The organism is Flavobacteriales bacterium (assembly GCA_016704485.1).
In the GTDB taxonomy this organism is placed as follows: domain Bacteria; phylum Bacteroidota; class Bacteroidia; order Flavobacteriales_F; family PHOS-HE28; genus PHOS-HE28.
Genome location: JADJAA010000001.1, coordinates 2,074,614 through 2,132,284, shown reverse-complemented (window position 1 = coordinate 2,132,284; position 57,671 = coordinate 2,074,614). Strand labels below are relative to the sequence as shown.

Here is a 57,671-nt window from a genome sequence, read left to right as displayed (position 1 = left end):
AAATGTTCCCATTTTTCGATCGGGGGTGCAAAAGTAATGCTTCGAAAAGAACTAGCAACTGTTTGTTGAAAATAAATTTTCAACCCACTTGATCTTCCCAATTTTTGCCCCCTTTTGAGCGTCGCTTCAAAGAACGTTTTTCCGAAAGCGGCTGCAAATCTAAGGAGGTTTTCTGAACTTGCAAGTAAACCCTAAAATAAACCTGATAATATTTCTCAGGGAGTCGACACCGCAACAGGTAACACCTTACCGTTGTAGTAGTTGTGTCCTTCCAATGCGAACCAAGAAATATAACGTCCCATTGCCGCCGCACTGATAGGAGCCTGAGATCCGGGGAATGCAGCACGCAACATATCGGTATCCACCGAGCCCAATGCGAGGCAATTGCTGCGGATGCCGATATCCTTGAACTCTTCTGCCAAGCATTGCGCAATACAAGCCAATGCCGCTTTGCTTGCGCTATACGCAACAAGGCCCGGAAATTTAGAGCTGTCCTGAAAGCCACCCATACTACCAATATGAACGATATGACCTGGTGGGTCTCCTTTCAATTCCTCTACCAATGCCTGTGAAAGTTCCAGAGGGGCAAAGACATTGACCTTATATAGCTCGGCTAGATCCTTGTGCTCGTGTGCGCCCATAGGTTTATTGTGAAGTACCCCTGCATTATGGATCAACGCTCGCACCCCTCTGCCAGCGACAGCTTTCTTAACCGTAACTGTACTATTGGGTTCTGCCAGATCCACGCTCAATATGATCAACTCACCTGTTCCATTGATCTCATCACGGATCGATCCAAGTTGCTCACCATTGCGTGCTATGGCCAGTACCGTATGACCGTTGGCAATAAGGTCCAGAACGATCTCCCGGCCTATGCCACGACTGGCCCCTGTAACCACGATCAGATCATCGTTCCTTGCATTCTTCTCTATATCCTTCATGAGCGATCCTACCTTTGCGAGCTACACATCGACTTGGAAGTGCCTAAATTCAATGTGCTTCAAAAGTAGATCCGAAACCGTTGAGGATGAAAGGAACATTTTTGAATAATGCACTGGAACTATGGCTTTTCGGGCTATCCTTTGCCGTTGGTGGCTGGATAGCTGCTCGGCTCGTCTATTTCATTCTGGAACAGGTCCTGTCGAAAATGGCATCCCGAACGGCCACCAAACTGGATGATATACTGGTAGGCCAATTAAAAGAACCGATCGTGTTGGCCGTTACGCTTTTCGGCTTCTATCTTGGTTATAACCAGCTCGCATTCGTTCCTCGTGTTGAGCTTTGGGCCGATCGGGTCTTCAAAGTTTCGTTGGCGCTTACGTTCACATGGTTGATCGCTCGGTTATTGGATGCGTTGGTACAGGAATACTTGCTTCCGCGAGCAGAACGTAACGAAACAGTTGTAATTGAAAGCCAATTGGTACCGGTTGTGCGGAGTTCAATAAAACTATTGGTATGGGGCTTGGGTATTGTGTTGGCCATGAACAATGCTGGATACAACGTTGGAGCGCTTCTGGCCGGTATCGGGATCGGAGGTCTGGCGTTGGCGATGGCCGCCAAGGATACGGTTGCCAATGTTTTCGGAGGCATCACGGTATTCAGTGATAAACCGTTCAAGACAGGTGATCGTATCCGGATCGAGGGTCATGATGGTACAGTGAAAGAGATCGGTATCCGCAGCACTCGGATACAGACGTTGGATGGGCCTATCGTTGTGGTCCCCAATTTCAAATTCAACGATACGGTTCTTCAGAACGTGACCAGTGAGCCATCTCGCAAGGTGAAGCATGATCTAGGGTTGATCTATGATACCGCCCCGAGCAAGATCGAAGAAGCCATCGCCATCCTCACTCAATTGGTAATGGACAACCAAGATGTGCTTCTTGCTGATCATTTGGCAAGCTTTACAGCATTCAAGGATTATTCGTTGAACATCACGTTCGTCTATTTCATTCACAATGGTGCTGATATTTTCGCTGTACAGACCAGGATCCACCTGGAGTTGATGCGGAGGTTTGCTGCAGCCAGCTTGGAGTTCGCCTACCCTACCGCAGTTGAATTGCAAAGTAATTACAAGCCTCTCTCAGTCTCTCATTCCTCCTAGTTGAGAATGGATGTTGAGTCAATGTGATGGAAAGTGCCTGTTAGCGATCTTCCGGACCATAAGCAAACTTCCAGGGATCGTCTACCTCCTCCTCTTCTTCATGCGAAGCGATTCTTTCTCGATCTTCGCTTTAATGCGTTCACGCACCTCTGGGTCCATTTGATCACCGATATTCCGCATTTGCCTTAATACCCATTGCGCGCGTTTGGAAACGTATGCTGAAGGACGCTCACAATTGAATCGCCTAGGTGCCGGCAACGTTGCTGTGATCAATGCACATTGCAGAGGCGATAATTTCGAAGCGGGTCTATTGAAACACTTTTGAGCAGCGGCCTCTGCACCGAATACACCTTTCCCCATTTCAGCAACGTTGAGGTACACTTCCAGGATCCGTTCCTTCGTCCAAAGGGTTTCCACCAAAAGTGTGAACCAGAGTTCCAGGCCCTTCCGAATATAGGTGCGTCCGGGCCAGAGGAATACGTTCTTAGCGGTCTGTTGGCTGATGGTACTCGCACCGCGAACGCGCTTTCCCTTTTTCGCTTCATTGTACTGAATAGCCTTCTTGATCCGCTCCCACTCAAACCCGAAGTGATGAAAGAAGCGTTGATCCTCTGACGCTATGACCGCCAATGGAAAGCTGCGTGAAATGTCTTCAAGATCCACGCTTGTTCGATGAAACTCTTTCTGTTCCTTGGATTGCACAACCATGGCCCAAGTAACCGGCGGATCAACAACACCAAGCAATGCAACCCACAGAGCCGTTACGAATACGGTCCAGAACACTATCGCGAAGAGGATCCGGAAAAAGGACTTGAGCAAACGCATTTCTTGAACCGGGGACGAAGATAGTCGTGAACCAGAACAAAGAAAGCGGAGCACATGGCCCCGCTTTCACTTAGTCAGCGCCCGTTACCCTCGTTGTTTGCGCTGTACAATAAAGAAATGCCAGATCAACGCCAGGCCACCGAAAATTGCGACCATAACAAAGTATGGGAGCGGATTATCCTCACCATCGATCATGGCATAGGTCTGGAACAAATAACCGCATAATAGGCCAAGACCAACACCAATCCCAAGCATGCCCAACTTAAGACTTTGGAAAGGATCCGTGCGTCTTGTCGGTTCGGCTGGCATCAACCCTTTTTCGATCATGGCCATGCGTTGCCGATGACGTGCGGTAACTGTGATATATACGATCCCAAAGACGGACGAAAAAAAGATCAATGCGACAAGTACTTCTGATGCTGGAGTATCCATTTTCTAATTGGTTCAAGGTTGATCATTCTGGTGTTCCGTTGAATGGGACGTGAACTTTCAGGAACTGGTTACAACCCATTCATACCGATGCTCACCGATCGGAACTCCAACGGGCGACCGTTCATCCCTTACCTCTTTCAAAAAGACGAGGGTGCATTCACCTTCGTGTAACCTAGGGAGGTCAGTTCAGCGTCCCATGGTCACGATTTGGAAGACGCAGAAGCCATACGCTTAGCTAGCACCGGAGATCATAGGGCATTCGGTGTGCTCATTGGGCGCTACAAGCACATGGTATATACTGTTGCAAGTCGCGTTATGCGCAACAGTATGGATGCCGAAGAGGTGACCCAGGATGTATTCGTAAAAGCATTTCAGAAGCTCAACGAATTCCAAGGGGTAGGCAAATTCTCCACGTGGTTGTATTCGATTGCCTATCGGATGTCGATATCCGCTTTACGCGCTCGCAAAGACCAAGGCAGTTCATTGGATGACATGAAAACCTCAGGAGTTGAACCACGAGAAGACCCATTGCATCCCGTTGACGATCGCAAACAGATCCTTGAACAAGCGCTAACTACCTTGGAGCCGGACGACGCTGCACTCGTAACGATGTTCTACCTGGAAGAACTAAGTGTTGAAGAGATCGTAACCGTTACCCAACTTAGTGCGTCCAATGTAAAAGTGAAGTTGCACCGGAGCCGAAAGAAGCTATACGATGAACTGCATCACCAACTGAAGGACGAGCTATGGACCTTAAGAACGACCGCCTAGATCCCAATGACCCGTTGCGGTTGCTGTTCCAAGAAATTGGACACAACACTGCGCCGGTCGATCTTGAGAGTCAGATCCTGCAAAAACTGTCACCTATTGGCTCTGTTCCGGCGAGTTACACACCGCTCATCAGTAAGAAGCTGTGGTATGGTATTGCTGCTATGCTCGCCACTGTCATCGTTCTTTCTGCAACATTCTCATCCGTAGGAAGCACTACTAAATCTTGGATATCGAGCATTATTCAATTGCTGCATATTCCCCAATTATCAAGCTACCTCATGTCGCCATGGGTACTAGCTGCGGTAGGTGGTGCTTTCGTGTTGATGGTGATCGACCAATTGATCGCAAGTCGCATGCGCACAATGCATGCCTTCTAGCTTCGCGAAAAGCTCTCCACGAAAAAGCGCCGATCGACCAACTCGTACGTTGATCCATCGGCGCTTCTAGAGTTCAACTAAGAAACTTGCCCTAGAGAAGTTCCTTTGCTGCCTGCAATGCGGCTTCATAGTTAGGCTCGTTTCCCAATTCCGGTACGAGCTCGTGATAACGAATAACGCCGTCCTTATCGAGCACCCAAACAGCCCTCGCCAACGCAGCTTCCCAAGGGCCTTCCAGAATTCCTACTCCCCAATTGTTGAACATATCCCGGAATCGATAATCAGATGTCATCTGCACATTCTTGATCCCCTCGGCAGCACAAAAGCGATCCAAAGAAGGCGGCAGATCCATGCTGTTGGTGATAATGGTTGCGCCCAACTCGGATGCGCGTTCATTGAAAGTTCGCGCTTCTTTAGCGCATGTGCCGGTGTCTACGCTCAGTACGGTTAGGAGAATTACCACGCTACCTCGCAAATTTTGCATGTCGTGGGTTGCCCGATCGACCCCTACATAGCGAAGTGAAGGTGCGGGTTGTCCTACTAAAGGAAGTTTTCCGTTCAATTTTGGTAATGGCATATTCTTATGTTTTGGTTCTGTTCGTAAGTGAAAGTAAATGAGGTCTGCTAGTGCTAGTGCAGGTTATTGGGCCATGGCATCCGGGATCGCACCTTCATAGACCTTACGCGCATCCTCTATGAAACAGAACGTTTCATCATCCACCACCACCTTTCCTTTTGTGACATGACCAAGCAATACGCATGGTACACGGCTGGCCCGCATCATATCCAGAAATTCGGTGTCGGTATTTTCACTTACTGCTACGATAGCACGTCCTTGTGCTTCACCATATAGATATGCATCAGGGCGGATCTCGCTATCGGTAACAATGTCGAATCCAAGACCACGCGGTAATCCCATTTCGACCAACGTTGTGAAGAGACCACCGTCGCTGATATCATGCGCTGCATTGATAAATCCTTTGCGTATCAGCATCAACAACATGGTATGCAAACGACTTTCTTCTTCCAAGTTGAAATACGGTGCAGGTGAGTTCTGGACCTTGTGATGACGAACCAGGTACTCGCTAGAGGAGATATCATCAACGGTCCTTCCGAGGATAAAGATCAAGTCACCCTTCGTTTTGAAATCCATGGTCATACGTTTCCCTATATCCGCAACTATACCTACCATTCCAATGGTAGGTGTCGGGAATACGGGAATGTTCTTCTTGTCCGTAACCGTGTGATTATAAAAGCTGACGTTACCACCCGTGACCGGTGTTGCATAGGCACGGCAAGCGTCTCCCATTCCACGGATCACTTCGGAGAATTGCCAGTACACTTCTGGGTCATATGGATTACCGAAATTCAAGCAATTGGTAACGCCACATGGTTCGCCACCTGTGCAAGCGATATTTCGTGCCGCCTCACTGACCGCGATCATGGCTCCTGTATATGGATCAGCTTGAACGTACCGACCATTACAATCCACCGTCATGGCCAACGCTTTTCCGGTTTCCTTCACCAACACCAACGCCGCATCACTGGGAGCATTGGTGTTCATGTTATTCGTGCGCACCATAGAATCGTATTGCCTTGTGATCCACCGTTTGCTAGCGATATTGGTACTTGATAAAAGATCCAACCCAATAGCTTTGAGATCATCCGGCTCAGGAATATCCGCGATCTTGAAGGCCTTGTTCTTTTTGATGTAGGCCGGTTCTTTGGTTTCCCGGTCATAGACCGGAGCACCACCTCCAAGCACAAGGCTATCCGCATTCACCTCGGCAACCAATACACCCTTCATCAAGAATTTAATCTCCGGGCCTTTGGTCACTTTACCGATCTCCACGCAATTCAGGTCCCACTTATCGAAGATGTCCTGCACGTCCTTCTCTCGCCCTTTCTTCACAACGACCAGCATACGCTCCTGGCTTTCACTGAGCAGGATCTCCCATGAGCGCATATCCATTTGACGCGTTGGTACGCGCTCCAGATGGATCTCCATTCCACATCCACCTTTAGCGCTCATTTCACTTGTGCTGCACGTAATACCGGCGGCACCCATATCCTGCATACCAATGATGGCATCGGTATCCGCAAGTTCAAGTGATGCTTCCAAGAGCAACTTCTCCATGAACGGATCTCCGACCTGCACCGCAGGCAGATCGTCCATACTGGTCTCCGTCATGTCCTTGCTCGCGAAGGAAGCTCCATGAATACCATCCTTTCCTGTTGCGCTGCCAACGATATACACTGGATTCCCAACACCATGGCTGGTCGCACTGATCACTTTATCGGTTCTCACGATGCCCACGCTCATCGCATTCACAAGCGGGTTCGTAGTATAGCATGGGTCGAAATAGACCTCTCCACCAACCACTGGTACGCCGAACGCATTTCCGTAATCACCGATCCCTTTTACCACTCCTCGCAAATGCCAACGGCTGCTCGCCTCTTGCGTAATATCACCGAAACGCAATGAATTTAGTTGTGCGATAGGACGGGCACCCATTGTAAAAATGTCGCGGTTGATCCCACCGACACCCGTTGCTGCACCTTGGTAGGGTTCGATCGCACTTGGATGGTTGTGACTTTCGATCTTGAACGCACATGCCCAACCGTCTCCGATATCAACCAGACCTGCGTTCTCTTCACCTGCCTCGGCAAGTAATTTCGGGCCTGTCCGTGGCAATGTTTTCAGCAATTTGATCGAGTTCTTATACGAGCAATGCTCACTCCACATGGCGCTGTATATGCTCAGCTCCGTGAAGTTCGGGGCTCGCCCCATGATCTTCTTGATCTTCTCGAACTCTTCGGGCAACAGGCCCAATTTCTTTGCGGTATCCACGCCTGCTGGCGCGATATCCGGGTTTGTCTTTACCGTTGGCATGTTGTGTGCGACAAAGGTAGGAGGCAGGATCGAACCGATAAGTACGATGAAGAACTGAGCCAACTTTTTCGCGATCCGTACGTCTACCTTGCGCCGCGATGTCCGGAATAATTCTAGCCATTGGATATACCATGTTGTTCCTGTTGCTGATGCGACGGGTACGATTCTATTCAGACGTACCGGGCTTATCATTTCGTTGGCTGAGTCTGATCTTCTTGCTCAAGGTGTTGGCCGGCACGGCATTATGGGCCATTTACACGTGGGTTTATCCGGACCGTTCGAATGCGGATGTATTCAAGTATTTCGATGATAGCGCCATCATGTTCGGTGCTTTGAGCGAGCACCCCATGGATTATTTCAAGATGCTGATCGGTATCGGCAATGACAGCCAATGGTTCAGTGATAAGTACTATTCCGTCATGAACAACTGGTACCGGAAGTTCGAAGGTTACCTCTACAACGACTCGCACACGCTGATCCGGTTCAACGCACTGATCCGCTTGTTCAGTTTCGGGGAGTTCCATGTTCACACGGTCTTTGCCGCATTCGTATCGTTGACAGGCATGGTCGGTATCTACAGAGCATTCGTTGGTTTTCTTGCTGGTAAGGAACGCGCGTTGATGATCGTGGTGTTCCTACTACCATCGGTACTCCTATGGGGAAGCGGCGTGATCAAGGAAAGTCTTTTATTCTTTGGGCTTGGATCTTTTTTCCATGTCATGATGAACTGGATCCAGGGTAAGGTCAATGCACTGGGGCTATTTACACTGATCGGCACCGGTATGCTTTTGTTCTTCTTGAAGTTCTATGTGCTTTTGAGCCTTTTACCAGCATTGGTCCTATTCGCTTGGGCATATCGAATGCCTTCTCCTTCGATATGGTTGAAGGCATTGGTCATCTACGGTGCTTGTGCAGTTCTGGCATTGATTACGCCTTATGTCATTCCAGGTTTCGACATTTTGGAGACCATCGTGCGCAAACAACACGATTTCATTGGTCTGGTCAATGAGGTCGGCTCCGGAAGTTTCGTAATGCCACCGTTGCTGGAACCTGATCTATGGTCGTTCATCTCGCTCGCACCCTATGCGCTTTACATTACTTTTTTTGGCCCTTTGATCCATTCCCCATTGAATGCGTTGGGTTTGATCTCGATCGCTGAGAATCTTTTTGTGCTCGCGTTCATAGGAATGTGTTTGATCTATCGGTCGAAGGAGATCGCTGTTCCGAAGGGCTTGCTTCTGTCTTTGATGCTCTACGTGATCCTTCTAGCATTGATCATCGGTTGGACCACCCCGGTAATGGGTGCCTTGGTACGTTACCGCACACCATTGTTGCCGTTCCTATTGATCGCAGGACTATTGATCCTGGACACCGAAAAACTCTATCAACGTTGGCCTGGAACGAAACTATTCATAAGCGCATGAGAACAACAATTCTAATTGGTTCGGCACTGCTGTTCACGAGCTGTTATCATTCACAGGATGCGGATCTGGTGGTCCATAACGCGGTGATCCATTCCATGGATGGCAACAACACCATTTATCAGGCAATGGCCATTCGGGATGGGCGGATCGTGGAACTCGGACCTGAGCGCCAGATCATGAACCGTTATGCAGCAACTAATGTAGTGGATGCCGCAAGACAAGCGATCTATCCCGGATTCATTGATGGGCATTGTCACTTCTTCGGTTATGGACTCAACAAACAAAAGATAGATCTGCATGGCACGAAAAGCTGGGAAGAAGTATTGGAGCGTACAGTAGCATTCGCGAAAGCGCATCCAGAGAACGCATGGATCATTGGCCGTGGATGGGATCAGAACGATTGGGCCGTCAATGAGTATCCGGACAATGGAAAGCTGAATGAACTCTTCGGTGATCGACCAGTATTGTTGCAGCGCATAGATGGACATGCGGCGGTTGTGAACCAGATCGCTATGGATCGGGTGAATATGGACCCGAACACGTCGATCGAAGGTGGACTGATGTTGAAACGGAATGGCAAACCAACAGGCGTGTTGTTAGATAATGCCGTCAGCGTGTTCCAAAAGATATTCGATGAAGCTGATGAGACCACGAAGCGTACGGCTCTGCTCGATGCGCAAAAAGATTGTTTCGCTGTGGGGCTTACCATGGTCTGTGATGCTGGATTGGACGTAGGTACGATCGAATTGATCCGCACAATGCAAAAAGAAGGTGCGCTGAAAATGCGCATATATGGCATGATCGCGGATGCACCTGAGAACCTGGCCCATTTTGAGAAAAGCGGCCCCATCAAAGAAGATCGGCTGATCGTTCGCAGCGTAAAAGTTTACGCGGACGGTGCACTTGGATCACGTGGTGCATTGTTGAAGAAACCTTATTCGGATCAGCCGGAAAGTCATGGGCTGCAATTAGCGACACGTGAACATTTCCAGGAGATCGCACGGTGGTGTTTGAAATACGGTTACCAAATGAACACGCATTGTATCGGTGACTCGGCCAATGCATTATTGCTTGATGTGTATAGCGAAGTGCTCGGAGGCCAGAATGATCTTCGATGGCGCATTGAACATGCGCAAGTGGTGTCTCCCGAGGATCGTCTGAAATTCGAGACGTTCAGTATAATTCCGAGTGTTCAACCTACCCATGCCATTAGCGATGGCCCTTGGGCTGAGAAACGGCTCGGCCCTGACCGCATCGCAAACGCTTACGCTTACGAAGGCTTACGCAGAACGCTCGGCATACTGGCCTTGGGTACGGATTTCCCGGTTGAGGGGATCGATCCTTTGGAGACGTTCCGCGCTGCAGTTCTTCGAACGAACAAGGCTGGCGAACCGGAAGGAGGCTACCAGCCCAAGAATGCGCTATCAGCCACGGATGCGTTGTTGGGCATGACCTTGTGGAATGCGATCGCAACGTTCTCTGAAAATGAATTAGGCAGCCTGGAAACCGGCAAATTCGCGGACTTCATCGTACTTGACCGCGACCTGTTGAATACGAACGAGGAAGGTGCGCGCAAAACAAAAGTGAAAGCAACCTACGTCAACGGTGAATTGATGAATTAATTCGAGCGCATCACTATACCCAACGTGCGGTCGATCTGCAAGAAATGCCTGGCTTGGTGAGCTATCGGAAACCGGAATGCATCAACGATCCTGAACTTCACCAAGGGACCAAGCGTGCTCACAACTTTTTCGCCCTCCATGCCGTGTTGTTCTGCAAGTGTGATCAGGCGATCAAATGAAACCAGCAAGGTCCTGAATTCGAGTAAAGCTTCGGTCGTTGAGACACTTTGTTCGGGCTGAAAGCGCGCCATGGTCTTCATTTTCCAATTGATGGTTCCGTCCTTTTTCGGCTTCATTCCCTCAGTGAAGAAAGACCCAAGTCTGCCCGGTAAAACCTGATCGGAGTGCTTAACGGAACGAACATCCTTGTCGTAGATCTTTTTCAGGCCTTGCAAATAGAACCCGCTGCTCAAACACATGTGGTCCACTGTTTCCAGTACGCTCCAGCCATTGGAATTTGGCTTTCGTCGCAATAGGCCCGGTGGTAACTTCTCGAGTTCATCGAGCTTGCACAATTGTGACCTCAACGCTACTTGAAGTTCACGGATCATATCATTCGTTGGTAGTGCTTTCATATCGCTGACAAATCTATTGGCAGTGAGCCGCTCATACACTTGATCCAGATCAAGAAACGCTACTGCACCTTCGCACGTATCCTACTGAACGTTTCCGGTGTCATGCCGAGGTAGGAAGCAATATCCTTTTGCGATACCAGCTGCAATAAATGCGCACTACGATCCATCACTTTCCGGAAACGATCCTCAGCGCTCAGGGACAAGATCTCGATCTCGCGTTGAGCGCGCCCTACGAGCAATTCCTCCAAGATCAATCTACCCCAGCGTTCCATGATCGGAAGTTCCTCGAACAAGTACATGAGATCCTTGTGATCAATGCCACAGAGAACGCTGTTGGAGAGTGCTAGTACAGACAAGCTACCAGGCTTCTGTGTAACGAACGATGTATAATCGCCACACCAGGAACCATCGTAGGAAAACCCCAGGATATGGTCATTCAGATCATGCTCGAAAAAGATCTTTTGCACACCTGACCGAACGATGTAGAACCGCTGTTCCACTGAACCGGGCTTGGAGATCACGTCATTCTTGGCAAATGCATGGTCTTTCCAAAATGGCAGGATCATCTTCCTGTCACTCGCTGTCAACGGCACATACCTGGAAATGGTATTGATCACAAGATCCATGATCTCGGTAGATCCAAGTGCTTTGCGTATTCGTAACCGATCTTTTCGACAGCTCGCAACTTTCGAAGATCGAACATACCATAAGCGATCAGGCCAGGAGGTTCGATCAATAGCCCACAACCCTGGGCGGACCGTATCACCATTTCCCGAAAGTTAATATTCCATACACGGTCCATGGTACTCAATGTTCCTCGTTTAAGCGGATCGAACGGAGGGAGTGGATTCACATATACAGCGATGACATCATTCTTTCTTTCAGCAAATGGCTCTACGGGCAGGTTATTGCTGAGGCCACCGTCCACGCAGAACGAACCGTTCACTTTTACGGGAGGAAAGACCACAGGGATCGCGCTTGAGGCCATCAATGCAGTTACCAGAGGACCTTTGTCCAGAATAACCTGACCGCCGCGTTCAAGATCCGTTACCGTAATGAATAGTGGGATCCCGAGATCCTCGATATTCTTTGCCTTCAGGTGTTTTCTCAGGAACGCTTCTAAACGCGTGGATCCTGCTTTCGGAATACGCAGCAAGCTTGTTCTACGCAACTCGTCGCGCAATAAGGGTATGAGTTCATCGGGCGCATATCCATCCGCGATCATCGCACCGACTATCGCTCCGGCACTAGTTGCTGAGATCGCTTCCGGTTTGATACCACGCTCTTGTAATGCATTCAGCACACCTGCATGTGCAGCACCTCGCACTCCCCCACCGCTTAAAACAAAGGGAGCGAATTTCATGGTTCAATACGACCTGATCACGGATGTTTCACGAACCTGTGCGACCATCGTTGATCACCCTGTAGAACGTTCACCGAGTAAGTACCACCTGCCAATTCCGCAACCGCAATGGCTACGTTCGGACCAGAACTGATACTTTGTTCATGAACGATCTTACCCTGCGCGTCAATGATCGATATCGCGATGGGACCTGAATGTTTATCATCGACCCGCACATAGAGCACATCCAATACCGGCGAAGGCCATACATTCATATCACCAGCGTTATGTTCCACCACACTGGTCCAATTAACATAGACCGGTGAACTCACATTCGAACAGCCATTCGCAGCGGTGACCTTAACCCTATAGTCACCATTCTCCGTTACATCATAGGTCTGGTCCGTGGCACCTTGGATCGGCACACCATTCAAATACCATTGATAGCTCGGCCCAACAGAACTGGTCAAGGACGCACCGTTCTGTGTAATTGTAGGCTCGTCCGGAGCCGGAAGGAGAGTGAAAGTGAGCGTATCGCTATCCGCGGTACACCCGGACGGACTGATCAGCTCAACGAATAACGGTCCTGCGCCACCATATAGCAATGGATCTCCAGATCCACCATTATTCCATGCGTAGGTATCAAAATCCCCAGGAACCTCCACTTCTACGGTCGCGCCATCACAGAACTCCGTTGGGGCGATCAGATCCACATGATTGACCAAAGCCGCAAAGGCATCAAGTTTCCCGTATCCCCATGAATTGTTCGGAGCTGTTCCAACGAAAGCATCTACACGTGTATTGTTCCGAATGGCCTGGGCGACTTCAACATGGGTTGCTGTTGGACATTTCTGAAGGTACAAAGCCGCCGCACCGGTAACAACAGGAGAAGCCATGGATGTTCCACCATTCCGGAAGTGCATACCACCAGGTGCTACCTTATAGGGTTGTGAGGCGATCAACGCAGCCAATCCATCCAACGGTCCTGCACTCATGGTGATATCCCCTGTTGCCGCCACATCGGGTTTTACGCGATCATCACGTGTCGGTCCCTTGCTGCTATTCGTGGAAATTGCGCCTTCAGTGCCTGGTACCGTAGCCACTGCTCCATTATAATCGATGTAAGAGACCTCATTGTAATAGTTCGCAACGGTAAGCACGTTGTCCGAACAAGCCCATGAATCCACGATATGCTTATTCTGGTCAGGCATCACATAATTGGCGATCGGTGGGTATTGCGCTGCTGTTGGGATGTTCAGGACCATATCACAGAATCCGAATTGCGCGCTGCTCCAGATGTCGAATTTTCCGGACCCGGTGGTCATGAACCGGTAATTGAGTGCTGCGGAATCCACGTTCATCTGCACTTGGAGCTGGTATTGCGCACCACGCTGGTTGACCAGCATGTTCAGAATTCCAAGCCGATTACCGGAAGCGCTCCAAAGTGTATCCGTCGTAACGGTACCCAAGTTATCGGCCAGCCCGCGGAATGGTGTATTGCCACGGAAACCGAACGTAGGAGTAACGCGGTCCGCTCCGATAGCATAGTTCACATTCGCTAGATCTGCCGCATCCGCCCATACTTCGAACCCGACCACACCTTGATTTGGCTTGAACCACGTAAAGCTTGTATCGGCAGTTACATTATGCTCCAAATGATAAGCCGCGATCGCACCACTATTACCGGCAGCGCAGACCATTACCCTTCCTCCTTGCGCATTCAGCATATCATCAATGAACAGTGCTGAAGCGTCTTTTCCGTCATGGGAACCCATGTAGGAACCAAGGCTGGCGTTAACGACCGCCGGGCGACCCAACGCTTCGGCAATATCGAAAATGTACTTCACCCCATCTGCCACGTGACTTTTGAAGTTACCCGTGAAATCAGCAGAAACAACGATAATATCCGCAAGTGGCGCAATTCCTTTATTCATTCCATTTGCCAATCCATTACCTGCAGCTGTGCCTGTAACAGTGGAACCGTGACCATTCGCCCATGGTTGATCGATAGCTATCATGGACCCAGCATCGATGGCAGCAGCATCCCACTCCTGACCATAGTTAAAGGGTTGCGGCGTGTTGGTAGCGACGGCCAGGGTTTGATCCCAGTAGTGAATAACACGTGTATTGCCATCCGCATCCTGAAAATCCGGATGACGGTAGTCCATACCTGAGTCGATGATGCCAATGATGATATTCTCTCCGTTATATCCCTGCACCAGTGGATCCAGACCCATTTGGACCTCATTGATGTGGTTCTTTACACGCATACTATCATTAAGAACGCGACCGGGTTCCATAGAGAATTCAAACCGCTTGATCGCATTGCTCAAGGCCAGCTCGCGAACAGATTGAACCGGAACGCGCGCAGAGACCAGGGACGGCCGGGCCATTTTTATAGTTCCACCTATGGCCTTAACAGCATCACAAATACCTGCCACATCTCCATGTATGTATAGATCAACTTGTTCGTCAACGCTGTGAGACAAACTCAGGAACGCATCCAACTGGAAGTCGATCTTGGTTTTTTGCTGTGCGGTAGCAGAGTATGCAATGGTGCACGCTAGAAAAGCGAATAGTGTATGTCTTAAGAGCATCGCACAAATGTACGATGGTCATTTATCGTTCAGTGTCCGGAAATTCGGCAAATGATCCAAAAAACGAACTTTCCCTTGTTCGTGGTCCACAACACAACAGTAGCTCTTAAGGCCGTTCGTAATGAACAAATAGCGGACCTTGAAAACCAGATTGTAACGTGCTGCCTGTTCAAATGTGGCTTGAGAGATCGCAACGGTAGGTGCCTTGCACTCTACCACTGCTATTGGGATCCCATAATCGCCATGTATCACGATATCCGCACGTTTGGCCATTGAATTCAGCACAAGTGAATGTTCCACGGAGATCAACGCAGCTGGGCAACCCAGGTCCTTAACAAGGTGATTAAGAAAATGCTGGCGCACCCATTCTTCAGGTGTTAGTATCAACCATTTACGACGAAATGGATCAAAGACCATCGGACCTGCGCTCCCTTGCTTAGTTTTGACACCATGGTCCGGTAGACCGAGCGAGAGTTCATTGGACTTCATAATTCTACAAAAGTGCGAACCAAAGAGGATATTGTTAAGAACTGGCTTCCCCGGTACACCGGATTGGCCCTAGAGGACTTCAAGCCACACATTCTATTGACCAACTTCGATGGTTACTTGGATACGTTCTGCAAATTAACAGGCGCAACCATCCCTGTCGAGAACAAAGCAATGAAAGTTGCCGTTGCGGAGGACATGGTCATGATCAACTTCGGGATGGGCAGTCCGAACGCTGCAACGCTTATGGACCTATTGAGCGCGGTCGAACCGAAGGCCGCATTGTTCTTAGGAAAGTGCGGTGGCCTGAAAAAAAGAATGCACTCGGTGACCTGATCCTTCCGATCGCGGCGATACGTGGCGAAGGAACCAGTAACGACTACTTACCACCTGAAGTGCCAGCGCTTCCGAGCTTTATGATCCACCGTGCAGTGAGTGGCGTGATCCGCGATATGGAACTCGACTATTGGAGCGGGACCGTATACACCACGAACCGTCGCGTTTGGGAACATGACGATGCGTTCAAGGAACATCTGCGTTCATTGCGTTGCATGGCGATCGATATGGAGACGGCAACCCTCTTTACCACAGGGTTCGCAAATGAGATCCCGACCGGGGCATTGCTTTTGGTAAGTGACCAACCTATGGTCCAAGAAGGTATAAAGACCAGCGTGAGCGATGCCAAAGTGACGAGCACATTCGTGGAAACGCATATACGCATAGGCATTGAATCATTGCGGGAGATCATTAACGAAGGGCGATCCGTAAAACATCTGCGTTTCGAGTAGGACCACTGATGGCCGCGGGTGTAACACAGGAGTATAAAAAGTTAATGTTGGAGATCCGGTCCGGCAAATTCCGGCCCGTGTACTTGCTCCATGGTGAAGAAAGTTTCTTCATCGATCACCTTTCGGATGAGATCGAGCGAACGTGTTTGGAAGAGCATGAGCGTGATTTCAACCAGACCATCGTTTATGCTGCGGATGCAGATCCGGACATGATCAAGGACACGTGCCTTACGTTTCCCGATGATGGCTGAGCGCCAATTAGTTATTGTTCGCGAACTGCAAGCATGGCGTATTACGGAACTAGAAAAGCTTGAGGCCTATTTAGCAAAACCTACCATATCCACCGTGCTTGTACTTTGTTACAAGCATAAAAAAATAGATGGTCGTAAGAGCATTTTAAAGACCATTCAAAAAGGAGGTGGACTTGTATTTTTGAGTGATAAGGTCAAAGACGAGAATGTACCGGACGTGTTGATCAAGTTTGCGAAAAACCAAAACCGGAAACTGGGGCCAATGGAGGCGCAACTGCTTGCCACCCATTTGGGCACTGACCTTGCCAAGGGCAGTAAAGAGGTAGAAAAATTATGTTTGGTCACGGGCGATGATAACACGATCACCAGCGACCTCATTCACAGGTTCGTTGGAATAAACAAGGACTACAACGTTTTCGAGCTTCAGAACGCCATTGGTTCGCGGAATACTATGAAGGCGATGAAGATCGCCCATTTTTTTGCGACCGATCAAAAGAACAATCCGTTACCCGTTACCATTGCTATTCTGAACGGATACTTTGCGAAAGTTGCCGCTGTACATGGCCTCGCAGGTAAAAGCCCCAGGAAATGGCATCAGCGATGAAAGTCCCGCCGTTCTATGTCAACGATTACATCGCCCACGCTCGGAATTATTCGCTCGGCAAGTTGGTGAACATTCAACGGGACCTGCGTGACTGTGATCTTCGCAGCAAAGGAGTTGGAGGCGACGGTAGTGATCCCGGAGAACTTCTAAGAGAATTTATCGCGAAGGTCATGGCCTGATCGTAATGCTCGTTGCACCCACAATAATGAACCATGGAAGGTAGCTATGAACTGATGAACGGTAACGATCCAATGCGGTATGTTCATCTACCTTAGCCGCCCCTGTTTCGGAAAACAAGTATCGTATGACAACACGCACACTCAACTACGTATTCTCATTCTTGCTCATTCTCATTGGTTCCAGCGTAGCAGCCCAGAACGGCACGGTACGTGGATTCATCTACGAAGAAGGAACCGGCGAGCCTATGATCTTTACGCCGATCTTCCTGGAAGGCGCACAAATGGGAGGTCAAACGGATGTGAACGGCTACTATTCGATCAACAAGATCCCCGCAGGCAACTACACGTTGATGGTGGCATATTTGGGATATGACACGTTGCGCAAAAAGATCGAGATCGTTCCGGACAGGATCATCAACGAGAAATTATTCGTTACAAAAGCATCTACCTTGATCCGTGAGTTCGAAGTAAGCGCCGATAAACAGGAAGCTCAGAACACTGTTCGTATGGGCGTAACAAAGCTCACGCCCAAACAGATAACGCTGTTGCCTTCGGTTGGTGGTGATGCGGATCTTGCCCAGTACTTACAAGTTGTACCAGGAGTTATTTTCACTGGCGATCAAGGTGGGCAGCTCTATGTCCGCGGTGGTTCACCGATCATGAACAAGATGATGCTGGATGGAATGGTCCTGTACAATCCGTTCCATAGCATTGGTCTGTTCAGTGTATTCGATAACGATATCATCCGGAATGCGGATATATACACCGCCGGATTCAATGCAGAACATGGTGGTCGCATCAGTTCCATCATGGACATCACGACACGCGATGGTAACAAGACCCGCATGAGCGGCAAGGTATCGGCAAGCACATTCGCAGCAAAGGCATTATTGGAAGGACCGCTGAAGAAGCAGACATCCCCAGGCGAAGGATCCAGCAGTTATTTGCTCAACTTCCGGCACAGTTATTTGGATCAAACGAGTAAGCAATTGTATTCCTTCGTTGATACCGCGGGGCTTCCGTTCAAGTTCACGGATATTTATGGAAAGGTCTCCTTCAATGGTTCAACCGGAAGCAAATTCAATCTGTTCGGTTTCAATTTCACGGATGGCGTGAAATACAAGAACGTAAGCGACCTGAACTGGAAGAATTGGGGTGCAGGGACCAACTTCGTACTTGTACCATCCGGATCAGCGGTATTGATCGATGGTGTATTCAGTGTGAGCAACTACAAGATCGAAATGGTCGAAGGGTCGCTTGATCCGCGCACGAGTGAGATCGCCAGCTTCAATGGCGGATTGAATTTCAAACTATTCAACGGGGAGGACGAGGCGAAATACGGGATCGAAGTACTTGGCTTCCGCACTAATTTCCAATTCTTCAATAGTGTAGGTCGCAAATTCGTGCAGGAGCAGAACACTTCGGAGATCGCGGGTTATTTCAATTACCGGAAGAACTTCAACAAGCTCATTCTTGATCCTGGGATTCGCTTGCATTATTATGCATCGCTATCCGTGGCCAATATAGAGCCGCGCATGGGTCTTAAGTGGAACATTACGGATGATCTGCGTTTCAAGGCAGCGGCCGGTCGTTATAGCCAGAACCTTGTTGCCGCGAACAGCGATCGCGACGTCGTAAACCTGTTCTATGGCTTCCTTTCCTCTCCGGATGATCTTCCTGCTACCATCACCACTGAGAATGGAAAGGAGCGTAAGATCAAGGATCCACTTCAGCGCGCTAACCATTATGTGGCCGGTTTCGAATATGACCTTACCAACGAACTCACTGCGAATTTTGAGGTCTACTTAAAGGACTTCCGCCAAGTGACCAACCTGAACCGGAATAAACTATTCAACGATACACCTGAGTTCGCTGACGAACCCGATGAGCTGAAGAACGATTACATCGTTGAAACTGGCAAAGCGTATGGAGCTGATCTTCAGATGAAGTATGAAAAAGGTCAGACATTCATCTGGTTCGTTTATAGCTACACCTATGTGGATCGTTTCGACGGTATCCAGACCTATAATCCGGTATGGGACAGAAGGCATAACCTTAATGCTGTAGTGAGCCAAAGCTTCGGCAAGTTCGATTCCTGGAAAGTGAATATCCGGTGGAACTATGGCTCAGGATTCCCCTACACACAGACCCAAGGATTTTACGGCGGTGTACCATTTGATGGCGACATCAACACGAATGTAAATACCTCCAACGCAAGCCTTCAGACCATTTTCGGCCCCATCAACAACGGTCGCTTGCCTGATTACCATCGCTTGGATATCGGGATCACAAAGGATTGGCGGTTCGATGAGAACAAATCACTTCAGTTGGACCTGAGTTTGACCAATACATATGATCGAGAGAACATCTTCTACTTCGATCGCGTACGGTATCAGCGCGTGAACCAATTGCCATTCCTTCCTAGCGCGGGTATCAGCTTCAAGTTCTGATACTTGTCCTCCTCCCGTTCAATTTCCACGTGTTGAATTCGGAAGTTGATCGAAAAGGATCAGAACGAGCATAAGCGAGAATTCGCGTTATGGTTCATCCCCTTTCTTTATATTTACACCCCGTGATCACTTCTCTACCGTTCGGTGGATCGATCGCTATGTGATGACGGGATCCACCAAGTATATTTTCGTTACCGGAGGCGTCACCTCCTCATTGGGCAAAGGCATAATCAGTGCCAGCTTGGCCAAGCTGTTACAGGCACGTGGCTTCACCGTGACCATTCAGAAATTGGACCCCTACATCAATGTGGATCCAGGAACAATGAATCCATACGAGCATGGTGAATGCTTCGTAACGGAAGATGGCGCCGAAACGGATCTTGACCTGGGCCACTATGAGAGATTTCTGGATGTACATACCAGCAAAGCAAACAACGTGACCACAGGGCGCATTTACCAGAATGTCATCAACAAAGAACGCCGTGGGGAATATTTAGGCAAGACCGTGCAAGTGATCCCGCATATCACGGACGAGATCAAATCACATATTCAAGTACTCGGACGCAGAGGCATCTATGATTTTGTGATCACGGAGGTCGGTGGCACTGTCGGGGACATTGAAAGTTTGCCCTATGTTGAAGCCATCCGACAGCTAAAGTGGCAGAAAGGCAAGGATTGCCTGACCATCCACTTGACCTTGCTCCCATACTTGAGTACAACGGGTGAACTAAAGACCAAGCCGACACAGCATAGCGTAAAGGAACTTCTAAGCCTCGGAGTTCAACCGGATATTCTGGTATGCCGCACGGAGCACCCTATGCAAAAGGGGATGAAGGAAAAGATCGCGTTGTTCTGCAACGTGGACCCGACCGCTGTCATTGAAAGTCGGGATGCGGATACCATCTACGACGTTCCGTTGATGATGCAACAAGAAGGATTGGATCAAGTGGTACTGAGCAAGTTGGGAATAGACGCCTATCCGGATGCCGACCTTACCCATTGGAATGATTTTCTGCGCCGGTTCAAGAACCCAACAGCTGAAGTGAACATCGGCCTGGTTGGGAAATACGTTGAACTACGTGATGCGTATAAAAGCATCAAGGAAGCGTTGGACCATGCGGGCGCGGCGAACGAGAGCAAGGTCAACATCCAATGGATCCATAGCGATAAGCTTACGGCTAAGAACGTAAGCAAACGTTTGGGCTCTCTCAGCGGTATACTGGTAGCACCTGGTTTTGGTCATCGCGGCATAGAAGGCAAGATCGAGGCGATCAAATTCGCTCGGGAGAACAAGATCCCTTTCTTGGGCATTTGCTTAGGGATGCAATGTGCCGTGATCGAATTCGGTCGCAACGTCATGGGCCTTTCGGAAGCGAACAGCACGGAGATGGATGGCGACACCAAGCAACCGGTCATCGCCATGATGGAGGATCAAAAGGGTGTGGAGGATAAGGGTGGTACCATGCGATTGGGAGCTTACCCCTGCAAGATCACTGAAGGCAGTTTGGCACGGACCATCTATAAAAAGAAGGACATTACCGAACGTCATCGCCATCGTTACGAGTTCAACAATACGTACCTGAATGCTTACAAGAAAGCGGGTATGGAGGCCACGGGAATCAATCCTGAAGGCAAACTTGTGGAGATCGTTGAGATCAAGGATCATCCGTGGTTCGTAGGCGTGCAGTTCCATCCTGAATACCGGAGTACTGTTGCCAAACCGCACCCGCTCTTCATCAATTTCGTGAAAGCCGCCATGGACCAAGGTTCAACCCCGATCGAAACAGCAGAAGTGACCGAAGCGACCGGTTAGTTCCCACACCTGAAGAAGATGTGATAAAGCCACGTCCAGCAAGGCTTTTTCTGATCAGTTCCCTCATCTGTCACCTTTCCCGATCAACCTTCCTTCCATCCGGCTATCTTTGCCGCCTTTCCGCCCAACCCTCACTGATCAGCGGAGCATTGCATGGACCGTAATTCGATAGTCGGCTTTATTCTCATCGCATCCATTTTGGGTCTGTACACTTGGTACACGATGCCCAATGCCGAACAACGTGCGCAGATTGCCATAGAGCAGCGCATGCAGGACAGTTTGGCTGCGACCAAAGTGGAACAGGAAACCACCACGAAAGAGCGTGTGGACCAGGCCAAGACGGAACAAGCCATCGATAGCGCCGTAGCGCTGGTTGCAGGCGCCGACTCGTTGAACAAGGACAGCTTGCGCAGCATAGCCTTGAACCAGCGCTTTGGAATATTCAGCACTGCTGCACTAGGTGAAGGCAAGGTTATCGAACTGGAGAATCCAAAACTGAAGGTGAGTATCAATACGCATGGCGCTCGTCCGGCATTGATCCTGTTGAAGAACCACAAGACCTTCGAAAAGACCCCGGTGATATTGGCCGATCCGGATAGCGGCAACTACGAGTACGACTTCTTCATTGGTAACCTGAAGCTTAGTACACGGGATCTCTATTTCACTGCGGAACGATCCGGCAAGACCGGCGTTAAGCTGACGGCTCCCACAACGGATCCGAGCAAATACGTGCGTATCACGTATCAGCTGGATACTTCCGGCTTCTTCCTTGACACCAAGATGGAACTGGTGGGTATGGAGAATGAAGTTGACCCCAAGAACGTAGCGTTCCGCTGGAGTTTGAATGGACTCAGCAATGAGAAATACCGCGACGGGGAACTTCAGAAATCAAGCGTTTACTATAAATACTTCAGCGAGAACAGGGATCTCCTGAGTGAATCATCGGAAGATGAAAAGAAGCTGGAGGGCAAGACCAATTGGGTCGCCTTCAAGCAGGACTTCTTCACGGTTGCCATGGTAAGCGAAGAGGGATTTGCCAACGGATCGAAGATCGCCATAACCCCGCTGGAGGACACGCTACACACCAAACATTACGAAGCCGAACTTTTCTTCGAAAAGGAACGTGGAGCGGCGGTCAGTTTTCCGATGCGCTTCTACCTCGGCCCGAACCATTATGGCACGTTGCGCCGTACCGAAGTACCACAATTCGATCGCATCATCGACCTGGGTTGGGGCATATTCGGCTGGATGAACAAATGGCTTGTCATCCCGATCTTCAACTGGCTATCAGGTTGGGGTTGGGGCTACGGCGTGATCATCCTCGTATTGACGGTGGTCATCAAACTGATGCTGATGCCGCTTACGTGGAAGAACTTCGTATCCAGTGCCAAAATGCGTGTTCTGAAGCCAGAGATGGAAGCCATCACAGCGAAGTTCAAGGATGGCGATGCGTTGAAAAAGCAACAAGCCTCCATGGAATTGTACCGCAAAGCAGGGGTCAATCCAGCAAGCGGATGCTTACCTATGCTTGTGCAAATGCCGGTATTGTTCGCCATGTTCCGGTTCTTCCCCAGCAGTATAGAATTGCGCCAACAGGGCTTCTTATGGGCGGATGACCTCAGCACGTACGACTCTATTGCCAGCCTTCCCTTCTCCATTCCGGGCTATGGCGAACACGTAAGTCTGTTCACCATACTTATGGCAGTAAGTACTGTTTTCTACACGTGGATCAACAGCCAGAACATGCCAACGCAGCAGGGCATGCCGGGTATGAAGACCATGATGTACATCTTCCCGTTCATGATGCTTTTCTTCATGAACAGCTTACCTGCTGGATTGAGCTATTACTACCTATTGGCCAACATGATCAGTATTCTGCAGATGACCTTGCTGAAGAAACTTTTCGTGGACGAGGACAAGATCCGCGAACAGTTGTTAGTGAATATGAAGACCCCGAAAAAGAAAAGCAAGTGGCAGCAGCGATTGGAGGATATTCAGAAGCAGCAAAAAGCCGTTAAACGACGTTAAGTAGCGAACAGGACGAACCAACTTCTTTACGGCCGCCCTCTCCTGGATCGGGTTCATCTGAATTCGGCACGCAACGTGCATAAGAGATCGTAACATGAAAACGCTGACCTATATCGCGGCCATTGCATTGCTCTCCTTTTCAACAGCATGCAAGGACAAAGAGAAAGTGATCGAAACTGCGGTTGGGGTGGACACTGCGAAAGTTGATCCCACGCCGGTCTTACCTGTGGCCGAGGAATTGGTGGAAGGTATGGAATCCAATATGGACCATCCTATCCCTGACTCCCATAAGATGGGCGGAGGCGAAAAAGAGGACTCCTTGGTATTCAGCATTGGCCGCACACCGTGTTTCGGTACGTGCAAAGCCTATTGGATCAACGTTTACCGCAGCGGGTACGCCACGTTCAGCGGCAATAGCAATGTGGAAAAGATCGGACAGCATGAAGGATGGGTAGGACAGGACACCATCATAATGCTCATCAACGAAGCGTACCGGATCGGTTTCTTCGAAATGGAGGACGTGTATGATGGGCCGGTAACGGACCTGCCAAGCATGGCGATCCAGGTAGTCGCCAATGACAAGGACAAAAAAGTAACCGGCCGCGTAGGGACTCCTGCGAAGTTGAAGAACTTCGGGAAGCTGGCTGATGAATTGTTGTTCCCAATACCCTGGAAGCCGGTCGCTCCGAAAAACTAGAGGATCCATTGATAGGTCACTTTGGCCGGAACATGGACCTGAGATCATCAACAAAATTGTACCTTTGCAGCCCGTTTTCCACGAATCAACGTGTTGAATACCGGCCATTGAACCAATGAACACCATGATGAAACGTTTTCTGACCCTCTGTGTCGCCTTTACAGTGGTACTTGCTGCACGCGCTGATGAGGGCATGTGGCTATTGAACAAACTGAAGCAGATCAATGAAGCCGACATGCAAAAGCTCGGCTTCAAGCTTACTGCGGATGACATTTACAACATCAATAAGAGCAGCATCAAGGACGGTGTTATTCGTTTGGGCGGTGGTTTCTGTAGCGGCGAAATGGTAAGTGCCGAGGGCTTGTTCCTCACCAACCACCATTGTGGTTACGATGCAGTTCAAGGCTTGAGCACTGTAGAGCATGATTACCTAACGGATGGCTTCTGGGCGATGACCCGAAAGGATGAGCAGCCCGCCGGTTTCGCAGTGAGCTTCCTGCAACGGATCGATGATGTTACCGCTGAAGTATTGGCTGTGCTGAAAGATGGTATGACCGAAGAAGAACGTGCCGCAGCTATTGATGAGATCTCTGCAACACTTACCGGCAAGATCGGTTCCGAGAATGGCATGAGCGCGGACTTCAAACAAATGTTCGAAGGTAACGAGTTCTACATCTTCACCTACAAGTCATATCAGGATGTGCGTTTAGTGGGCACACCTCCCAGCTCCATCGGAAAATTCGGAGGTGATACCGACAATTGGATGTGGCCTCGCCACACGGGTGACTTCAGCATGTTCCGCGTTTATACGGGCGCTGATGGAGAGCCAGCAGACTATTCCGAAGCGAACATTCCTTACGTACCGAAATTCCATTTCCCAATAAGCATGGAAGGTGTTAAGGAAGGTGATTTTGCAATGATCATGGGCTACCCTGGATCCACCGATCGTTTCCTCAGCAGCCAAGGAGTTCAATTGGCATTGGATGTGGAACAGCCGAGTCGTGTAAAAGTGCGCCGTGCTAAATTGGATGTCTATGACGAGTTCATGGATCAGGACAATGCCGTGCGTTTGAAGTATGCCAGCAAGCATGCACAAGTGAGCAACTACTGGAAATATTTCATTGGGCAGCAACGTGGTCTGAAGCGTTTACACGTTTATGACAAGAAGAAAAAGCAAGAAGATGAGCTGATGGCATGGGTGAATGCGGACGCCGGTCGCAAAGCGAAGTATGGTGAGATCATTAACCTATTGGACAAAGGCTACACGGAGCGTGCAAAGACCGAGAAAGCGTTGGTCTACATGCAGGAAGGAGCATTCGGAAGCGAAATGATCATTCTCGGTTTCCGCTTGTTCGGATTGAAAGCGGCCTTAGCGGAAAAGGAGCCTGATGCCGCCAAGATCGCAGCGGGAGTTGCCCGCGTACAAGCAGCGGCAGATGAATTCTGGAAGGACTACGTTCCTGCCATAGATGAAAAAGTAACGGCCACCATGTTCCGCATGATCCATGATGACGTGGAGCGTGGCTTGCAGCCGGACATCATGATGACCGTTGAGAAGAAATACAAGAGCAACTTCGATGCTTGGGCAGCGGATATGTTCAAGAAAAGCATGTTGACCGACCGTGCGCGATTGGATGCCTTCCTAGCGAAACCAAATTTGAAGACCTTGGAAAAAGACCCTGGATTCCAAGCATCCGAAAGTTGCTTGAACCATTACCGTAATGTGATCGGACCAGCAGCGGATGCCGGACAAGCGGACCTTGATAAGGGCTACCGGTTGATGGTTGCTGCCATGCGTGAAAAGGATCCCACTAAGATGTGGTATCCGAACGCGAACAGCACCATGCGTTTAACGTACGGCACAGTTGGTAGCTACTTCCCTATGGATGGTGCCAAGTACGCCTACGAGACGACGTACAAGGGTATTCTGGAGAAAGAGGATCCCACCAATGATGAATTCCGCATCAGTGCGCGTGAGAAGGAAATGTACCTGAAGAAGGACTTCGGTCGTTACGCGGATAAGAACGGAGATCTGAACATCTGTTTCATCAGCAACAACGACATTACCGGTGGTAACAGCGGCAGTGTCGTGATCAATGGCAATGGCGAAATGATCGGTATCGCATTCGATGGTAACTGGGAATCCATGAGCGGCGATATCTCGTTCGAGCCGGAATTGCAACGCACGATTAGTGTGGACATTCGCTACGTGCTGTGGACCATTGATAAATACGCTGGTGCCGGTCACTTGGTGAATGAAATGACATTGGTCGAACGCAAACCTGAAGTGGTTCCGGAACCTACATCAGGAATTGAGATCAAGGAGTCAAAGGTGAAGAGTAACGCCACTGCTCCCAAGGCGAAGACCACAACTTCGGCCAAGCCCTGAGATCGCTTAAAGAGAATTGAATTGTTGAGAAAAAGGGGGTCCTCGGATCCCCTTTTTTCGTTTCCCAGCAACGCTCCAGAGCACATGGAACACGAGCGCCATGTCTTGACCAAGCAACAACTGAGTATCAAGCAAACTACATTGCACACAAATGCCTGTTCCCCGCCTTCTAGATGCACTCCCGGAGTTGGTCCGTGAAGGCTTGATCACTGCTGATCAAGCTGACCGTATCCATATGCGCTATGCCGCTCCGCAGGAGCAGTCCGGAAACCGGATGCTTTTACTCTTTAGTATCCTCGGTGGTTTGCTCATTGGCCTTGGACTGATACTTGTTGTTGCGCACAATTGGGAAGATCTCAGCCGGACAACGCGCACTGTATTTGCATTTTTGCCTATGGCCATCGGTCAAGGGCTGGTGCTCTTCACCCTATTGAAGAAACGCGCGGTGGCAGGTTGGAAAGAAGGCACCGCGATCTTCTTGATGCTCGCTGTTGGAGCTTGTATCGCGTTGATCAGTCAGATCTACCACACAGGGGGTGAGCTTCATGAATTCCTCTTGGTGTGGAGCTTGCTCACCGTTGCGTTACTGTATGTGCCTGGCTCGTTGGTCAGCGGCTTGCTGTACATCGGTATGATCACGTGGTACGCTGGTGTCTACCGCACAGGATCGTGGCACACGGTACAACATCCTTGGCTCTACTTACCGATGCTGGCTGTGGTAATTCCTGCATACGTGCGCGAGCTCCGTAGGAACGGCAGCAGTACAGGATTCTTTTGGTTCAATGCGATCGCTGCCATTTCCATAGCGATCGGTAGCCAGCTGTTCTGGTTCGATGGTCATTTGGAGGTAGCTCTTGGCATCATGGGCCTTGCGGTTGCGTTTTGCCTAGTGCCATTAACCTATCGCAGCAGAACGGTACGTACCGGAGCGTGGCCTTTTCTCGGTGGTATCGCCGTTCTGGGTGTGCTGTTCTTCCTGAGCTACCATGACATTTGGACCGAGATCAAGCGCGAGCCCGGTGATCACCTAGGTCCCGATATCTGGCCGTTGATCACCATGCTTGCCATTGGTATTGTAACATACGTACTTGCACTACGTTGGCGCAAGCCTATGCAGGCCACGTGGTTCCCGGAAAGCTTGGTCATCGTGCTCGTTGCCTACGGACTTGCTTACGTATCCATCCCGGTCGCGACGGTCATCATCAATGCGTGGTTGTTAGCGCTCGGCCTGCACACCGTGATCACCGGCCTGCATTTGGATTCGTTACCGCGCATGAACTTGGGCCTCGCGATCATCAGCGTAACGATCGCTTTGCGGTTCTTCGATCTCGACATCAACGATGCATTGAAAGGAGTCGTGTTCATCGCTTTAGGTATTGGCTTCCTGTTCATGAACATGCGTTTGCTCAAGCAACGAAAAATGGCAACCCATGCGTAGCGCACTGATCCTCTTTGCGGCCATGATCATAGCACAATGGTTCGTGCCGTGGAGTAGCATCCACAGGAACGAACGCATTTTACGTGAAGGCATTCCGTTCAACTTCAGGACGGCACCCATCGACCCGCACGACCCGTTCCGAGGCGAATATGTGATACTGCGTTACGATATGGAAGACGACCAGCTCTTCGCAGAACCAGAAGCCAATTGGCAACAGGAGCAACGTGCCTATGTCGTGTTGAAGACCGTTGATGGATATGCAGCAATTGATCGTGTGGAAACTGAAGAACCTAGTGCTGATAAATCCTACATCCGTTGCCACATCAATGCATGGAACATGACCGAGGATAGTACCATGATCAGCATAGATCTGCCCTTTGACCGGTATTATTTGGAAGAAGGCCGCGGCCACCGCACCGAACAGCTTATGACCGAAAGCATGGATACGGAAAGCCGACAAATGGATGCATACGTGACCGTGCGTATTCTGGAAGGTAAGGGCGTGATCGAGGAATTGGTGATCGGTGGGAAGACCATACGGGAGTGGGAGAAGTGAGCTGGTCCGATCCGTTTTGAGAATAGTGCGTAATAGAGCATTGCACTGAGCTGATCGATGCTCAATGTTGGCGAGCATCGATCCTCCGCTTTCATGAACAGCAACTTCTCAAATTTCAACTTGAGCAAGATCAAATTATTGCCGTATCCAATTCTTTATCGCAGCGAAATTGTATAACGAACACCGTAGTTTTGAGGCAGGCGGAAGTGATCAGCAAGATCGCATCCGTTCATAAAATTCACGCAAAAAACAGAATGGAAGAGTACAAGATCGAGATCATAGAATCCATAGCGCTTATCGTTTCTTTCCTAGTGCTCCGGTTCATTCTTACCAGGACGATAGATAAAGTAGCGGCGAATTTCTCCTACCAAAGGTCACGTGTGAAGATCATTAAAAAGATCATCAACCTATTCTTGTTTTTCGTTGCGGGTGGAATTCTAACGTTCATTTGGGGAGTTGACCGAACTGAATTGGTCTATTTGGTCTCCACGCTATTGACCATACTGGGCATCGCTTTTTTCGCACAGTGGTCCATCATTTCGAACATCACTTCAACGCTGATCATCTTTTTCAGCCACCCGGCCACGATCGGTGACACCATCACCGTAATGGATAAGGATTTTTCGATCGAGGGCAGGATCAGCGACATCGGCGCATTCTTCGTAATTCTCAAAACAGCCGATGGGGAAAAAGTCTCAATTCCAAGCAATGTGTTCATTCAAAAGATCATCAAGCGGAAAGGTCCGGACCGTCCAAGTCTTAAGTAAAACCGGGTTCCTGTTCGATCAAGACCAATTCAATTCCAGAATAACAAAGCGATGAAGAAAGATACCATGACCAAAGCCTTCCTGATCTGCTCCCTAGCACTAGCAACCCTGAACAGTGCAGCAACCGCGCAGAGCATCGACTCCATTCCCGATCACAACACCTTCACCATCTCGTCCACGTACGTAAACGAGCCGCGCGTGATCAATGTGTGGGTGCCACCGAGCTACATAACGGGCAGCGACTCCCTGCCCGTACTGTACATGCCCGATGGCGGGGTCAACGAGGACTTCCCGCACATTGCCAACACGCTCGCCGAATTGATCTCCAGCAAGCGCATTCCACCTATCATACTGGTTGGCATTGATAACACGGAACGCAGAAGAGACCTCACCGGCCCGACGAATAACGCGGAGGACAAAGAAATTGCCCCGGTAGTTGGTGGCTCAGCGGACTTCAGGGATTTCATTGAAAAGGAACTGGTTGCGGAGATCGATGGCATCTACCGCACAACGGACAAGCGCGGCATCATCGGTGAATCATTGGCTGGATTGTTCGTGGTTGAAACGCTTCTACTACGCCCCGAACTATTCGACTTCTACATAGCTATGGATCCTTCGCTTTGGTGGAACGATATGGACATGGTGAAAACTGCTCCGGAATACCTTGCCAAATTTCCCGCAAAACCCATCCGGTTCTGGTTCGCGGGCTCGAGTGTGCAGGAAGAAACTCCGTTCATTTCAAACCTCAGCGGGGCCCTTGAACTCACTGCGCCTAAAACATTGGTCTGGCAGTATTCGGATGAACCCAATGAAACGCACGCTACTATTTTCAGAGCAACTAAAGAGAAGGCGCTGGTTTGGGTGTTGGGTGGTGAGAAGTGATGGAATATTAGCGCGTATCGTACCATTCGTTGAGTTTAATCCTACATTTGAGTTAAGCATATGTTCCCATTAAAGGATAGCAAATCCGTAGCGGCATCCATTTACACGACGGCATGTCTTGTACCGATAACCAGATCCCCATCAAATGATACGCAACTACATTCTTCTGGTCTCCATGATGACAGCGGTCTATTGCAGTGCACAATGTCCTGTTGCGGATAATATCCTGAGTATAAAGCACGCAGATGGAACATATACCACTTATCCGGTGTATCCATATCCTTTTCTAGAATGGAACGCCACGGATTATGGTACGATCTATTTACATCCTGGGGATTCGATCGCCATTGACATGCGCAACTGGAGTTGTGGGGCCAATTGGATATTTTTAGTCCATAATGATATATGGATACAAGATAGTTTGGTTTCTACGACTACTCCCCTAGGCCAAATAATTACCGTTGCTGATGTTGGAGATTACCGCGCGGACAACTGCCACGGCTTCTATTGTAATTCTACCACCTTCACCATTGCCGAAGCAACCAATACCATCGTTGCCCTGCCGGTACATGTTAGTGCAATTCTGGGCGGCGCTATAGATCCGAGTGCGCCATTTCTGCGCATGCGAACTGACCTTAACACCAATGGCCTTCTACCGACCACCGAACCCTATACGGCGTTGGGCTACAACTTCGTTGGCGGTGGAGGTGAAACCGTTAACCTAACTAATAATAGTGCTATTGTAGATTGGGTAGTGGTGGAACTCAGAGATAGGAATGATCCATCACAGATCATCGCCTCGAAGGCTGCATTACTAAATAGTTATGGAGGTATCATAGAACCGGCAACCTTCATGTCGCCGATCTATTTCAACGTGGTGCCAGATAGGTACTTAATAGTAGTTAGGCACCGAAATCATTTAGGCCTCGCAAAGGTCGACCCGGCGTGTTTGTGTAGTGCACCAACAGTTCCATATTTAAATAGCCTTACAACTGGGGCGGTTTACGGCGAGGCGGGCACGTATACATCCCCTAGTTCTAGTATTTCGTATCAAACCTTATGGCCAGGGAACGTGGTCTGGGATAGCCCTGTGCAAAAGGTAAAATACACCGGTACGAACAACGACCGCGATGCGATCCTCACCGCTGTAGGTGGCGCAACCCCTACCGCTACCGTTACTGGTTACCGAATGGAAGATGTGAACCTGGACGGTGTTGTGCGCTACACCGGCGTGGACAACGACAGAGACATTATCCTGCAAACCATTGGAGGTGTTGTACCTACCGCTACGCGGGCGGAGCAGATGCCCGAATGATATTTTGAAGTTCTGAAATAAGACCCGGTGCCATTGGTGGTACCGGGTCTTATTTTGTTTGATGAATGAGTCGGATTGAATTGGAATGGCTGGCACAATGAAACGAACGTTGTCTCTTGGAATGAGTTCGATAAGCTCCCTGCCAACCTGTCACCCCCACCGCGTTGGCATAACCTTTGAACTTCGGGCAGCCTCAATACAAGAACTATGGCAACCAGCACCGAAGAGAAGACAGCGAGTAAGAGCGGTACGATCAGCGTACATACCGAGAACATCTTTCCTATCATTAAGAAATTCCTGTATTCCGATCATGAGATCTTTATTCGGGAATTGGTAAGCAATGCTGTGGATGCCACACAGAAGCTCAAGACCCTCTCTGCACGCGGGGAGTTCAAAGGCGAGTTGAGCGATACCACGATCGCAGTGCGCATAGACAAAGAGAAAAAGACGTTGACCATCAGCGACCACGGTGTGGGGCTCACTGGTGAGGAGGTGGAGAAGTACATCAACCAGATCGCCTTTAGTGGTGCGGAGGAGTTCTTGGAGAAATACAAGAGCGAAAAGGACGCGACCAAGATCATTGGGCATTTTGGACTGGGGTTCTATAGCGCTTTCATGGTGGCCAATAAGGTCGAGATCTTCAGCAAAAGTTGGCAAGATGCCGAGGCCATCCATTGGTCCTGCGAGGGCAGTACGGAGTTCACCCTAACTACGGGAGAACGCACCGAGCGCGGCACGGACATCGTGCTACACATTACCGAAGAAAGCTTGGAATTCTTGGAGGAGGCACGCATCGGAGGCATCCTTAAAAAGTATTGCAGCTTCTTGCCCATTCCCATCGCCTTTGGCGAAGAAGAGGTCGGCGAGGAAGACAAGAAGGTGAAGCAACCGCGCATCATCAACAACACCGATCCTGCGTGGACCAAGCAACCGTTATCGCTTAAACCGGAAGACTACACGAGCCTCTACCACGAGCTGTATCCGATGAGCGAGGATCCGTTGTTCCACATCCACCTGAACGTCGACTACCCTTTCAAGCTCACGGGCATTCTTTATTTCCCCAAGTTGAAACGCGATTTCGATCCGCAGCGCAACAAGGTGCAACTCTACAGCGAACAGGTGTTCGTTACCGACAACGTCAACGATATCCTACCGGAATTCCTCACGCTGTTGAACGGTGTCATCGACTCTCCGGACATTCCGCTGAACGTTTCGCGGAGTTACCTACAGAGCGATGCGGCAGTGAAGAAGATCAGCGGCCACATTACCAAGAAAGTGGCAGATAAGCTGAACGAGATGTTCAAGAGCGACCGCCCCGATCTGGAAAGCAAGTGGGACGACATCAAGGTATTTATTGAATACGGCATGCTCACCGACGAGAAATTCTTCGATGCGGCGCAGCAGTTCAACCTCTTCAAGAACACGGATGGCACCAGCTACACGTTGGAGGAACTGAAGATCAAACTAGCACCCACGCAGACCGATAAGGAAGAGAACGTGATCGTGCTTTACGCGAACGATGTAGAAGGTCAGCATCCGTTCATTGAAGCCGCCAAGTCCAGAGGCTACGAGGTGATGTTGTTGGACAGTCAGCTGGTCGCCCACGTTATCCAGCGGCTGGAGATGAAGAACGATAAGCTTCGTTTCGCACGCGTGGATTCTGATACGCTGGACAAACTGATCGCGAAAGACACCAAAGCAGAAAGCACATTGACCGAAGAAGAACTTGGTCAGTTGAAGCCAGCGTTCGAGTCGGTGATCGGAGACAATAAGTTCAGCCTACAATTCGAGCCCATGGGTGCAGAAGGGGATGCGGTGGTGATCACCCGTCCGGAATTCATGCGCCGCCTACGCGAGCAACAACAGACCGGCGGTCAGAACATGTTCGGCAACATGCCCGAGATGATGAACCTTGTGGTGAACACAGACCATCCGTTAACGCGCACGATCCTCGATTCCAAGACCGATAAACGTCGGGAGAAGCTGAGCAAACAGGCTGTTGATCTTGCGCTGTTGGGTCAAGGAATGTTGAAGGGTGAGGCGTTGACAGCGTTTTTGCGGAGGAGTGTGGAGTTGATCAAGTGAGGTTTAGAGGGAAACGCAAAGACGCCACGACGCAACGTAAAGAAAGCGTGACGCACAGCCTTTTTCTTTGTCCATGCAGCGTGGCGTAATCATTGCGTCGTCGCGTCGTTGCGGTTAACCTCTTTGCACATGCAGCATTGTCTGCCCTACGGCAATTGCTGTTAAACTTCTTTGCCCATGCAGCGTGGCGTAATCGTTGCGTCGTGGCGTCTTTGCGGTTAACCCTTTTTTGCCCATGCATATGGATCGAAGTCCATAGTTTTGGAGGTGCATACACCAGATCAAATAGAACTTTATAGAGATGATCCTCAAACCGAACACAGGAATAGGCGACTTGAAATTTGGAATGTCCAAAAGCGATATTCAGAAGTTGATCGGCAAACCCGACCGCGATTACGTGGATGATGAAGATCCGACGCAGAACCTGTGTGAGTACAATGCGCACAAAATGCGTTTGACATTCTACACGGATCATGACACTAAACTGGGTTATATGCGCTGCAGAGATCCCAAACTGATGTACGGGAACACCGTGATCATTGGTCAGAACATTGATAAAGTGCTTGAGCAATTCGTTGAAACGGGTAGTGACTTTGAGGACGAGGAACACGGTTTCTTCCGGGCGTATTTTGACGAGACCACTTGGCTAACGATCGTTGAGGAATACGACGAAGTATCAGAGATCGAGCTCGGTGTACCGTATAAGAATGACGACGAGTATTTGTGGCCGGCGTGACGGGCTGTAAGGAGATGATCCCTACTTCAGTCACCTTGAGACCAGCTTTTCATAGTGTTTAACTTTCATCAATCCGGTGCCATTGACGAAGGTTATGGAGCCTACCGGACCGGAGTAGTGTTTACCTGTGGTGATCTCCGTTGATTCCAATACAATATCGAACTTGACCTTGCTATTGACCTTGGTCGCTTCTTTGTTGTTCAGCGCATTGCGGGTGTCGATCACAACTTCCTTGGTCAAGTAGCCGGGCTTATTGAAGACCAGACGTGCCTTGGCGTCAACCGGTATCTCGAAGTAGAATCGTCCGTTGGGTAGTATCTCCGAGTGTGTACAGAAATTCTCTTCCAATTCCACAACAAGTATCACATCGTGCACGGTGCTATCCTGTACGTGCAGCCATCCGGTAATGAGCAACGGTTTTTTCACCGGGTCTTGGATAGGCGTAGCGTAAAGCCCTATTCCGAGAAGCGCGAAGAACGCTGTTAGCAAAGCAAGAACTACAAGGAATTGAGTTTGCCTTTTCATCTTGGGGAGAGTTGATGAACGGTTCATTAGGATGGTCGATCGGGTGCATAGTTGCTCGATAGCAACAGTGTAAAGATGCAGGGTCAATCACGGGGCCACAATACCCATTTATGGGTATAAATGCAATGATGGGCAGCGTGAAAAGAGATATGCCCAGAAGAAAAGGAAGAAGATCGAGAAACAAGAACCTCCTGAGCTATCCCTGAACAGCTAGGCACTTCAAGGACGCATTCACACAAGCTCTTGAGATCACTTCGGCACCAAACGGAGCACGAATTCCCTGGCACTTTCGCCGGGTTTAAAAGCGGGAAGTGTTTCTATGAATTCCTCGTACCCGTTCTCAGTGATGCGGATCTCGATCGGTTCACCGGCCCAAACGAATAGCGCGTAGCGGCCTTCATCGTTCGTTTGCGTTACAGCCTGTCGTTTACCCGCAGCATTGTACCATTCCACAAGCGTTTCAAAGACCGGCTGTTGGGACACCTCATCGATCACTGTGCCGTACAGTTGTACGCGGATACTGTCCTGCACTTGCAGCGTATCCTGAGCTGTTGTGTTGAATACTGAGCAACAGAGGGCAAGTAGTAGAATGATCTGGTTTCGCATCAGTTCTTTAATTTCTAATGTGGCGCTTGCGGTGTGAAAGTATCAAATTGTGGCAACGCACCTTCCTTATCTACTGTTGCCAGCACAGCGCCAACGGATGCCATAACCGGACTGAACATGATCCCGAAGAGCGGCACCATCATTCCAAGTCCGAACAAACTACCGTTCGCCATGACCAGGCCTATACGATCATTCACTGCGCGCACACTTTCGGTGATCCGGTATCGGCGTCGTTCGAACACATAATCGAACATGGAGAATCCGTAGAAATAGGACGAGACCAGAAAGAGCAGGATGAACGAGATCGGTGCAAGGAATGGCACGAACAGGGTAACGAACCAGATGCCGATGGAGATACTTAATTCCAAGACACCGTTCCGTAATGCGATCAGCGCACCGCGGAAGGCATCCTTCAGTAGTTGCGCCCAACTGAACGGATAGTTTTTCCCTGTAAGGATCTCTTCTGTCCGCTCGCTAGCGTAGGCCAATAAAGGTGAAAGCAGGATCAGCACGATGTACTTATTCGCGATGAACAAGAGGTAAACGATAGCCAAGTGCAGTATGAAACTCACGATGATCTCACGCGCTCCGTTCAGAAAAGCTTTTACACCGTTCCACCAGCCTTGGGCTTCGGGTGCCACCGGAATATCCAGAAAACCAGCCAACCAATTGGAGAGTGTATCGACGGGTGTATCCAACAGCGAATAGAGACCATAAGCCAGCACGACCCACAACAATGCCGGCACAATGAACATCCATGCCATGCGGTTCCTCATGGCAAATCCAAAGGCCTTGAAAAAGCCAGCAAGTCCAAGGGTGAAGTCGCGCAAGAATTGCATGCCGCAAATGTTAGCAAATGCTGGGCCGATAATACGTGTCCTTCAACCATTAGAAGAAATTCAAATTTCTACATTCTTCATTCTTCATTCTATTTACCCTCTCCCTACCTTCGCAACCCTTCAGAACACATGGATCTTCAACCCCTTACCGCGATCTCGCCTTTGGATGGGCGCTATTGGAAAACCACTGCACCACTATCGATCTGGTTCAGTGAGCATGCGCTGATCCGCTACCGGTTAATGGTAGAGCTCACCTACTTCCGGTTCTTATGCGAGATCCCGTTGCCGGAACTGAAGGGCACGGACGTGCGCAGGCTGGATCCCCTATTCGGTCGTATTGCTGCGCTTTCCGTTGAAGACGCGCAAGCCATCAAGGACATTGAGAAGACTACCAACCACGATGTAAAGGCTGTGGAATATTGGTTGAAGGAACGGTTGAGCGAGCTGGGCATAGGAGAACAGAAAGAGTTCGTGCATTTTGGATTGACGTCGCAGGACATCAACAACACAGCTACCCCACTTCTATTGAAGGAATTCACGAGCATCTTGTACATTCCAAAAATATCCACTGTTGTTGATGCGTTGCATTCCATGGCGAAGGAATGGGCGCATGTGCCGATGCTTGCTCGCACGCATGGTCAGCCGGCCTCACCCACACGCTTGGGCAAGGAATTGGAAGTATTCGTAGAGCGCTTGCTCAGGCAGTTGGAACACCTGAAAGCCATTTCGTTCAGCAGTAAGTTCGGTGGAGCAACAGGCAATTTCAATGCGCATCATGTTGCGTATCCGGAATATGATTGGGCTGCTTTGGCCGACAGCTTCGTGCATGAAAAACTCGGCTTGCGCCGCCAGCGGTTCACTACGCAGATAGAGCATTACGATGATATGGCCGCGCTCTTCGATGCCATACGCCGCGTGAACATCATTTTGATCGACCTGTGCCGTGATCTTTGGCAATACATAAGCATGGATTACTTCCGCCAACAGACCAAGGCGGGCGAGATCGGTAGCAGCGCAATGCCGCACAAAGTGAATCCGATCGATTTCGAGAATGCGGAAGGAAACCTCGGCATGGCCAACGCATTATTCGGTCACTTGAGCGAGAAACTACCGATCAGTCGGTTGCAGCGCGATCTTACGGACAGCACCGTTACGCGGAACATCGGTTCACCGATGGCACATACCATGATCGCTATCGATAGCATTCATAAAGGGCTGGTGAAACTTTTACTGAACGAGAGCGCCATTGATCGTGATCTGGATGCGCAATGGGCAGTTGTTGCAGAAGGTATCCAAACGATGCTACGCCGTGCTGGTCACCCGCAACCTTATGAGCTGCTGAAAGACCTTACCCGTGGCAAGGAGAAAGTAACTCAGGCGGATATCGCTGCGTTCATCGACAAGTTGGAAGTGAGCGATACACTACGCACCCAATTGAAAGCGTTAACACCGCGGAATTATACAGGCGTTGATCTGCTAGCTACGTAGAACGGGGTGCGATCAGGTGATAACTGGCAAGGTCGTTGTGCTGAAAGGTGTTGCATGAATAAGATCCTCATCAAGTTGAAACGCATTGTTCTTCACTGGAGCATTCGCGTGGTGATCGTTCTTCTTTTTCTGGGGATCGGCTTCACCTTGTGGTGGTGCGATAAAAAGATCACGGAAACCGCAGCTCCGTTCGTAAGTGATACGACCGAAGGGTTGCCGTACAACATGGTCGGCGTGGTGTTGGGCACATCTTCCAAGGTCCGTGGTGGTTCTCCAAATCCTTACTTTACGTATCGGATCGATGCTGCCGTGGAGTTATTGAAGGCGGGCAAGGTGGAGCATTTATTGGTGAGTGGCGATAACCGTACGCTTAATTACAACGAGCCATTCGTGATGCAGAAAGCCTTGATCGCTGCGGGTGTGGACAGCGCACGCATCACCTTGGACTATGCGGGTTTTCGCACTTTCGATAGTGTCGTGCGAGCGAAGGAAGTATTCGGGCAACGATCTTTCACGGTGATCAGTCAGCGTTTCCACAATGAGCGCGCTGTGTACATCGGACGTAAAGCCGGCCTCAACGTGGTAGGATACAATGCACGTGACGTAGGATCGAACAGCGGGTGGAAAACGCGCATACGCGAAAAAGGCGCACGTGTGAAGGTCTTCTTGGATCTGCTGTTGGGCAAGGAGCCCAAGTTCCTCGGCGACCCTGTGGCGATCGATTGATCAGGTCCTGCGTTCACAACGACCGTTGGTAGACGATCATGTCATTCGCCGGGATATCGGTGAGTTCAAGAGCGCGCATCATCGTGATCAACTGACCGCGGTGTTGGGTGCTGTGGTTGCAGCAATGCATGATCATGTACCAAGCCGGTTGCGCATGGGCATTACCCCGAAGGTCCTTGTAGGTGATCACTTGCGCCAATTTATTCTCGTCCATTCCGCGCACTTTTTCGTGCCATGATCGGGCATAGGTAAGGACGGTTCCAAGTGAATCATCGGTTTCTGCTGGCCATGCTGAAGCAACCCCATCCAACCGGCACCGCCATGTGTTCTCGGCGTTCCGTATGTGCATCAACGTAGCACGAAGCGAAGGGAAACTACTTGCGACTGGCTTGTCCAGAAAGGTATCCGGCTCTTTGGACAAGCGCTCGACGAAACGTGTATTGGCCCAAAGAGTGTAATCCGCGTAGTGGTCGATCAAAGGCTTCATATTCCGGGTTTTAGTGGATAACCTTGTTAAAAGATGGTTGGAGTAAGGGTTGTGATGCAGCAATAAAGGTCTCAAATTCGCACGAACTAAGGACTCATGATAGCTACATTGTTCGGAAAGAAGAAGATAACCGAGGATAAGTTAGCGAACGTGTTCGTTAACGCCATCTTGGAACTCGCCGAGAACGGTTTCCCCGCGATAGCTGCGGAATTGAACGAAGCGCCAGAGTTCTTGGTATCACCTGCTATCAAAGAGAACGACGACATTCCATTCACGATGGTGGTCCTGGCCGGCAACTTGATCGAGATGAAAAATACGCTTGGTCCGGGTCTCGATAAACGCATGTATTCCTTATGCATTTCAAAATTTGCACAGGCCATAGGGCATGTAGGGAGTGATCTCGAAGTGGAGATCAAAGCGATCCAGTCCCATATGACGCGCCTCAATGCACCGAGCAAGAACACGATCTACGCAATGGGCAAGGTGCTTTTCCACCAGTATGATCTGTTCTGTTTCCAGGACACGTACTTCCGTGAAATGAAAGCACCGAACCCGATCGTATTGAAGCGTCTGAACGGGTTGATGAGCTACTTCACCTTCGATTGGGCAGAAGTACAGGACCAGTTCAAGATCGTTTGAACAGCTGATGACTGATCAGCTGATGAACTAAAAAGCTGATCAGCTAAAAGTGCTGTCCAATAGTATTGAACGCGTCGCGTAGGATCTAACTTTCAATTCGGCGAAAAGCGCCGTGATCTGAAGGAATGATCCAAAAGCTCCGCAGCCCCATTGGGACTTCAGCTAATCAACCTATTGACAGATCAGCTAATCCCTTCACTTCCCTATCTTGAGTTGTTCCGCTGCCATGTTCACGATCTCCTCGCCGATGGCCAGTGCAGCGGTTGCAGCAGGTGAAGGAGCGTTCAGCACGTGTATATGATTCCCGCGCCGTTCGATCCGGAAGTCATCGACCATATTGCCATCGGTACCTAAAAGCATTGCGCGCACACCAGCACGACCGGGCTTAATGTCGTCCATGGTCAACGATGGAATAAGCCCTTGTAGCGTTTTCAGGAACAATCGTTTGCTGAATGCACGGCGGTATTCATCAATCCCATAGGACATGTTCTTGAAGAAGAGTTTCCAAGTGCCGCCATAGGTCAGCGCATCCACGGTATCCTTCAAACTGAAATCCGTTTTACCGTATCCTTCGCGTTTGAAGGTGAACACCGCATTGGGACCGCATTCAATGCTGCCATCCGTCATGCGTGTAAAGTGTACGCCCAGAAATGGGAAGCGCGGATCAGGAACGGGATAGATCAGGTGTTTCACTTTGTGTTTCCCTTCATCGGTAAGGTCGTAGTAATCGCCCCGGAAACCGACGATCTGCTCCTTGACAGTAGCGCCATCCTTTCGTGCCAAGCGATCGCTTTGTAGACCACCACAAAAGATCGCATACCGCGTGGTATAGGTGCCTTTGGAAGTTGAGATGGTACTTGTGGAACCAAGTTGCTCTGTACTCAGCACCTCCTCTCCTACACTTACTTTGCTATTCGGATTGATGCGCAACGCGATCTCCGTCATCTTCTCGGTAGCACCTCGAAAATCAATAATGCCTGTGCACCCCACACGCAAACCGGCTATGCCTTGTACGAATGGTTCGATCTCGCGCATTTCAGCAACCGAGATACGCTGCATGTCCTCGATCCCATTCGCGACACCGGTATTGTAGATCTTCTCGAGACGTTCCAACTCGTCCTTCTTGGTGGCCACGATGAGCTTACCGCAGATGTCGTGCTTCACGCCATGCTCCTTTGCAAAGGCAACTAATTCTCTTCGCCCTTCCACGCAATTTTTGGCTTTGTAACTGCCCGGCTTGTAATAGATCCCGCTATGGATCACACCGCTGTTGTGTCCGGTCTGGTGATCGGCCAGGGCATTCTCTTTTTCAAGAAGAAGTACGCGCAGTTCCGGATAGCGGGTCTGCAATTTGTAGAACGTTCCAGCACCCACGATCCCGCCGCCAATGATGATCACATCCCAAGAATTCTGCTCTGCCATATCGTGTTCTGAACGGCTGCGAAAGTAACGGCTACGCACTCTGTACGGAAGGAGATTCTTCCTTCGGAACCCGAAGCAACAATACCAGTCCGATCACAAAGAAGGAACCAACGGCCACAATGGTATTCCGCAGATCGTCCGTGATCTGGTAGACCGCTCCATAAGCGAACGTGCCAAGCACTGTACTCAGATAGAAACTGACGTCGTAGAACGAAAAGTAGGACGCGTGATCAATGGTCTCCGGCAGGAACTTGGAGTACGTACTACGCGAAAGCGCCTGGCTCCCGCCCATGATCAACCCTACACCACACGCCAGCGCATAAAATTGCGTGGCCCACTGCACATGATAAGCGGCAACGCACATGCCGATCCACAACGTGCAGCCTACCATAAGCGCGTTCAGATTTCCCAGACGTTTGCTGAGCACAACGAAGAGGTAAGCACCGACGGCTGCGAGCAATTGGATCAAGAGGATACTGGTGATCAAGCTCTGGTCGCTGATGGGCACAGGCTCTCCAACATCATTGAGTTCCATTACCTCTTGCTTGGCATAGGTGACTGCGAGGTACATCACCGTCTGTATGCCCATGTTGAACATGAAAAACGCAGTGAGAAAGCGACGTAGGCGGGTGGTGCTTTTGAGTTGCACCCACACTTTCCTCAATTCGCGGTAGCCGTTGGCGATGATGTTTCCACTGGGTTTACGGTGATAGGGGTTATCCGGTAGCACACGGAAGGCGAACTGTGCGAACACGGCCCACCAGATACCAACGGTAATGAACGTAATGCGGGCCGGTAGTCCATCGCGATCCGGTATACCGAACGACTCCGGACTCATCACCATGGCCAAGTTGAGAATGAGCAGGAACACGCTTCCGATATAGCCCATCATATAGCCACGAGCGCTGATGCGATCATGGTCCTTGGGCTCAGCGATCTCAGGAAGGAACGCGTCGTAGAAGATCAAACTACCGCTGTAACCGATACTGGCAAGCATGGCGAACATGAGGCCGAGCCATAAATGGTCCACATCAAAAAAGAACAGGCCCGCGCAGCTTAATGCACCCAGGTAACAGAAAGCTTTCAGGAATTTCTTTTTCTGTCCGGTATGGTCTGCGATGCCGCTCAGGATCGGGGCCACCAGTGCGATCAGCAGAAAACTGGCTGAGATCACATACGAGTAAAGCGACATGGCCGGTAGACCGTAGCGGTCCATGACCTTATCCAGATCGCCATCTATTGTAATGGCGGCATAAAAGACGGGAAATACGGCGGATGTAATGGTAAGCGAGTAGACCGAGTTGGCCCAATCGTACATCGTCCAACCACTGATCACACGTGGGTCGCCCTTTTGCATTGGCGCAATGTATGGTGCAACTTCGATCAGTGAACTTGAACCACCAATAACGGGTCTACTGAACAACGTCCACCTCTACCCTGCGGTTCTTGCTTTCACCGGTTTCGGTGCCGCTATCGTCCGCTGGCGTGTCTTTTGGCCCGGCGGATGTGGTGATACGTGCTGCATCGATGCCTTCTTCAACCAAGGCTTCCTTTACGGTATCAGCACGCTCCAAACCAAGTGTTTCCAGATCAGGACGCATGGCCATACGGGCTTTTTCCGTCTCGTCGATGAAACCGTTCAATTTCACGGTGATCGAAGAATCGGCTTTCATCGCCTCTACCAGATCCGTGATCCAGGTCTCCATGCTCCGATCGATACCTTGCTGAAAGCGCTTGAAGTAGATCACTTGCTGCTCGACCTTGGCAGCCGGAGTCAGGTTACTCGCCATGGCTCCGCGCTTACTGAAAATGTATTCACTTTCGGCCTCATCGATCTGTTTGCATGAACAATCGCTTCTGTTCTTCACGGCCGTAACACTTACGTCGTCGATGTAGTAGTAAGCGTTCATGACCTGAGGACGGCTTTCTCCTTTCGGACGCTTTACTTTTTCGTTGGTCGTGCTTTCGTTGGCAGCGAAATTGCCAATGATCAGATACTGTTCATCTCCATTGGCCTCGTAGATCCCGCACACGCCCTGCCAGCTGAACATATCATTATACACCTGATCCTTGAGAAGCGGAACTTGCGCATTGTACGTAAGCGAATTCATGTCCTTCTTGTCAACAGGAACCTTACTGACATAGGCTCCGATCTCATTGGTGCTGTATTTGCTGAGGTCGGCTAGGCTGATGTAGTACTTCACACAATACTTCTCGCCCTTCTTCAACATCTTCTTGAATTTGGCCTGCATGTATGAGCGCGGCTGCTTGTTCTGATAGCTCCACCAGAGCACACCAGCATAATTGATCCCATCCAGCGCGGATTGATCCCCGAACTGATTGCGCGGAGCACTTATCGGAGCGCCTGCTACCGTCTCGGTAAACACATCTGCTATAACTTCCGTTGGGCTCTTCCAACCTGTGGCCTGCTCGAGATTGCCCGTACGTTTCATCTTACCCTCGGTGGTTTCGAAGCTTCCGTTGGAGATCATGTTGTTCTCTTCCTCGTCCTTGGGCTCATCCTGGGCAAACAGAAAGGCTGGGATAACGAAACAAGCAGCGGCGATGGTCAAAAAACGATAGGTCATGTTCAATTAGGCTATAGGTCTTCTGTAAAAGGTGCGCCAATTTAGGCAAGGCGCGGCACTTGCCTTACGAATAGTGTGCCGAAATGGCTCCCCGCCTTGAATTCCGGAACAACATCCACTGGTATTTAGCCAAAGAATGATCACCACCGAAGTGGATCAATTGTTCTGTTCAGCACGAATGATATTCAATGCACTACCGGCTTTGAACCAACCCACCTGCGCAGCATTGTAGGTATGGTTGCACTTGATCGCGTCCGAGGAACCGTCCTTATGCTTGAACAACAGGGTCAATGGTTTACCCGGGGCAAAGTCAACGAGGTCGATGAAGTCGATGCGGTCATCCTCTTGGATCTTGTCGTAATCGGATTCATTGGCGAATGTTAGTCCCAACATCCCTTGCTTCTTGAGGTTGGTCTCGTGGATCCGTGCGAAGCTCTTCACCAGAACAGTACTAACCCCTAAGAACCGTGGTTGCATGGCAGCATGTTCACGACTGGATCCTTCACCATAGTTGTGGTCTCCAACAACCACACTTGGTACACCCGCCGCTTTGTATGCGCGTTGCGTAGCTGGCACCGAACCGTACGATCCATCCAATTGGTTCTTCACTTTATCGGTTGCTCCGCCAAAAGCGTTAGTAGCTCCGATCAACGTGTTGTTACTGATATTATCCAAATGGCCGCGATAACGCAACCAAGGGCCAGCCATGCTGATATGGTCCGTTGTGCACTTTCCCTGTGCTTTGATCAATAGAACTGCATCCAGGATGTTCTTTCCGTTCCAAGGTTTGAAAGGCTCCAACAATTGCAAGCGTTCACTATCGGGCTTAACGATCACTTCAACTGCGCTACCATCGGCAGCAGGGGCTTTGTAACCAGCGTCCTTCACATCGAAACCTTTTGGTGGAAGTTCAATTCCTTTCGGTTCATCAAGTTTTACCTTCTTACCCTCTTCATTCACCAACTCATCCGTCAATGGATTGAATGAAAGGTGACCGGCAATGGCCAATGCCGTTACGATCTCAGGACTTGCCACAAATGCGTGGGTATTCGGGTTGCCATCATTCCGCTTCGCGAAGTTGCGGTTGAAGCTTGTGATGATGCTGTTCTTACGGTTAGGGTCATTGGAATGACGCGCCCATTGACCAATGCAAGGTCCGCAAGCGTTCGCCAGCACCACCCCACCGATCTTCTCGAACGTATCGAGAATTCCATCACGCTCTGCGGTATAACGCACCTGTTCACTACCTGGTGTAATGGTGAATTCACTTTGCACTTTCAATTTCTTGTCCACAGCTTGTTGGGCAAGTGAAGCGCTACGGGTAAGGTCCTCGTAGCTACTATTCGTACAGGATCCGATCAGGCCCACTTCGAGCTTCTCGGGCCAGTTGTTCTCTTTTACCGCAGCGGCGAACTTGCTGATCGGCCATGCGAGGTCCGGGGTGAACGGTCCGTTCACGTGGGGCTCCAACGTACTAAGATCGAGCTCGATCACTTGATCGAAATACTTCTCTGGATGTGCATATACCTCGGCATCGCCATTCAAATGTTCGGCCACTGCATCAGCCATTGCAGCAAGATCCGCACGGCCGGTACCTTTGAGGTAACGGCGCATGCTATCGTCATAGCCGAACGTACTGGTGGTGGCACCGATCTCAGCGCCCATATTGCAAATGGTTCCTTTACCCGTACAGCTCAAGCTTTCCGCACCAGGGCCGAAATATTCCACGATCGCACCCGTTCCACCTTTCACGGTAAGAATTCCAGCGACCTTCAGGATAACGTCCTTACTGCTCGCCCAGCCGTTCAGTTTTCCGGTCAATTTCACACCGATCAATTTCGGGAATTTCAGTTCCCACGCAAGGCCGGACATCACATCACACGCATCGGCACCACCAACGCCAATAGCGACCATGCCCAGACCACCGGCATTCACCGTATGGCTATCCGTTCCGATCATCATGCCACCTGGGAACGCGTATTGCTCCAGAACCACTTGGTGAATGATACCTGCACCGGGTTTCCAGAAACCGATACCGTATTTATTGCTGATGCTCTCCAGGAAATTGAACACCTCGTTGCTCTTCAACAGCGCTTCTTTCAGGTCTTCCTTGGCACCAACGCGGGCTTGGATCAAGTGATCGCAATGCACGGTGCTTGGCACAGCAACTTGTTTGCGGCCGGTGGTACTGAATTGCAACAGCGCCATTTGGGCGGTCGCGTCCTGCATGGCAACCCGGTCCGGAGCAAAATCGACATAATCCACACCGCGCTTCAACACTTGGGTAGCTTCACCGTCCCAGAGGTGGGTGTAAAGGATCTTTTCAGTTAGCGTAAGTGGCTTGCCAAGAATTTTACGCGCTGCAGCAACACGTGCGGGGTAGCGATCATAGACCGCGTTGATCATATCAAGGTCGAATATCTTGGACATAGGCTTAAGTGGAATGTGGCGCGAATTTACGGGTTATGGTCGGAGGTTAAAAGCGTTAACGCGAAAGCCTTGGGCAGAACTTGCGGGAATCCGCTACAGTCACGTATTCCACATAAAAAAGAACGGGCGGCAAATTGCTTTACCGCCCGTTCCGATCGTCTAAAATGTCTATTACATGCCTTGAATGGAGGTGACAAGACTATCCATGGCCATGGCATTCGGAGCCATACCTCCATGAGATGTCGGTGTAGTCATGAAGTCAAGGCCAGATACCAAGGTTGCGACATCCACGTTCGCGGCCATGGTAAGTGTAGCTCCAGCGACCAATGTTTCATGCACATGGATATGTGCTTCGCGAAGCATGGCATCCGTGGCACAATGGTATTCTACACCAAGGTCTTCCGTATCATCGAAATCGCCATCGTTGTTACCATCAACAATACCCTCGATCACCAAGAATTTATAACCAGCGGTGGGGCTCCAGCTCCAGTGCATCTCGGGTACATTCAGCGGATAAATTGCAATCAACGGATCGGCGTGATTCACGGTGTTGTTCAGACCCAATGAGAAATGAGCCTCGTGGATATGCTGTGCATCCATGGTGCCAAGCGTGAATGAATTACTTGCAGCACTGGCATCCACCAATAAAAAGACATCGTTGAATTCAGCAATGGTCACATCCACATCATCATGCAGTTCAATATCGGAAACGTAGAATTTCACATTATCAAAACGTACATTGTTGCCAGCGCCATCCATATAGGTATTACCCAATGTGAATGGTGTGGTACCGTACATGAAGTTGAAGGACATGGCCGCCGTACCTGTCGTAACCATTGGTGCTGGCGTAGGTTCAACAGGATCATCCTTTTTACAGGCAACGAAGGTGATGCCGATCAATACGGCAATGGTCAAAAGTTTGGTGTTCATTCGAGTTCTAATTGTTGATGTTGTACGTAAGACCGAGGACTACACGTTCCTTGTTCGGCACCATCAACGCTCCTAGGTTATGCGCAACGGCATACTGGAAAGTTGCTGAGATGCCCCAAGAACGCCACCAGGCTCTGGTTCCTAAGTGGGAAAATAGGGTTGAACTACCGGTACCTTGCACGACATTATTGTGCTCAGCATCCATTCCGGACCATTCGTGGTATGCACCAATGGAGGGCATTATCTTCCAGTTGTCACCGATATCGTATCGGCGGAACAACTCTGCGGTAGTACTAAGGCCATGGCCTAACTGGTAAGCATCAGCATTAGCCGTATTGTATCTAGCTACGGCCGAAACACCAGCACCAGTGCGTTTGTAGCGCACCTTGTATTCCAGTGAAGCGAGCAGATCCCACGTCCCTGTTCCGGGCTGTTGGTCCACATCCACTTCAGTATCCTGGTATGTAGCATTTGTATGCCCCAAGGGGATCTTTGCACCTGCACCCAGCATAAGCCTGTGCACCACCTTTTCATCCGGGGTCAGGCACTTCGTATTGACAACTTGGTAGCGCGCAATCAACAAGGGATCACCGATGCCGTAGATGTCTGTTGTACGCACACCGTCTATCGCTCTGTAATTGTTCACCATCGGCAAAGAAGCCAGTATGGCAACTTTGTTACCGATCCAGAATTCTCCACGTAGTTCGGCCACTTGGTAGAGTTCCCGGTAACGGATCGTGCGTTCTTCGGGCGTAGCAACAATACCGTCGCCACCATGTTTCAGCAGACTACCCACATTGGCCGGGACGCGGATATCACCTCCTAAATGGCGGTAGCGGTACATCAAGGAAATGGAGTTCATGCGGTCATTGGGCTGTATTCCGAGGAAAATACCGCACACATCGCAAGCTTGGGCCAAGGTCGGCAGCAAAAGCAGCGACCATGCGACCACTAAGGTCTTCATGAGTAATGATCGAGGAACCTGATCAGGGTTGACTAAGAGAAATGTTGAAAATAGGGTGGATCACGGTGGGCAAGAGCGCTCGGCACATATATTTCCATAGCGTGAACCGTTCCGCTCAATACATCGTTATCATCGACCTAAAAGCCCGGAGTAGGGCCTTGTATTACGATAGCCACGGCACTGGCTCAGAAGTCGGTGGGAACCCTGTGGATACCGCTGCATCCAGATCAGGGAATAAGCGTTCTTCAACGCTGAAAAGCAACAAAGCGGGTGCATGCGCAACGGGTACCTGTGGTTCCAATCGTACGCTTATACGTTCTACAGGGAACTCTTTCTGGGATTCTTGCTCCAGCGCATTGAAGCGTTTGGAAAGTTGGCATTCGCCATGGCATGTACGCATGGTCTCGACAACATCGCGCTGCACACACAGTTCCTTTTCGATCTGTGCCCGATGCACATGAAATTCCACCAAGACAGCCAACGGCGCAACGAGCATACCCATGAACATGAGAAGCACTGCTAAACCGGATGCACGCACCATCGGGCCAAATTTAGGTCCAATATGTGACCTGAGGGCATGATGATCATCATTATTCCACCTGTACATTGCGACCCGTAATAAACCATCATGCACGCTGGACGTAGATACACATTCACTGAGGTCATTCGCTGGACACGGAGAGATATCCTATTCTTCCTGATCTCTGCGTCCATCCCTACCATCCTCTACCACTATCTCGGATGGACATGGCTATCCATCCCATGGGTTCCGATCGCCATGATCGGCACGGCTGTGGCGTTCATAACAGGATTCAAGAACAACGCTTCGTATGATCGGCTTTGGGAAGCGCGAAAGATCTACGGTGGCATCGTGAATAGCAGCCGTGCCTGGGGTATCATGGCGAAGGATCTCGTGACAGCGAAACACGCTACGTCCCCTGTATCTGAAGAGACTTTGCATGCCGTACGGACAGCCCTTATTCACCGCCATATTGCCTGGTTGCATGCCTTGCGGTTCCAGTTGCGCTTACCGAAACCATGGGAACACATGATCAAATCCTATAACAAGGAATATGTGGACAAATGGTATAAACTGGACGAGAGCCATACCAAATTGGAAGCTGTATTGGAAGGGCTGATCCCTTCTACGGAAAAAGCCAGTGTGCTAGCAAAGAGCAATGTTGCCACACAGTTGATCGCCTACCAAAGCAAGGCATTACGCGAACTGTTGGACCAAGGCTTGATCGAGGACTTCCGTCATATGGAGATGCAAGGAATGTTGGTTACCCTGTACGACCATCAGGGTAAATGCGAACGGATCAAGAATTTTCCTTACCCCCGGCAATTTGCTACACTGAACCTGATGTTCGTGCGTTTGTTCGTTTTCATGGTTCCCTTCGGGATGTTAGGCGAATTCGCAAAACTTGGTGAGGGCTTCGTATGGATGACCATACCCTTCAGCGCATTGGTCGCTTGGGTGTTCAACATGATCGAGCGCATTGGCGAAAGCACCGAGAACCCGTTCGAGGGTAGCGTGAACGACGTGCCGATCACTGCACTCACTCGGACCATCGAGATCGATCTGCGCGAGATGCTGGATGAACGCGATATTCCAGCGCCGATCCAACCGCAGAACATGATCTTGACATAGAACGATCACGACTACTTGAAATATAAAAAGGGCCCCGAAAGGCCCTTTTCTATTTCGTATTTCTATTCAGGATCACTCCTCCACTACATCGAAAGGAATGGTGCGGATCACATCGCGGTGGAACACAACCTCCGCCTCGTATTTACCGAGGTTCTTGATGGCTTCACCTTTCAGTTTGATGTTCTTACGGTCCACCTCGAAACCGAGTGCGCGGATGGCATCGGCGATCTGGATGGTGTTAACGCTACCGAAGATCTTCCCTGCTTCACCTGCTTTCGCACCGATCTTCAAAGTCTTGTTCTCCAGTCCGTCAGCGATCTTGATGGCTTCGTCCTTGATCTTCGCCTCTTTGTGAGCGCGTTGTTTCAAGGTCTCGGCCAATTGCTTCTTTTCGCTTGGCGTGGCGCTGATCGCCAAACCACGTGGCAAGAGGAAGTTACGGGCGTACCCTTCCTTCACTTTTACCACATCATTCGCGTAGCCCAAATGTTCTACGTCTTGTTTTAGGATGATCTCCATTGTCGTAGTTCTTATTTAAGCATGTCGGCCACGTACGGCATTAGCGCCAAATGGCGGCTACGCTTGATCGCTTGACCAACTTTACGCTGATACTTAAGGCTTGTACCGGTCAACCGGCGAGGAAGGATCTTGCCTTGTTCGTTCACGAAACGAAGCAAAAAGTCTGCGTCCTTGTAGTCGATGTAGGTGATCCCCATCTTCTTGAAACGACAGTACTTCTCCTTGTTCGTTTCAATAGCGATCGGCGTTAGGTAACGGATCTCGTTGTCTGATGCCATCTTATTACGCTTTTAGGGATTCAACGGGTTCTTTCTTCACCGCTTTGGTGCGGTGTTTCTCTGCGAAATCAACGTGGTGCTTGTCCATCACGATCGTGAGGAAGCGGATAACACGTTCATCGCGGCGGAATTCAGTTTCGAGCTTCGCGATAAGTTCAGCTTCGCAATCGAACTCGAACAGGTAGTAGAAGCCGGTTGACTTCTTCTGGATGGGATATGCAAGTTTGCGCATCCCCCAGTTCTCTTCATGGCGGACCGTGCCATTGCCTGCTTTGATCAGGTCTTTGAATTTTTTTACCGTCTCCTTTGTCTGGTCCTCAGACAAAACGGGAGTTAAAATGAAGACGGTTTCGTACCTATTGGTCATGTTGTTAGGTTGAAATTGGGGCGCAAATGTAAGGGATGCCGGAGGAATTTAGAATGAAGAATGTAGAATGTGGAATGGTCAATTGCGGCGAGACCTACCTCTCCGCAAACAGCGAATCGACCTAAGTATCTGAATTTCGGGTATTTAGATATAAAAATCAATGTTAGCTGTCAACTTGCCCACCAAGGACAAATGCGTGCCTATGACCCCGATCACTATGCACACTTCATTAATCACACACCTCCAAACCGGAATGTACTACCTCCACCTTACCGATGGCACAACATGGCTAGCTGGTAGTGCATTTGTGGTTGAATAACCACCCTTTTCCACACCTGTTAAGATCTATCCTTCGTTGGGCACTTTGTGGCGTGTACCTTCGCTGCGATCCATGGAGCAGTTCGTTGTTAGTGCCAGAAAGTACCGGCCAGCCACCTTTGATACGGTCGTTGGGCAAGAGGCCGTTACCGGCACATTGAAGAATGCCATTAAAAGCGATCATCTCGCGCAAGCGTTCCTGTTCACCGGGCCACGCGGTGTGGGCAAGACCACGTGTGCGCGCATTCTGGCCCGGACCATCAACTGCGAGAACCTGAGCGCGAACGTGGAGGCCTGCGGCACCTGCGCTCCCTGCAAGGACATGGATGATGGACATAGCCTCAACATCTTCGAGCTGGATGCCGCCAGCAATAACAGTGTAGAAGATATCCGAAGCTTGATCTTGCAAGTAAGTATTGCACCGCAAGTGGGTGCCAAGAAGGTGTACATCATTGACGAGGTACACATGCTAAGTCCCCAAGCTTTCAATGCATTTTTGAAAACTTTGGAAGAGCCACCAAGCTATGCAATTTTCATTTTGGCAACCACGGAGAAGCACAAGATCATACCCACAATTTTAAGTCGCTGCCAAGTTTTTGATTTCCGGCGGATCACTGTGGCGGACATCAGCAAGCACTTAAGCGATATTGCAACTAAAGAAGGCATTACGGCCGAGCCACAAGCCTTGCACACCATTGCCAAAAAAGCGGATGGCGGCCTGCGCGATGCATTGAGCATTTTCGACCAGTTGGTGAGTTTCGCTGGGAACACATTGACCTACAAGGATGTTCTGAGCAATTTGAACGTACTTGATCACGAGCACTATTTCCGGATCACGGATAACATCATTGCTGGCGATAGCGCTGCCGCGTTGGTCGAGTACAACAGCATTCTGCAACAAGGCTTCGATGGGCATTTGTTCGTTACCGGACTTGGTCGGCATTTCCGCGATCTGCTCGTGAGCCAAGATCCACGGACATTACCGTTGCTGGAAGTAAGTGAAGATCTTACCAAGCGTTACGGCGAGCAAGCGCAAGCGGCAGACCGAGCGTTGATCATACAAGGATTGGATAAGTTGGCACAGACCGACACCCAATACAAGTTGAGCAAGGAACCACGACTACTGGTTGAGCTTGCATTGATCCAATTGTGCAACGTGAATGTTGCCGCTACAGTGGCTGCACCACAGCCGAGTTCCGCACTACCGGAAGCACAAAAAAAAAGTCCTGACGTAGCGGTAGCGCCAACTAATGGGCGTGTACGATCCGAAACGAACGGTAATGCAACGGTAAACGTGGTAGCGGAGCCGCTCCCGGAGCAAGAACCACCAACCCCAGCGGAAGAAGTAACCGCACCAATTTCGGCGAGCAGCCCACGGTCGGATAATTACGTTCCCAAACGAAGGTTGGCCGGTCAAGTGAGCATTAAACGTTCCATGGAAGCCGTTGCGGAAACGGAACCAGAGATGGCCGCATCGGTGGATACGGAGCATGGCTCTGATGCATTGATCGCTAAAAAGGAGGTCAATCCAGCGCTGTTGCTGAAAGTGTGGCGGGATTATACTGCGAAGATCAAGAATGAAGGCAAGATCAGTGTTGCTTCCACGCTAGCGGGTCGTGAACCTCAAGCGGTAGGTATCAGCAAGATCACGTTCGCTGTGGTTAACAACGTCCAGGAGAACTACATGCGCACGGAGAAACCGGAGCTTTTGGGTTATTTACGGCGGCAGATGGGTGACATGGCGTTGGAGATGGAAGTGATCAAGGAAAAGATCGTTACCAAACCGCGCTACACCACCTTGGATAAGTTCAAACTGATGGCAGAGAAAAATCCAGCGTTGTTCCTTCTGCAAAAGGAGTTGGATCTGGATCTTGGGTAGCCAAGCATGAAGGTTGGAAATACAGCGGATCTTCCAATGCAATTTTTCAGATGATGAAATCAAGAGCCACAGCAGTCATTTGGTCTTTGGTCGCGACGCTTTTCGTATTCGGACAACGCGTCGATACGATGCTGACCAAGAACGGTATGTACGGTGTGTTCCAACGTGATAAGCGCGAAAAACCGATCTATCCGGTCTCCTATTACGATTCGACGGGAGTGCTCAAATACAGTGCTTCGTATGAAAACCAGCAATTGAACGGACCGGTGATCGTGTATGATGAAGATGGCCTTAAGACCATGGTCATGGAATACAAGGACGGATTGAAACACGGTTCCAACACCACTTACTATCCGGATGGTAGGGTGCATGAGATCTGGCCTTACCGCTTTGGTGAGATCGATGGAAAAGCGTATTCGTATCATCCGAATGGCAAACCGGAATGGACCAAGGGATTCCGCAAAGGCAAATTCTTTGGAGAGCATATACTCCGCGACTCGACAGGCGTTCTGTTCAATGGTGAATACACGACCGTTTTCCAAATGGGAAGAGGCCAGTACTCGACCACTTGCATCAACGGTAGACCGCATGGAGAGTTCACGGTGCTATGGAACAATGGTCTGCAAGGATACACCGGACATTATAACATGGGCTATGCGGAAGGAGAATTCGTTTATTACGATAAAGTGGGAAACGTGATCTATCGGGACTATTACGAAAAGGGGAAATTCGTGAACGGTGTGCAAGGGAAATAACCTGTCCAACACGCTATGGATCCACGTGATCTTACCATGCCGCCCGATCCACCCTCACCACTTACCTTCGCGGCCCAAATACAGGAGAAAACATAGAACGTAGTAGCATGTCGAAGATCAAGGTGAACAACCCCGTAGTGGAATTGGATGGTGATGAAATGACGCGGATCATTTGGAAGTGGATCAAAGATCAACTGATCCTTCCTTATGTGGATGTACCTATCGAATACTACGATCTGAGCATTGAGAACCGGGATGCAACAGAGGATCAAGTGACCATCGATGCCGCCAATGCGATCAAGAAACACAACGTTGGGATCAAGTGCGCGACCATTACTCCGGATGAAGAACGTGTGACCGAATTCGGATTGAAACAGATGTGGCGTAGCCCGAACGGGACCATCCGCAACATCTTGGGTGGAACCGTTTTCCGTGAGCCGATCGTGATCAGCAATATTCCGCGTTTGGTACCGGGCTGGACCAAGCCGATCGTCATTGGTCGCCATGCATTCGGTGACCAGTACCGCGCTACGGATGCCGTGATCAAAGGCAAAGGCAAGCTCACTATGACCTTTACTCCGGAAGATGGTAGCACGCCCCAGAACTGGGAAGTGTATCAATTCCAAGGTAGCGGTGTTGCCTTGAGCATGTACAATACCGACGAGAGCATCGAAGGATTTGCGCATAGCTGCTTCAACCTGGCGTTGGCCAAGAAATGGCCCCTTTACTTGAGCACCAAGAACACCATCCTTAAGAAATACGACGGAAGGTTCAAGGACATCTTCGAAGACATCTACCAGAAAAATTACAAAACCGATTTTGCCAAAGCAAGCATTACCTATGAACACCGTTTGATCGATGACATGGTAGCTTCCGCAATGAAATGGAGCGGTGGCTTCATTTGGGCGTGCAAGAACTACGACGGCGATGTGCAAAGTGATACCGTTGCGCAAGGCTTCGGATCGTTAGGGCTTATGACCAGCGTACTGATGACACCCGATGGCAAGACCATGGAGGCTGAAGCAGCGCACGGCACGGTTACCCGACACTACCGCCAGCACCAGCAAGGCAAGCCAACAAGCACCAATCCCATTGCGAGCATTTTCGCTTGGACCCGTGGCTTGGCGTTCCGTGGCAAGTTGGATGGCAACCAAGAGCTGATCGACTTCGCGAACAAGTTGGAATCCGTTTGCATCAGGACCGTGGAATCCGGCAAAATGACCAAGGATCTTGCGGTATGTATCCATGGCGATGCCGTTAAGCCTGAACATTACCTTACCAGTGAGCTGTTCATGGCTGCGCTGAATGAGGGAATGCAGAAAGCATAGTTGGTATAGGGTATTGAGTACAGGGTATAGGGTACTCAATACCCTGTACCAGTTACCCTGTACCATCTTACTCAATACCACAAAGCCATCAACACCTATTTCCATCGTTGGGTTTTTCTGGGGGCGTTGGTGCTCTATCTGATCACGGCGTGGTTCAGTGTAGGGTATCACGGTGAGGACGAGCATCATCAGGTGATCGGGTTTGCGGAGTACCGGATGGGCGACCTACCGGAGCATGAACGTGCGTGGGAGTATGAAGCGAGGATCCGTGCAACGGGTCTGCCGTGGGTCGCAATGGGTATCTTTTCTACTGCGGATGTGCTTGGAGTTTCCAGTCCATTCACCAAGGCATTCTTGCTTCGGGTGTTAACGGCGTTGATCGCGCTATTAGCGATAACGGGTTTTATACGCGCGGTTCTGCCGAGTGTACCGGATGTTCTTCAAAAGGGATTCATTCTGCTCTCATACTTCTTGTGGTTCTTGCCATTCCTAATGGTCCGTTTCAGTTCCGAAACATGGTCGGGGCTGCTGTTCATGATGGGCCTCACCGCTGCATTAAGAACCGACCGCAGCCGCTGGTGGGCCGTGCATGCTGGATTATTGATGGCGCTCTCCATCTGGGTGCGCGTGCCGATGGTGTTTGCGGTATTGGGCTTTGTGGGTTGGTTGTGGCGGGTACAGAACGAACCGCGCAGCATCTTCTTGGAATTTACGGGAGCTGCGCTTGCTCTGATGCTTCTCACGATCGGGATCGACTCCCTGTTCTACGGAATCCCAACATGCAGCGCATGGCGTTATTTTTCCATGGCAGTGCAAGGTGATCCCGGACATGTATTCGACACGTTGCCGTGGTATTACTACGCGCCCTGGATCGTGAAATACTGCGTACCGCCCATCGGGATCTGCATCCTTTTAGCATTTCTCAAACTCGCATTCAAACACCCGCGGCATCTGTTGGTCTGGATCATTGTTCCGTTCGTTGTAGTACACACCTTCATCCCTCACAAAGAGTTGCGGTTCCTGTACCCGTTGGCATTTTGTGTACCGTGGATCCTGATTGCTGGCTACCGCGAATGGAGCAGCATTTTCGAGAACAGATCCGTGCGCGTGATCGGTATAGCAGGACTTGGAGTGCTGGTCCTATTTAACTTGATGGCGTTGTTTGTTGTTGGCAGCAGCCCGGCAGGAAATGGGCGTGTGGCATTGGCCAAGAAGTTACACGAACTCAAGCCGGGACCGGAAACAGAGATCACCTACATCATTGGCGGTATCGACTCGTGGCGCGTTCGACTCCCCCACTTCTACTTACCGGACGGGTTAGTACAAACTTCGTTCGATCGCTCACGGATCGATACGACCTTTCATGTAACGAAATACGTTGTGGCACACGAAGCTGACGCTGCGTTGATCAACGAAAACGCCAACGTGGATCTTGAACTGATCACGACCACGGAAACCGCTTTGAATGAACAATTGTTGCAGTGGTACAGTTGGGGTGAACGACCTTCGCGGTGGGGGCTATATATGGTGAATGGTGATGAGTGAAGGGTGAATAGAAAGTTAAGCCATGTTGTTGCCACTGACCCACTAATAACGAACGGCCCGAAGCGATATGCTCCGGGCCGTTCGTTACCTGAGCAGTATATTTTAATTGATCTTCACCGCACGTTCGGTCACAGGCTTACCATCCATCAATAACGTTACGTAGTATACACCTGGCGCTAGATCACCGGTGTTCCACTCGTACTGGTAATTGCCTTGTTCCAAATTGGCTTCATGTAATTGGCGTAACTCTTTTCCATTGGCGCTGTTGACCATGAGTTGCATACGACCACCTTGTTCCAGCTGGTAGTAGACTGTAGTTTGTGTTTCGAATGGATTAGGCGCAATGCGGAGGTAACGGTCATTTGAGTTCAACGATTTTTCATCGATCTCTACACCACCATTCTGCAATGCCCCACGGTCTGCGCAGCAATTTGAAACACTCTGCTCCATTGCATCCAACCGATCCATGACCTGTTGCAATTGATCATTCAATGCATCATTGGTGGCTTGAGCATCGGCAAGTTGAGCATCTTGTTCGGCGATCCTGGTATCTTGCTCCTGCATTGCAGCCACGACTACGGGTATGATAGATGTGTAATTAATACCTTTAATTACCCTTTCTTCTGCTAAAACTTCATTCGTCTCTATGTCCAACACAGGAGTGATATGTACGTCATGCACAACATCTGGCAAGACATTCTCTACCTCTTGTGCAATAAAACCACGTTGCAACCCAGTTGGCAGGTTTAGGTAAGGATTTTGGTCGGTCAAGAACTGGTAAGTAGTCGGACGTAATTGCCGAATTATTTCCATGGGATCCGTAATCTCTTGCACGTCTGTTTTGAGACTTTCGTCAGAAGTTGTTATCGTTCCAGTGACGTGTAAGTTGCCTTGAATGCGCACATGACCTTGAAAATATCCTGCCCAACTCGTGGTGTTAGTTGGCGCTATTGCGTAAACA

Annotated in this window: 53 protein-coding genes and 1 pseudogene (1 of these 54 only partly in view); 29 read left to right on the top strand and 25 right to left on the bottom strand. The window is 50.0% G+C overall.

All coding sequences use genetic code 11. The features are described from left to right. Positions 1-215: 215 nt before the first annotated feature. The gene (locus IPF95_09100; protein MBK6474857.1) at positions 216-941 is read right to left on the bottom strand and encodes an SDR family oxidoreductase; all 726 of its coding nucleotides are present in this window, start codon (positions 939-941) and stop codon (positions 216-218) included. 86 nt (positions 942-1,027) lie between these two features. Between IPF95_09100 and IPF95_09095 the strand changes: the two genes are divergently transcribed. Further along, complete coding sequence (locus tag IPF95_09095) at positions 1,028-2,104, top strand: mechanosensitive ion channel family protein (protein MBK6474856.1); 1,077 nt, start codon at positions 1,028-1,030, stop codon at positions 2,102-2,104. Positions 2,105-2,185: 81 nt separating this feature from the next. On the opposite strand, the gene mtgA is transcribed toward IPF95_09095, so the two are convergent. Beyond that, entirely contained in the window at positions 2,186-2,929 is a 744-nt protein-coding gene (mtgA, locus tag IPF95_09090) for a monofunctional biosynthetic peptidoglycan transglycosylase (protein MBK6474855.1), read from the bottom strand. A gap of 84 nt (positions 2,930-3,013) precedes the next feature. Beyond that, a complete protein-coding gene (locus tag IPF95_09085) occupies positions 3,014-3,361 on the bottom strand; it encodes a hypothetical protein (protein ID MBK6474854.1) in 348 nt (115 codons plus the stop codon). A gap of 207 nt (positions 3,362-3,568) precedes the next feature. Here IPF95_09085 and IPF95_09080 point away from each other — a divergent pair, with 207 nt between their 5' ends. Both IPF95_09080 and IPF95_09075 read left to right on the top strand, forming a co-directional pair. Continuing rightward, positions 3,569-4,132, top strand: a complete 564-nt coding sequence (locus IPF95_09080) for a sigma-70 family RNA polymerase sigma factor (GenBank protein ID MBK6474853.1) — start codon at positions 3,569-3,571, stop codon at positions 4,130-4,132. Then, positions 4,108-4,509, top strand: coding sequence for a hypothetical protein (locus IPF95_09075; GenBank protein MBK6474852.1), 402 nt, complete (start codon positions 4,108-4,110; stop codon positions 4,507-4,509). The genes IPF95_09080 and IPF95_09075 overlap by 25 nt, the downstream gene beginning before the upstream one ends. A gap of 91 nt (positions 4,510-4,600) precedes the next feature. Here the strand turns inward: IPF95_09075 and tpx are convergent, their stop codons facing one another. Next, positions 4,601-5,086 carry a thiol peroxidase gene (gene tpx / locus IPF95_09070; GenBank protein ID MBK6474851.1) on the bottom strand — a complete coding sequence of 162 codons (486 nt, stop codon included), beginning with the start codon at positions 5,084-5,086 and terminating at the stop codon, positions 4,601-4,603. 63 nt (positions 5,087-5,149) lie between these two features. Then, positions 5,150-7,402, bottom strand: a complete 2,253-nt coding sequence (purL, locus tag IPF95_09065) for a phosphoribosylformylglycinamidine synthase subunit PurL (GenBank protein ID MBK6474850.1) — start codon at positions 7,400-7,402, stop codon at positions 5,150-5,152. Between the two features lie 98 nt (positions 7,403-7,500). Between purL and IPF95_09060 the strand changes: the two genes are divergently transcribed. Both IPF95_09060 and IPF95_09055 read left to right on the top strand, forming a co-directional pair. Next, a complete protein-coding gene (locus tag IPF95_09060) occupies positions 7,501-8,826 on the top strand; it encodes a hypothetical protein (GenBank protein ID MBK6474849.1) in 1,326 nt (441 codons plus the stop codon). Next, positions 8,823-10,448 carry an amidohydrolase gene (locus IPF95_09055; GenBank protein ID MBK6474848.1) on the top strand — a complete coding sequence of 542 codons (1,626 nt, stop codon included), beginning with the start codon at positions 8,823-8,825 and terminating at the stop codon, positions 10,446-10,448. The genes IPF95_09060 and IPF95_09055 overlap by 4 nt, the downstream gene beginning before the upstream one ends. On the opposite strand, the gene IPF95_09050 is transcribed toward IPF95_09055, so the two are convergent. The 5 genes from IPF95_09050 to IPF95_09030 are packed head-to-tail and all read right to left on the bottom strand — an operon-like array spanning position 10,445 to position 15,451. Then, entirely contained in the window at positions 10,445-11,023 is a 579-nt protein-coding gene (locus IPF95_09050; protein ID MBK6474847.1) for a DinB family protein, read from the bottom strand. The two genes, IPF95_09055 and IPF95_09050, sit on opposite strands and share 4 nt — an antisense overlap. Before the next feature lie 59 nt (positions 11,024-11,082). Further along, positions 11,083-11,649 carry a Crp/Fnr family transcriptional regulator gene (locus tag IPF95_09045; GenBank protein ID MBK6474846.1) on the bottom strand — a complete coding sequence of 189 codons (567 nt, stop codon included), beginning with the start codon at positions 11,647-11,649 and terminating at the stop codon, positions 11,083-11,085. Next, a complete protein-coding gene (locus IPF95_09040; protein MBK6474845.1) occupies positions 11,637-12,386 on the bottom strand; it encodes a patatin-like phospholipase family protein in 750 nt (249 codons plus the stop codon). The genes IPF95_09045 and IPF95_09040 overlap by 13 nt, the downstream gene beginning before the upstream one ends. Before the next feature lie 17 nt (positions 12,387-12,403). After that, positions 12,404-14,962 carry a S8 family peptidase gene (locus IPF95_09035; GenBank protein MBK6474844.1) on the bottom strand — a complete coding sequence of 853 codons (2,559 nt, stop codon included), beginning with the start codon at positions 14,960-14,962 and terminating at the stop codon, positions 12,404-12,406. An 18-nt stretch (positions 14,963-14,980) separates the two neighbouring features. Beyond that, positions 14,981-15,451, bottom strand: a complete 471-nt coding sequence (locus tag IPF95_09030) for a type I restriction enzyme HsdR N-terminal domain-containing protein (protein ID MBK6474843.1) — start codon at positions 15,449-15,451, stop codon at positions 14,981-14,983. A gap of 12 nt (positions 15,452-15,463) precedes the next feature. Between IPF95_09030 and IPF95_09025 the strand changes: the two are divergent. From IPF95_09025 to IPF95_08950, 16 genes and pseudogenes are all read left to right on the top strand, one after another. After that, a pseudogene (locus IPF95_09025) lies at positions 15,464-16,236 on the top strand (AMP nucleosidase). A gap of 8 nt (positions 16,237-16,244) precedes the next feature. Continuing rightward, positions 16,245-16,487, top strand: coding sequence for a hypothetical protein (locus tag IPF95_09020; protein ID MBK6474842.1), 243 nt, complete (start codon positions 16,245-16,247; stop codon positions 16,485-16,487). Beyond that, on the top strand, positions 16,477-17,091 hold the full coding sequence (locus IPF95_09015) for a hypothetical protein (GenBank protein ID MBK6474841.1): 615 nt from the start codon (positions 16,477-16,479) through the stop codon (positions 17,089-17,091). The genes IPF95_09020 and IPF95_09015 overlap by 11 nt, the downstream gene beginning before the upstream one ends. Beyond that, the gene (locus IPF95_09010) at positions 17,088-17,270 is read left to right on the top strand and encodes a hypothetical protein (protein ID MBK6474840.1); all 183 of its coding nucleotides are present in this window, start codon (positions 17,088-17,090) and stop codon (positions 17,268-17,270) included. The genes IPF95_09015 and IPF95_09010 overlap by 4 nt, the downstream gene beginning before the upstream one ends. A gap of 125 nt (positions 17,271-17,395) precedes the next feature. After that, positions 17,396-19,720 carry a TonB-dependent receptor gene (locus tag IPF95_09005; GenBank protein MBK6474839.1) on the top strand — a complete coding sequence of 775 codons (2,325 nt, stop codon included), beginning with the start codon at positions 17,396-17,398 and terminating at the stop codon, positions 19,718-19,720. A 163-nt stretch (positions 19,721-19,883) separates the two neighbouring features. Further along, positions 19,884-21,533 (top strand): CTP synthase, encoded by a 1,650-nt coding sequence (locus tag IPF95_09000; GenBank protein MBK6474838.1) that lies wholly within the window; start codon positions 19,884-19,886, stop codon positions 21,531-21,533. A gap of 153 nt (positions 21,534-21,686) precedes the next feature. Beyond that, entirely contained in the window at positions 21,687-23,561 is a 1,875-nt protein-coding gene (gene yidC / locus IPF95_08995) for a membrane protein insertase YidC (GenBank protein ID MBK6474837.1), read from the top strand. 94 nt (positions 23,562-23,655) lie between these two features. Continuing rightward, positions 23,656-24,258 carry a hypothetical protein gene (locus IPF95_08990; GenBank protein MBK6474836.1) on the top strand — a complete coding sequence of 201 codons (603 nt, stop codon included), beginning with the start codon at positions 23,656-23,658 and terminating at the stop codon, positions 24,256-24,258. 127 nt (positions 24,259-24,385) lie between these two features. Continuing rightward, on the top strand, positions 24,386-26,647 hold the full coding sequence (locus IPF95_08985; protein ID MBK6474835.1) for a S46 family peptidase: 2,262 nt from the start codon (positions 24,386-24,388) through the stop codon (positions 26,645-26,647). A gap of 151 nt (positions 26,648-26,798) precedes the next feature. Further along, on the top strand, positions 26,799-28,085 hold the full coding sequence (locus IPF95_08980; GenBank protein MBK6474834.1) for a DUF2157 domain-containing protein: 1,287 nt from the start codon (positions 26,799-26,801) through the stop codon (positions 28,083-28,085). After that, positions 28,078-28,641 (top strand): GDYXXLXY domain-containing protein, encoded by a 564-nt coding sequence (locus tag IPF95_08975; GenBank protein ID MBK6474833.1) that lies wholly within the window; start codon positions 28,078-28,080, stop codon positions 28,639-28,641. Before IPF95_08980 ends, IPF95_08975 begins: the two co-directional genes overlap by 8 nt. A gap of 254 nt (positions 28,642-28,895) precedes the next feature. Beyond that, entirely contained in the window at positions 28,896-29,408 is a 513-nt protein-coding gene (locus tag IPF95_08970; GenBank protein MBK6474832.1) for a mechanosensitive ion channel, read from the top strand. A gap of 51 nt (positions 29,409-29,459) precedes the next feature. Next, positions 29,460-30,290, top strand: a complete 831-nt coding sequence (locus IPF95_08965) for an alpha/beta hydrolase (protein ID MBK6474831.1) — start codon at positions 29,460-29,462, stop codon at positions 30,288-30,290. A 145-nt stretch (positions 30,291-30,435) separates the two neighbouring features. Then, positions 30,436-31,605, top strand: a complete 1,170-nt coding sequence (locus tag IPF95_08960; protein ID MBK6474830.1) for a hypothetical protein — start codon at positions 30,436-30,438, stop codon at positions 31,603-31,605. 207 nt (positions 31,606-31,812) lie between these two features. Further along, positions 31,813-33,690, top strand: coding sequence for a molecular chaperone HtpG (htpG, locus tag IPF95_08955; protein ID MBK6474829.1), 1,878 nt, complete (start codon positions 31,813-31,815; stop codon positions 33,688-33,690). A gap of 301 nt (positions 33,691-33,991) precedes the next feature. Then, a complete protein-coding gene (locus tag IPF95_08950) occupies positions 33,992-34,426 on the top strand; it encodes a hypothetical protein (protein ID MBK6474828.1) in 435 nt (144 codons plus the stop codon). 30 nt (positions 34,427-34,456) lie between these two features. On the opposite strand, the gene IPF95_08945 is transcribed toward IPF95_08950, so the two are convergent. From IPF95_08945 to IPF95_08935, 3 genes are all read right to left on the bottom strand, one after another. Next, complete coding sequence (locus tag IPF95_08945) at positions 34,457-34,951, bottom strand: hypothetical protein (GenBank protein MBK6474827.1); 495 nt, start codon at positions 34,949-34,951, stop codon at positions 34,457-34,459. 249 nt (positions 34,952-35,200) lie between these two features. Further along, on the bottom strand, positions 35,201-35,557 hold the full coding sequence (locus IPF95_08940) for a hypothetical protein (protein ID MBK6474826.1): 357 nt from the start codon (positions 35,555-35,557) through the stop codon (positions 35,201-35,203). Between the two features lie 14 nt (positions 35,558-35,571). Beyond that, positions 35,572-36,396: an EI24 domain-containing protein gene (locus IPF95_08935; protein MBK6474825.1), complete on the bottom strand. Its 825-nt coding sequence runs from the start codon at positions 36,394-36,396 to the stop codon at positions 35,572-35,574. 129 nt (positions 36,397-36,525) lie between these two features. On the opposite strand from IPF95_08935, the gene purB reads away from it, so the two are divergent. Then, a complete protein-coding gene (gene purB / locus IPF95_08930; GenBank protein MBK6474824.1) occupies positions 36,526-37,884 on the top strand; it encodes an adenylosuccinate lyase in 1,359 nt (452 codons plus the stop codon). 54 nt (positions 37,885-37,938) lie between these two features. Continuing rightward, a complete protein-coding gene (locus tag IPF95_08925) occupies positions 37,939-38,610 on the top strand; it encodes a YdcF family protein (GenBank protein ID MBK6474823.1) in 672 nt (223 codons plus the stop codon). Positions 38,611-38,623: 13 nt separating this feature from the next. Here IPF95_08925 and IPF95_08920 read toward each other — a convergent pair whose 3' ends face one another. Then, on the bottom strand, positions 38,624-39,097 hold the full coding sequence (locus IPF95_08920; protein ID MBK6474822.1) for a DinB family protein: 474 nt from the start codon (positions 39,095-39,097) through the stop codon (positions 38,624-38,626). 96 nt (positions 39,098-39,193) lie between these two features. Here IPF95_08920 and IPF95_08915 point away from each other — a divergent pair, with 96 nt between their 5' ends. Then, positions 39,194-39,736 (top strand): hypothetical protein, encoded by a 543-nt coding sequence (locus IPF95_08915; GenBank protein ID MBK6474821.1) that lies wholly within the window; start codon positions 39,194-39,196, stop codon positions 39,734-39,736. 195 nt (positions 39,737-39,931) lie between these two features. Here IPF95_08915 and lhgO read toward each other — a convergent pair whose 3' ends face one another. From lhgO to IPF95_08880, 7 genes are all read right to left on the bottom strand, one after another. Continuing rightward, on the bottom strand, positions 39,932-41,158 hold the full coding sequence (gene lhgO, locus IPF95_08910; GenBank protein ID MBK6474820.1) for an L-2-hydroxyglutarate oxidase: 1,227 nt from the start codon (positions 41,156-41,158) through the stop codon (positions 39,932-39,934). Positions 41,159-41,189: 31 nt separating this feature from the next. Further along, complete coding sequence (locus tag IPF95_08905) at positions 41,190-42,515, bottom strand: MFS transporter (protein MBK6474819.1); 1,326 nt, start codon at positions 42,513-42,515, stop codon at positions 41,190-41,192. Positions 42,516-42,570: 55 nt separating this feature from the next. After that, positions 42,571-43,746: an OmpA family protein gene (locus tag IPF95_08900; GenBank protein MBK6474818.1), complete on the bottom strand. Its 1,176-nt coding sequence runs from the start codon at positions 43,744-43,746 to the stop codon at positions 42,571-42,573. A gap of 156 nt (positions 43,747-43,902) precedes the next feature. Beyond that, entirely contained in the window at positions 43,903-46,176 is a 2,274-nt protein-coding gene (locus tag IPF95_08895) for an aconitate hydratase (GenBank protein MBK6474817.1), read from the bottom strand. 171 nt (positions 46,177-46,347) lie between these two features. Beyond that, positions 46,348-47,106 (bottom strand): hypothetical protein, encoded by a 759-nt coding sequence (locus IPF95_08890; GenBank protein ID MBK6474816.1) that lies wholly within the window; start codon positions 47,104-47,106, stop codon positions 46,348-46,350. A 7-nt stretch (positions 47,107-47,113) separates the two neighbouring features. Continuing rightward, complete coding sequence (locus IPF95_08885) at positions 47,114-48,070, bottom strand: hypothetical protein (protein MBK6474815.1); 957 nt, start codon at positions 48,068-48,070, stop codon at positions 47,114-47,116. A 163-nt stretch (positions 48,071-48,233) separates the two neighbouring features. After that, a complete protein-coding gene (locus IPF95_08880; protein MBK6474814.1) occupies positions 48,234-48,611 on the bottom strand; it encodes a hypothetical protein in 378 nt (125 codons plus the stop codon). A gap of 87 nt (positions 48,612-48,698) precedes the next feature. Here IPF95_08880 and IPF95_08875 point away from each other — a divergent pair, with 87 nt between their 5' ends. Beyond that, positions 48,699-49,721 carry a multidrug transporter gene (locus IPF95_08875; protein ID MBK6474813.1) on the top strand — a complete coding sequence of 341 codons (1,023 nt, stop codon included), beginning with the start codon at positions 48,699-48,701 and terminating at the stop codon, positions 49,719-49,721. Positions 49,722-49,793: 72 nt separating this feature from the next. Here the strand turns inward: IPF95_08875 and IPF95_08870 are convergent, their stop codons facing one another. Genes IPF95_08870 through IPF95_08860 form a run of 3 tightly spaced genes read right to left on the bottom strand, consistent with a single transcriptional unit; the run spans position 49,794 to position 50,885 of the window. Beyond that, entirely contained in the window at positions 49,794-50,240 is a 447-nt protein-coding gene (locus IPF95_08870; protein MBK6474812.1) for a 50S ribosomal protein L9, read from the bottom strand. Between the two features lie 11 nt (positions 50,241-50,251). Beyond that, complete coding sequence (locus IPF95_08865; protein ID MBK6474811.1) at positions 50,252-50,518, bottom strand: 30S ribosomal protein S18; 267 nt, start codon at positions 50,516-50,518, stop codon at positions 50,252-50,254. A gap of 4 nt (positions 50,519-50,522) precedes the next feature. After that, positions 50,523-50,885 carry a 30S ribosomal protein S6 gene (locus tag IPF95_08860; protein ID MBK6474810.1) on the bottom strand — a complete coding sequence of 121 codons (363 nt, stop codon included), beginning with the start codon at positions 50,883-50,885 and terminating at the stop codon, positions 50,523-50,525. Between the two features lie 391 nt (positions 50,886-51,276). Here IPF95_08860 and IPF95_08855 point away from each other — a divergent pair, with 391 nt between their 5' ends. The 4 genes from IPF95_08855 to IPF95_08840 all read left to right on the top strand — a co-directional run bounded on the left by IPF95_08855 (position 51,277) and on the right by IPF95_08840 (position 56,710). After that, positions 51,277-53,082 carry a DNA polymerase III subunit gamma/tau gene (locus IPF95_08855; GenBank protein MBK6474809.1) on the top strand — a complete coding sequence of 602 codons (1,806 nt, stop codon included), beginning with the start codon at positions 51,277-51,279 and terminating at the stop codon, positions 53,080-53,082. Between the two features lie 50 nt (positions 53,083-53,132). Then, positions 53,133-53,837 carry a hypothetical protein gene (locus tag IPF95_08850; protein MBK6474808.1) on the top strand — a complete coding sequence of 235 codons (705 nt, stop codon included), beginning with the start codon at positions 53,133-53,135 and terminating at the stop codon, positions 53,835-53,837. 107 nt (positions 53,838-53,944) lie between these two features. Then, entirely contained in the window at positions 53,945-55,165 is a 1,221-nt protein-coding gene (locus tag IPF95_08845; GenBank protein ID MBK6474807.1) for an isocitrate dehydrogenase (NADP(+)), read from the top strand. A 129-nt stretch (positions 55,166-55,294) separates the two neighbouring features. Further along, positions 55,295-56,710, top strand: a complete 1,416-nt coding sequence (locus IPF95_08840; protein ID MBK6474806.1) for a hypothetical protein — start codon at positions 55,295-55,297, stop codon at positions 56,708-56,710. A 102-nt stretch (positions 56,711-56,812) separates the two neighbouring features. On the opposite strand, the gene IPF95_08835 is transcribed toward IPF95_08840, so the two are convergent. Next, positions 56,813-57,671: the 3' end of a tail fiber domain-containing protein gene (locus IPF95_08835; GenBank protein ID MBK6474805.1), read on the bottom strand. Its footprint extends 1,520 nt past the window's final position; the window shows 859 of its 2,379 coding nt (coding positions 1,521-2,379); the start codon falls outside the window, past its right edge; the stop codon is at positions 56,813-56,815.

What these genes read in the sequence shown, in the direction of transcription:
- IPF95_09100 (MBK6474857.1), bottom strand. Translation starts at nt 941, where the DNA reads ATGAAGGATATAGAGAAGAATGCAAGGAACGATGATCTGATCGTGGTT.
- IPF95_09095 (MBK6474856.1), top strand. Translation starts at nt 1,028, where the DNA reads ATGAAAGGAACATTTTTGAATAATGCACTGGAACTATGGCTTTTCGGG.
- mtgA (MBK6474855.1), bottom strand. Translation starts at nt 2,929, where the DNA reads ATGCGTTTGCTCAAGTCCTTTTTCCGGATCCTCTTCGCGATAGTGTTC.
- IPF95_09085 (MBK6474854.1), bottom strand. Translation starts at nt 3,361, where the DNA reads ATGGATACTCCAGCATCAGAAGTACTTGTCGCATTGATCTTTTTTTCG.
- IPF95_09075 (MBK6474852.1), top strand. Translation starts at nt 4,108, where the DNA reads ATGGACCTTAAGAACGACCGCCTAGATCCCAATGACCCGTTGCGGTTG.
- tpx (MBK6474851.1), bottom strand. Translation starts at nt 5,086, where the DNA reads ATGCCATTACCAAAATTGAACGGAAAACTTCCTTTAGTAGGACAACCC.
- purL (MBK6474850.1), bottom strand. Translation starts at nt 7,402, where the DNA reads ATGCCAACGGTAAAGACAAACCCGGATATCGCGCCAGCAGGCGTGGAT.
- IPF95_09060 (MBK6474849.1), top strand. Translation starts at nt 7,501, where the DNA reads ATGTCCGGAATAATTCTAGCCATTGGATATACCATGTTGTTCCTGTTG.
- IPF95_09055 (MBK6474848.1), top strand. Translation starts at nt 8,823, where the DNA reads ATGAGAACAACAATTCTAATTGGTTCGGCACTGCTGTTCACGAGCTGT.
- IPF95_09050 (MBK6474847.1), bottom strand. Translation starts at nt 11,023, where the DNA reads ATGAAAGCACTACCAACGAATGATATGATCCGTGAACTTCAAGTAGCG.
- IPF95_09045 (MBK6474846.1), bottom strand. Translation starts at nt 11,649, where the DNA reads ATGGATCTTGTGATCAATACCATTTCCAGGTATGTGCCGTTGACAGCG.
- IPF95_09040 (MBK6474845.1), bottom strand. Translation starts at nt 12,386, where the DNA reads ATGAAATTCGCTCCCTTTGTTTTAAGCGGTGGGGGAGTGCGAGGTGCT.
- IPF95_09035 (MBK6474844.1), bottom strand. Translation starts at nt 14,962, where the DNA reads ATGCTCTTAAGACATACACTATTCGCTTTTCTAGCGTGCACCATTGCA.
- IPF95_09030 (MBK6474843.1), bottom strand. Translation starts at nt 15,451, where the DNA reads ATGAAGTCCAATGAACTCTCGCTCGGTCTACCGGACCATGGTGTCAAA.
- IPF95_09020 (MBK6474842.1), top strand. Translation starts at nt 16,245, where the DNA reads ATGGCCGCGGGTGTAACACAGGAGTATAAAAAGTTAATGTTGGAGATC.
- IPF95_09015 (MBK6474841.1), top strand. Translation starts at nt 16,477, where the DNA reads ATGATGGCTGAGCGCCAATTAGTTATTGTTCGCGAACTGCAAGCATGG.
- IPF95_09010 (MBK6474840.1), top strand. Translation starts at nt 17,088, where the DNA reads ATGAAAGTCCCGCCGTTCTATGTCAACGATTACATCGCCCACGCTCGG.
- IPF95_09005 (MBK6474839.1), top strand. Translation starts at nt 17,396, where the DNA reads ATGACAACACGCACACTCAACTACGTATTCTCATTCTTGCTCATTCTC.
- IPF95_09000 (MBK6474838.1), top strand. Translation starts at nt 19,884, where the DNA reads ATGACGGGATCCACCAAGTATATTTTCGTTACCGGAGGCGTCACCTCC.
- yidC (MBK6474837.1), top strand. Translation starts at nt 21,687, where the DNA reads ATGGACCGTAATTCGATAGTCGGCTTTATTCTCATCGCATCCATTTTG.
- IPF95_08990 (MBK6474836.1), top strand. Translation starts at nt 23,656, where the DNA reads ATGAAAACGCTGACCTATATCGCGGCCATTGCATTGCTCTCCTTTTCA.
- IPF95_08985 (MBK6474835.1), top strand. Translation starts at nt 24,386, where the DNA reads ATGAAACGTTTTCTGACCCTCTGTGTCGCCTTTACAGTGGTACTTGCT.
- IPF95_08980 (MBK6474834.1), top strand. Translation starts at nt 26,799, where the DNA reads ATGCCTGTTCCCCGCCTTCTAGATGCACTCCCGGAGTTGGTCCGTGAA.
- IPF95_08975 (MBK6474833.1), top strand. Translation starts at nt 28,078, where the DNA reads ATGCGTAGCGCACTGATCCTCTTTGCGGCCATGATCATAGCACAATGG.
- IPF95_08970 (MBK6474832.1), top strand. Translation starts at nt 28,896, where the DNA reads ATGGAAGAGTACAAGATCGAGATCATAGAATCCATAGCGCTTATCGTT.
- IPF95_08965 (MBK6474831.1), top strand. Translation starts at nt 29,460, where the DNA reads ATGAAGAAAGATACCATGACCAAAGCCTTCCTGATCTGCTCCCTAGCA.
- IPF95_08960 (MBK6474830.1), top strand. Translation starts at nt 30,436, where the DNA reads ATGATACGCAACTACATTCTTCTGGTCTCCATGATGACAGCGGTCTAT.
- htpG (MBK6474829.1), top strand. Translation starts at nt 31,813, where the DNA reads ATGGCAACCAGCACCGAAGAGAAGACAGCGAGTAAGAGCGGTACGATC.
- IPF95_08950 (MBK6474828.1), top strand. Translation starts at nt 33,992, where the DNA reads ATGATCCTCAAACCGAACACAGGAATAGGCGACTTGAAATTTGGAATG.
- IPF95_08945 (MBK6474827.1), bottom strand. Translation starts at nt 34,951, where the DNA reads ATGAAAAGGCAAACTCAATTCCTTGTAGTTCTTGCTTTGCTAACAGCG.
- IPF95_08940 (MBK6474826.1), bottom strand. Translation starts at nt 35,557, where the DNA reads ATGCGAAACCAGATCATTCTACTACTTGCCCTCTGTTGCTCAGTATTC.
- IPF95_08935 (MBK6474825.1), bottom strand. Translation starts at nt 36,396, where the DNA reads ATGCAATTCTTGCGCGACTTCACCCTTGGACTTGCTGGCTTTTTCAAG.
- purB (MBK6474824.1), top strand. Translation starts at nt 36,526, where the DNA reads ATGGATCTTCAACCCCTTACCGCGATCTCGCCTTTGGATGGGCGCTAT.
- IPF95_08925 (MBK6474823.1), top strand. Translation starts at nt 37,939, where the DNA reads ATGAATAAGATCCTCATCAAGTTGAAACGCATTGTTCTTCACTGGAGC.
- IPF95_08920 (MBK6474822.1), bottom strand. Translation starts at nt 39,097, where the DNA reads ATGAAGCCTTTGATCGACCACTACGCGGATTACACTCTTTGGGCCAAT.
- IPF95_08915 (MBK6474821.1), top strand. Translation starts at nt 39,194, where the DNA reads ATGATAGCTACATTGTTCGGAAAGAAGAAGATAACCGAGGATAAGTTA.
- lhgO (MBK6474820.1), bottom strand. Translation starts at nt 41,158, where the DNA reads ATGGCAGAGCAGAATTCTTGGGATGTGATCATCATTGGCGGCGGGATC.
- IPF95_08905 (MBK6474819.1), bottom strand. Translation starts at nt 42,515, where the DNA reads ATGCAAAAGGGCGACCCACGTGTGATCAGTGGTTGGACGATGTACGAT.
- IPF95_08900 (MBK6474818.1), bottom strand. Translation starts at nt 43,746, where the DNA reads ATGACCTATCGTTTTTTGACCATCGCCGCTGCTTGTTTCGTTATCCCA.
- IPF95_08895 (MBK6474817.1), bottom strand. Translation starts at nt 46,176, where the DNA reads ATGTCCAAGATATTCGACCTTGATATGATCAACGCGGTCTATGATCGC.
- IPF95_08890 (MBK6474816.1), bottom strand. Translation starts at nt 47,106, where the DNA reads ATGAACACCAAACTTTTGACCATTGCCGTATTGATCGGCATCACCTTC.
- IPF95_08885 (MBK6474815.1), bottom strand. Translation starts at nt 48,070, where the DNA reads ATGAAGACCTTAGTGGTCGCATGGTCGCTGCTTTTGCTGCCGACCTTG.
- IPF95_08880 (MBK6474814.1), bottom strand. Translation starts at nt 48,611, where the DNA reads ATGGTGCGTGCATCCGGTTTAGCAGTGCTTCTCATGTTCATGGGTATG.
- IPF95_08875 (MBK6474813.1), top strand. Translation starts at nt 48,699, where the DNA reads ATGCACGCTGGACGTAGATACACATTCACTGAGGTCATTCGCTGGACA.
- IPF95_08870 (MBK6474812.1), bottom strand. Translation starts at nt 50,240, where the DNA reads ATGGAGATCATCCTAAAACAAGACGTAGAACATTTGGGCTACGCGAAT.
- IPF95_08865 (MBK6474811.1), bottom strand. Translation starts at nt 50,518, where the DNA reads ATGGCATCAGACAACGAGATCCGTTACCTAACGCCGATCGCTATTGAA.
- IPF95_08860 (MBK6474810.1), bottom strand. Translation starts at nt 50,885, where the DNA reads ATGACCAATAGGTACGAAACCGTCTTCATTTTAACTCCCGTTTTGTCT.
- IPF95_08855 (MBK6474809.1), top strand. Translation starts at nt 51,277, where the DNA reads ATGGAGCAGTTCGTTGTTAGTGCCAGAAAGTACCGGCCAGCCACCTTT.
- IPF95_08850 (MBK6474808.1), top strand. Translation starts at nt 53,133, where the DNA reads ATGATGAAATCAAGAGCCACAGCAGTCATTTGGTCTTTGGTCGCGACG.
- IPF95_08845 (MBK6474807.1), top strand. Translation starts at nt 53,945, where the DNA reads ATGTCGAAGATCAAGGTGAACAACCCCGTAGTGGAATTGGATGGTGAT.